Annotated in this window: 52 protein-coding genes and 5 tRNA genes (1 of these 57 running past the window's edge); 13 read left to right on the forward strand and 44 right to left on the reverse strand. The window is 38.8% G+C overall.

Annotated elements, in window-relative coordinates; translation table 11 throughout:
- The 3 genes from ABN080_RS09195 to ABN080_RS09205 form a co-directional block, all read right to left on the reverse strand.
- A tRNA-Val gene (locus ABN080_RS09195) sits at positions 1-76 on the reverse strand.
- Between the two features lie 43 nt (positions 77-119).
- Positions 120-195: transfer RNA gene (locus ABN080_RS09200), tRNA-Val, on the reverse strand.
- 36 nt (positions 196-231) lie between these two features.
- Positions 232-307 (reverse strand) — tRNA-Val (locus ABN080_RS09205).
- Between the two features lie 321 nt (positions 308-628).
- On the opposite strand from ABN080_RS09205, the gene gltX reads away from it, so the two are divergent.
- The 3 genes from gltX to ABN080_RS09220 all read left to right on the forward strand — a co-directional run bounded on the left by gltX (position 629) and on the right by ABN080_RS09220 (position 2,382).
- Entirely contained in the window at positions 629-2,047 is a 1,419-nt protein-coding gene (gltX, locus tag ABN080_RS09210; RefSeq protein ID WP_196553788.1) for a glutamate--tRNA ligase, read from the forward strand.
- Between the two features lie 157 nt (positions 2,048-2,204).
- Positions 2,205-2,280, forward strand: a tRNA-Ala gene (locus ABN080_RS09215).
- Positions 2,281-2,306: 26 nt separating this feature from the next.
- Positions 2,307-2,382 (forward strand) — tRNA-Ala (locus ABN080_RS09220).
- A gap of 64 nt (positions 2,383-2,446) precedes the next feature.
- Here ABN080_RS09220 and ABN080_RS09225 read toward each other — a convergent pair.
- On the reverse strand, positions 2,447-3,202 hold the full coding sequence (locus tag ABN080_RS09225; RefSeq protein ID WP_349440879.1) for an SDR family NAD(P)-dependent oxidoreductase: 756 nt from the start codon (positions 3,200-3,202) through the stop codon (positions 2,447-2,449).
- A 180-nt stretch (positions 3,203-3,382) separates the two neighbouring features.
- Between ABN080_RS09225 and ABN080_RS09230 the strand changes: the two genes are divergently transcribed.
- Positions 3,383-3,823, forward strand: coding sequence for a MarR family winged helix-turn-helix transcriptional regulator (locus ABN080_RS09230; protein WP_349440880.1), 441 nt, complete (start codon positions 3,383-3,385; stop codon positions 3,821-3,823).
- A gap of 2 nt (positions 3,824-3,825) precedes the next feature.
- Here ABN080_RS09230 and ABN080_RS09235 read toward each other — a convergent pair whose 3' ends face one another.
- The 4 genes from ABN080_RS09235 to zipA form a co-directional block, all read right to left on the reverse strand.
- Positions 3,826-4,041: a DUF3820 family protein gene (locus ABN080_RS09235; RefSeq protein WP_023581656.1), complete on the reverse strand. Its 216-nt coding sequence runs from the start codon at positions 4,039-4,041 to the stop codon at positions 3,826-3,828.
- Between the two features lie 165 nt (positions 4,042-4,206).
- Positions 4,207-5,391 carry a NupC/NupG family nucleoside CNT transporter gene (locus tag ABN080_RS09240; RefSeq protein WP_036935465.1) on the reverse strand — a complete coding sequence of 395 codons (1,185 nt, stop codon included), beginning with the start codon at positions 5,389-5,391 and terminating at the stop codon, positions 4,207-4,209.
- A 240-nt stretch (positions 5,392-5,631) separates the two neighbouring features.
- On the reverse strand, positions 5,632-7,659 hold the full coding sequence (ligA, locus tag ABN080_RS09245; protein ID WP_349440881.1) for an NAD-dependent DNA ligase LigA: 2,028 nt from the start codon (positions 7,657-7,659) through the stop codon (positions 5,632-5,634).
- A 57-nt stretch (positions 7,660-7,716) separates the two neighbouring features.
- On the reverse strand, positions 7,717-8,751 hold the full coding sequence (gene zipA, locus ABN080_RS09250; RefSeq protein ID WP_502935112.1) for a cell division protein ZipA: 1,035 nt from the start codon (positions 8,749-8,751) through the stop codon (positions 7,717-7,719).
- Between the two features lie 223 nt (positions 8,752-8,974).
- Here zipA and cysZ point away from each other — a divergent pair, with 223 nt between their 5' ends.
- Positions 8,975-9,745: a sulfate transporter CysZ gene (gene cysZ / locus ABN080_RS09255; RefSeq protein ID WP_196553791.1), complete on the forward strand. Its 771-nt coding sequence runs from the start codon at positions 8,975-8,977 to the stop codon at positions 9,743-9,745.
- A gap of 113 nt (positions 9,746-9,858) precedes the next feature.
- On the opposite strand, the gene ABN080_RS09260 is transcribed toward cysZ, so the two are convergent.
- Entirely contained in the window at positions 9,859-10,389 is a 531-nt protein-coding gene (locus ABN080_RS09260; protein WP_072068676.1) for a hypothetical protein, read from the reverse strand.
- A 237-nt stretch (positions 10,390-10,626) separates the two neighbouring features.
- Between ABN080_RS09260 and cysK the strand changes: the two genes are divergently transcribed.
- From cysK to crr, 4 genes are all read left to right on the forward strand, one after another.
- Entirely contained in the window at positions 10,627-11,580 is a 954-nt protein-coding gene (gene cysK / locus ABN080_RS09265; protein WP_072068677.1) for a cysteine synthase A, read from the forward strand.
- Positions 11,581-11,913: 333 nt separating this feature from the next.
- The gene (gene ptsH, locus ABN080_RS09270; RefSeq protein ID WP_006533407.1) at positions 11,914-12,171 is read left to right on the forward strand and encodes a phosphocarrier protein Hpr; all 258 of its coding nucleotides are present in this window, start codon (positions 11,914-11,916) and stop codon (positions 12,169-12,171) included.
- 138 nt (positions 12,172-12,309) lie between these two features.
- On the forward strand, positions 12,310-14,037 hold the full coding sequence (gene ptsI, locus ABN080_RS09275; protein ID WP_349440882.1) for a phosphoenolpyruvate-protein phosphotransferase PtsI: 1,728 nt from the start codon (positions 12,310-12,312) through the stop codon (positions 14,035-14,037).
- 49 nt (positions 14,038-14,086) lie between these two features.
- Positions 14,087-14,596 carry a PTS glucose transporter subunit IIA gene (crr, locus tag ABN080_RS09280; protein WP_036935451.1) on the forward strand — a complete coding sequence of 170 codons (510 nt, stop codon included), beginning with the start codon at positions 14,087-14,089 and terminating at the stop codon, positions 14,594-14,596.
- A gap of 412 nt (positions 14,597-15,008) precedes the next feature.
- Here crr and cysM read toward each other — a convergent pair whose 3' ends face one another.
- The 8 genes from cysM to ABN080_RS09320 all read right to left on the reverse strand — a co-directional run bounded on the left by cysM (position 15,009) and on the right by ABN080_RS09320 (position 22,520).
- A complete protein-coding gene (gene cysM / locus ABN080_RS09285; protein ID WP_349440883.1) occupies positions 15,009-15,893 on the reverse strand; it encodes a cysteine synthase CysM in 885 nt (294 codons plus the stop codon).
- Between the two features lie 169 nt (positions 15,894-16,062).
- The gene (gene cysA / locus ABN080_RS09290; protein WP_349440884.1) at positions 16,063-17,151 is read right to left on the reverse strand and encodes a sulfate/thiosulfate ABC transporter ATP-binding protein CysA; all 1,089 of its coding nucleotides are present in this window, start codon (positions 17,149-17,151) and stop codon (positions 16,063-16,065) included.
- A gap of 32 nt (positions 17,152-17,183) precedes the next feature.
- On the reverse strand, positions 17,184-18,026 hold the full coding sequence (gene cysW / locus ABN080_RS09295; protein WP_115350055.1) for a sulfate/thiosulfate ABC transporter permease CysW: 843 nt from the start codon (positions 18,024-18,026) through the stop codon (positions 17,184-17,186).
- Positions 18,026-18,859 (reverse strand): sulfate/thiosulfate ABC transporter permease CysT, encoded by an 834-nt coding sequence (gene cysT, locus ABN080_RS09300; protein WP_072068681.1) that lies wholly within the window; start codon positions 18,857-18,859, stop codon positions 18,026-18,028. Before cysT ends, cysW begins: the two co-directional genes overlap by 1 nt.
- Positions 18,859-19,878, reverse strand: coding sequence for a thiosulfate ABC transporter substrate-binding protein CysP (gene cysP / locus ABN080_RS09305; protein WP_349440885.1), 1,020 nt, complete (start codon positions 19,876-19,878; stop codon positions 18,859-18,861). Before cysP ends, cysT begins: the two co-directional genes overlap by 1 nt.
- 235 nt (positions 19,879-20,113) lie before the next feature.
- A complete protein-coding gene (locus ABN080_RS09310; RefSeq protein WP_196553797.1) occupies positions 20,114-21,010 on the reverse strand; it encodes a Dyp-type peroxidase in 897 nt (298 codons plus the stop codon).
- Between the two features lie 120 nt (positions 21,011-21,130).
- On the reverse strand, positions 21,131-21,748 hold the full coding sequence (locus tag ABN080_RS09315) for an RpoE-regulated lipoprotein (RefSeq protein WP_349440886.1): 618 nt from the start codon (positions 21,746-21,748) through the stop codon (positions 21,131-21,133).
- Between the two features lie 334 nt (positions 21,749-22,082).
- Positions 22,083-22,520 carry a GNAT family acetyltransferase gene (locus ABN080_RS09320; protein WP_072068684.1) on the reverse strand — a complete coding sequence of 146 codons (438 nt, stop codon included), beginning with the start codon at positions 22,518-22,520 and terminating at the stop codon, positions 22,083-22,085.
- 133 nt (positions 22,521-22,653) lie between these two features.
- Between ABN080_RS09320 and hemF the strand changes: the two genes are divergently transcribed.
- Positions 22,654-23,562 (forward strand): oxygen-dependent coproporphyrinogen oxidase, encoded by a 909-nt coding sequence (hemF, locus tag ABN080_RS09325; RefSeq protein WP_349440887.1) that lies wholly within the window; start codon positions 22,654-22,656, stop codon positions 23,560-23,562.
- A gap of 87 nt (positions 23,563-23,649) precedes the next feature.
- Here the strand turns inward: hemF and ABN080_RS09330 are convergent, their stop codons facing one another.
- The gene (locus ABN080_RS09330; RefSeq protein ID WP_349440888.1) at positions 23,650-23,997 is read right to left on the reverse strand and encodes a hypothetical protein; all 348 of its coding nucleotides are present in this window, start codon (positions 23,995-23,997) and stop codon (positions 23,650-23,652) included.
- A gap of 168 nt (positions 23,998-24,165) precedes the next feature.
- Positions 24,166-24,735, reverse strand: coding sequence for a hypothetical protein (locus ABN080_RS09335; RefSeq protein WP_349440889.1), 570 nt, complete (start codon positions 24,733-24,735; stop codon positions 24,166-24,168).
- A 270-nt stretch (positions 24,736-25,005) separates the two neighbouring features.
- Between ABN080_RS09335 and ABN080_RS09340 the strand changes: the two genes are divergently transcribed.
- Positions 25,006-25,920, forward strand: a complete 915-nt coding sequence (locus ABN080_RS09340; RefSeq protein ID WP_196553799.1) for a Gfo/Idh/MocA family protein — start codon at positions 25,006-25,008, stop codon at positions 25,918-25,920.
- A gap of 73 nt (positions 25,921-25,993) precedes the next feature.
- Here the strand turns inward: ABN080_RS09340 and der are convergent, their stop codons facing one another.
- The 22 genes from der to trmJ form a co-directional block, all read right to left on the reverse strand.
- Positions 25,994-27,484, reverse strand: a complete 1,491-nt coding sequence (der, locus tag ABN080_RS09345; protein WP_115350059.1) for a ribosome biogenesis GTPase Der — start codon at positions 27,482-27,484, stop codon at positions 25,994-25,996.
- A 119-nt stretch (positions 27,485-27,603) separates the two neighbouring features.
- The gene (gene bamB, locus ABN080_RS09350; protein ID WP_196553800.1) at positions 27,604-28,776 is read right to left on the reverse strand and encodes an outer membrane protein assembly factor BamB; all 1,173 of its coding nucleotides are present in this window, start codon (positions 28,774-28,776) and stop codon (positions 27,604-27,606) included.
- Between the two features lie 14 nt (positions 28,777-28,790).
- Positions 28,791-29,411, reverse strand: coding sequence for a YfgM family protein (locus tag ABN080_RS09355; protein WP_349440891.1), 621 nt, complete (start codon positions 29,409-29,411; stop codon positions 28,791-28,793).
- Positions 29,412-29,421: 10 nt separating this feature from the next.
- Complete coding sequence (hisS, locus tag ABN080_RS09360; protein ID WP_196553801.1) at positions 29,422-30,705, reverse strand: histidine--tRNA ligase; 1,284 nt, start codon at positions 30,703-30,705, stop codon at positions 29,422-29,424.
- A gap of 122 nt (positions 30,706-30,827) precedes the next feature.
- Entirely contained in the window at positions 30,828-31,949 is a 1,122-nt protein-coding gene (gene ispG, locus ABN080_RS09365; protein WP_072068690.1) for a flavodoxin-dependent (E)-4-hydroxy-3-methylbut-2-enyl-diphosphate synthase, read from the reverse strand.
- 47 nt (positions 31,950-31,996) lie between these two features.
- Positions 31,997-32,965, reverse strand: coding sequence for a cytoskeleton protein RodZ (gene rodZ, locus ABN080_RS09370; RefSeq protein ID WP_349440892.1), 969 nt, complete (start codon positions 32,963-32,965; stop codon positions 31,997-31,999).
- 75 nt (positions 32,966-33,040) lie between these two features.
- The gene (locus tag ABN080_RS09375) at positions 33,041-33,475 is read right to left on the reverse strand and encodes a hypothetical protein (RefSeq protein ID WP_072068692.1); all 435 of its coding nucleotides are present in this window, start codon (positions 33,473-33,475) and stop codon (positions 33,041-33,043) included.
- 88 nt (positions 33,476-33,563) lie between these two features.
- Positions 33,564-34,745, reverse strand: a complete 1,182-nt coding sequence (gene rlmN, locus ABN080_RS09380; RefSeq protein ID WP_109407318.1) for a dual-specificity RNA methyltransferase RlmN — start codon at positions 34,743-34,745, stop codon at positions 33,564-33,566.
- Between the two features lie 156 nt (positions 34,746-34,901).
- Positions 34,902-35,327: a nucleoside-diphosphate kinase gene (gene ndk / locus ABN080_RS09385; RefSeq protein ID WP_023581630.1), complete on the reverse strand. Its 426-nt coding sequence runs from the start codon at positions 35,325-35,327 to the stop codon at positions 34,902-34,904.
- A 345-nt stretch (positions 35,328-35,672) separates the two neighbouring features.
- Complete coding sequence (pbpC, locus tag ABN080_RS09390; protein WP_349440893.1) at positions 35,673-37,994, reverse strand: peptidoglycan glycosyltransferase PbpC; 2,322 nt, start codon at positions 37,992-37,994, stop codon at positions 35,673-35,675.
- Between the two features lie 48 nt (positions 37,995-38,042).
- On the reverse strand, positions 38,043-43,130 hold the full coding sequence (locus tag ABN080_RS09395; protein ID WP_502929691.1) for an alpha-2-macroglobulin family protein: 5,088 nt from the start codon (positions 43,128-43,130) through the stop codon (positions 38,043-38,045).
- Positions 43,131-43,430: 300 nt separating this feature from the next.
- Entirely contained in the window at positions 43,431-43,856 is a 426-nt protein-coding gene (locus tag ABN080_RS09400; protein WP_349439283.1) for an enhanced serine sensitivity protein SseB C-terminal domain-containing protein, read from the reverse strand.
- Positions 43,857-43,883: 27 nt separating this feature from the next.
- Positions 43,884-45,179: an aminopeptidase PepB gene (gene pepB, locus ABN080_RS09405; protein WP_072068696.1), complete on the reverse strand. Its 1,296-nt coding sequence runs from the start codon at positions 45,177-45,179 to the stop codon at positions 43,884-43,886.
- Between the two features lie 279 nt (positions 45,180-45,458).
- Positions 45,459-45,653 (reverse strand): Fe-S cluster assembly protein IscX, encoded by a 195-nt coding sequence (gene iscX / locus ABN080_RS09410; protein WP_072068697.1) that lies wholly within the window; start codon positions 45,651-45,653, stop codon positions 45,459-45,461.
- Between the two features lie 15 nt (positions 45,654-45,668).
- Positions 45,669-46,004 carry an ISC system 2Fe-2S type ferredoxin gene (gene fdx / locus ABN080_RS09415; RefSeq protein WP_006533442.1) on the reverse strand — a complete coding sequence of 112 codons (336 nt, stop codon included), beginning with the start codon at positions 46,002-46,004 and terminating at the stop codon, positions 45,669-45,671.
- Positions 46,005-46,006: 2 nt separating this feature from the next.
- Positions 46,007-47,857 (reverse strand): Fe-S protein assembly chaperone HscA, encoded by a 1,851-nt coding sequence (gene hscA, locus ABN080_RS09420; protein WP_349440894.1) that lies wholly within the window; start codon positions 47,855-47,857, stop codon positions 46,007-46,009.
- 11 nt (positions 47,858-47,868) lie between these two features.
- The gene (gene hscB, locus ABN080_RS09425) at positions 47,869-48,390 is read right to left on the reverse strand and encodes a co-chaperone HscB (RefSeq protein WP_196553806.1); all 522 of its coding nucleotides are present in this window, start codon (positions 48,388-48,390) and stop codon (positions 47,869-47,871) included.
- A 48-nt stretch (positions 48,391-48,438) separates the two neighbouring features.
- Positions 48,439-48,762 carry an iron-sulfur cluster assembly protein IscA gene (gene iscA / locus ABN080_RS09430; protein WP_036935396.1) on the reverse strand — a complete coding sequence of 108 codons (324 nt, stop codon included), beginning with the start codon at positions 48,760-48,762 and terminating at the stop codon, positions 48,439-48,441.
- An 89-nt stretch (positions 48,763-48,851) separates the two neighbouring features.
- On the reverse strand, positions 48,852-49,238 hold the full coding sequence (gene iscU, locus ABN080_RS09435; protein ID WP_036935393.1) for a Fe-S cluster assembly scaffold IscU: 387 nt from the start codon (positions 49,236-49,238) through the stop codon (positions 48,852-48,854).
- Between the two features lie 24 nt (positions 49,239-49,262).
- The gene (locus ABN080_RS09440; RefSeq protein ID WP_072068700.1) at positions 49,263-50,477 is read right to left on the reverse strand and encodes an IscS subfamily cysteine desulfurase; all 1,215 of its coding nucleotides are present in this window, start codon (positions 50,475-50,477) and stop codon (positions 49,263-49,265) included.
- 68 nt (positions 50,478-50,545) lie between these two features.
- Positions 50,546-51,040, reverse strand: a complete 495-nt coding sequence (iscR, locus tag ABN080_RS09445; RefSeq protein WP_006533450.1) for a Fe-S cluster assembly transcriptional regulator IscR — start codon at positions 51,038-51,040, stop codon at positions 50,546-50,548.
- 131 nt (positions 51,041-51,171) lie between these two features.
- Entirely contained in the window at positions 51,172-51,900 is a 729-nt protein-coding gene (gene trmJ / locus ABN080_RS09450) for a tRNA (cytosine(32)/uridine(32)-2'-O)-methyltransferase TrmJ (protein ID WP_072068756.1), read from the reverse strand.
- Positions 51,901-52,024: 124 nt separating this feature from the next.
- Between trmJ and suhB the strand changes: the two genes are divergently transcribed.
- On the forward strand, positions 52,025-52,828 hold the full coding sequence (gene suhB, locus ABN080_RS09455) for an inositol-1-monophosphatase (protein ID WP_023581619.1): 804 nt from the start codon (positions 52,025-52,027) through the stop codon (positions 52,826-52,828).
- Between the two features lie 94 nt (positions 52,829-52,922).
- Here suhB and ABN080_RS09460 read toward each other — a convergent pair whose 3' ends face one another.
- Both ABN080_RS09460 and glyA read right to left on the reverse strand, forming a co-directional pair.
- On the reverse strand, positions 52,923-54,077 hold the full coding sequence (locus ABN080_RS09460) for a 3-phenylpropionate MFS transporter (protein WP_072068701.1): 1,155 nt from the start codon (positions 54,075-54,077) through the stop codon (positions 52,923-52,925).
- Between the two features lie 92 nt (positions 54,078-54,169).
- Positions 54,170-55,423, reverse strand: a complete 1,254-nt coding sequence (gene glyA / locus ABN080_RS09465; protein ID WP_072068702.1) for a serine hydroxymethyltransferase — start codon at positions 55,421-55,423, stop codon at positions 54,170-54,172.
- 366 nt (positions 55,424-55,789) lie between these two features.
- On the opposite strand from glyA, the gene hmpA reads away from it, so the two are divergent.
- Positions 55,790-56,986 (forward strand): NO-inducible flavohemoprotein, encoded by a 1,197-nt coding sequence (gene hmpA / locus ABN080_RS09470; RefSeq protein WP_349440895.1) that lies wholly within the window; start codon positions 55,790-55,792, stop codon positions 56,984-56,986.
- A 105-nt stretch (positions 56,987-57,091) separates the two neighbouring features.
- Here the strand turns inward: hmpA and ABN080_RS09475 are convergent, their stop codons facing one another.
- Positions 57,092-57,671, reverse strand: partial view of a hypothetical protein gene (locus ABN080_RS09475; RefSeq protein ID WP_196553809.1) — the 3' portion only. 68 nt of this gene lie beyond the right edge of the window; only the last 580 of its 648 coding nucleotides appear in the window; its start codon lies off the right edge, out of view; its stop codon occupies positions 57,092-57,094.

Genomic DNA, 57,671 nt, shown 5'->3' on the forward strand with positions numbered 1-57,671 from the left:
TGGTGGGCGGTATTGGGCTCGAACCAACGACCTCCTCCTTGTAAGGGAGATGCTCTACCAACTGAGCTAACCGCCCACTTCATAATGACTAAATTCTCACTACCACGCTTTAATGTAATTGGTGGGCGGTATTGGGCTCGAACCAACGACCTCCTCCTTGTAAGGGAGATGCTCTACCAACTGAGCTAACCGCCCAATTACATTAAATCATACAACGTATCACAACAATAATGGTGGGCGGTATTGGGCTCGAACCAACGACCTCCTCCTTGTAAGGGAGATGCTCTACCAACTGAGCTAACCGCCCGTCGTGATGGGGTGCATTATAGGGATACTGCGCTATGAGTCAACGATTTTTATCAGATTTTTATCGTGAAAATGACTGTTCGTTTTATTTTTAGTCAAGATGCTTTTTTTAGCACCATAAGTGACACAGCAATTAACCAAAATAATCTTATGTGTAGCCATCGTCAAACAAAAAGTCATCAATTTGAAATTTTTATCTCTGTTAAAAGCTTAATGCCATTGAGGAATTAGCATCCAGTGATAAAATAAGGCAACCATTTCGTTTTTTTGATAATCACGATTACTTATCTATATATAAGTAAGACGTACTAAGGCAATCCCAATGAGTAAAATAAAAACCCGTTTTGCACCAAGCCCTACTGGCTATCTACATGTTGGTGGTGCGCGTACCGCACTTTATTCCTGGTTATATAGCCGTCACAATAAGGGTGAATTTGTACTGCGTATTGAAGACACCGACTTAGAACGTTCTACTCAGCCAGCTATCGATGCAATCATGGACGGTATGAATTGGTTAAATCTGAATTGGGATGAAGGTCCTTATTATCAGACTAAACGCTTCGATCGCTATAACCAAGTTATCGATCAGATGTTATCTGCTGGCACCGCGTACCGTTGCTACTGCTCTAAAGAACGTTTAGAACAATTACGCGAAGATCAAATGGCGAAAGGCGAAAAACCTCGTTACGACGGTTGTTGCCGCGGTGGTAATCATAATCACAGTGCTGATGAACCTCATGTTGTGCGTTTCTTAAACCCACAAGAAGGCTCTGTCGTTTTTGATGATAAAATTCGTGGCCCGATTGAATTTAGCAACCAAGAATTGGATGACCTCATTATTCGTCGTACTGATGGTTCTCCAACTTATAACTTCTGCGTTGTTATTGATGACTGGGATATGGAGATTACTCACGTTATTCGTGGTGAAGATCATATCAATAACACACCTCGCCAAATCAATATTCTCAAAGCATTGGGTGCTCCTGTGCCTGAATATGCTCACGTATCGATGATCCTAGGTGATGACGGTAAGAAACTGTCTAAGCGTTATAATGCTGTAAGTGTGATGCAATACCGCGATGACGGCTATTTACCAGAAGCATTATTAAACTACTTAGTGCGTTTGGGCTGGTCTCATGGTGACCAAGAGATCTTTACTATTGATGAAATGATCGAGCACTTTACTTTAGAAGCTATCAGCAAATCAGCCAGTGCATTTAACACTGATAAATTACTTTGGTTAAATCATCATTACATCAATACATTACCAGCAGAAAAAGTCGCTGTTCATTTAGATTGGCATATCAAACAACAAAATATTGATACCAGCAATGGCCCATCATTAGTCGAGCTGATCAAATTATTAGGCGAACGCTGTAAAACATTAAAAGAGATGGCTGAAAGTTGCCATTACTTCTATGTTGATTTCGAAACCTTTGAAGAAACAGCAGCAAAAAAACATTTACGCCCAGTCGCTCGCCAGCCATTAGAAGTGGTTCGTGATAAATTATCTGCTATTGCTAATTGGACTGCTGAAAATGTTCACCAAGCTATTCAAGATACCGCTGATGAATTAGAAATTGGTATGGGCAAAGTCGGTATGCCATTACGCGTTGCTGTAACGGGTGCAGGCCAATCTCCTGGTTTAGATGTTACTGTTCATGCTATTGGTAAAACACGTAGTATTGCGCGTATTAATAAAGCATTAGACTTTATTACAGAAAGAGAAAATCAAGCTTAATTTATACATTAAACTTGCTGACCAAGAGAGATACATTCCTAAATTAGGGAATGTATCTTTTTTTTGTATTCTTTTTCAGCAATCAACAAATAATGTGAGATTAACTGATTGACAGTATTGTGCTTGTTGCCTATTATCAAGCCCGTTCCAGTATGTTGGGGCTATAGCTCAGTTGGGAGAGCGCTTGCATGGCATGCAAGAGGTCAGCGGTTCGATCCCGCTTAGCTCCACCAATATACTATCGAACAATCTACATTGTGGGGTTATAGCTCAGTTGGGAGAGCGCTTGCATGGCATGCAAGAGGTCAACGGTTCGATCCCGTTTAGCTCCACCAGAATTTCAAGATCCTGAAGATAAATCTTCGGGATTTTTTGTTTTCTACTCCTTCTTATTTATTTCTATTGTGCAGTGTAACCACCATCAACGGCATAAAATGCCCCTGTTGTGAAACTACTTTCATCTGAAAGTAAAAAAGCAACAGTTTTAGCGACTTCTTCTCTAGTTGCCATACGTTTCATTGGGTGTGTATCTGCCATCCATTCACGTACTTCGTTGGATAGCATTTGTATTCTTGGTGTATCGACATAACCAGGACCTATCGCATTAATCCTTATTCCTTTATCTGCAAATTCAAGAGCAGCTGAACGAGTGATCCCTAATACGGCATGTTTAGCTGCCGTATATGCTGAAATACCCGCAATACCGACAATACCATTAGATGAAGAAAGATTAACAATACTCCCTCCTCCACTTTTTAATATTGCGGGTATACCATATTTCAAGCCATAAAATACGCCATTAATATCGGTATCTATTACTGCTTTCCAATCTTCAATTTCATAATCCACAATTGATATATTATGAGGCCCCGTGAGCCCTGCATTATTAACCAAGCCATGTAATGCTCCAGCCTGCGACATAACAGCCTCAATCATTTTTTCGACTTGAGAAGGTGAGGTCATATCAGCCTGCAAAGCAATGACTTTTTTCCCCGTTGTATCAATAGAATATGCTGCTTTTATTACTTGCTCTAAATGCCTACCTGTAATAAAAACTGTCGCACCACGTCGAAATAGCAATTGTGCAATACCTTCGCCTACACCTGTACTTGCACCAGTGACTAAAATTACCTTATCTTTAAAATAATCTTTCATATCTATTTCACCTATTATCAATAGCACCATGTTTTATCGTGCGAACAAAAAGTAGTTAACTAAAGTTAACTATAAATTATAATATTTGATTAACCTTAGTTAATCAATATAAAGTTTCTTCACACGGAATGACCTGATAATATTAACTTTAGTTAATATTATTCATGAGATGACGTATTTATGGAAAAGTGTGAATTAGAAAATGCATTGTCATTATTACAATGCACATTAGTCGCGCAACGAACTCGCTATACCCCTGAACAAGTCACTTGGGGTCAATATGATATTTTAGAATTATTGCGCTTACGAGGTGATTTAACTCCATCTCAATTAAGTCATTCATTAGCGATTTCAAGACAAAATTTATCGAAGTTTATGAGGGGATTAAAAGCCTTAGGATTTATTGCACAGTATCGTTCAGAAAAAGATAAACGTGAGTTCATTACCCATTTAACTGATAATGGCCACGCTTTTTTAACAAGAGCTGCATTAGGTCGAAAACAAAATGCTGAAAAAATAAGTGAATGTTTGACATTGGGAGAACAAGCATTATTTATTGAATTAAGTCAGAAAATTATTAATGCATTAGCATCTGAAAAATCAGAACTAGATAATAATTAATATCACCGCTTTAAGGGCTTTAATAATCCTTCTAAGCCTTCAATTTTAATTGCAAGGGTCATCTCCATGAGTTGCCCTAGTTTTCCTTCTGGGAACTCTCCTTTCTTAGCAAACCATAATAGATACTCTTCAGGTAAATCAACCAACATTCGCCCTTTGTACTTACCAAATGGCATTTGTGTGTTTGCTATATCAATAAGATGCTGTTTCTCTAGCATGGTTTTTGTCGCTTTATCATCGAAAGGGATGACACGATTATAGGGTAATTTAAAGATAAAAAAAGCAGTACCCGAGGTACTGCTTGATTTTTTATTACCTGATAAACAAGTAATATGGTTTACATTGTTATTTTATTCACATGCTATCTGTTTTATCTTGAGCGATTAAACAAACAAGCCTGCAATAGCCGCTGATAAGAAGCTCACTAATGTAGAACCAAACAGTAATTTCAGACCGAAACGAGAAACAACGTTGCCTTGCATTTCATTTAGACCTTTAATCGCACCTGCTACAATCCCGATTGAAGAGAAGTTAGCAAATGAAACTAAGAATACTGATAAAATACCCACTGAGCGTGGTGAAATATCGGCCGCGATATCTTGTAAACTACCCATTGCAACAAATTCGTTAGACACTAATTTTGTTGCCATTACACTACCAACACGTAATGCATCTTGTTCTGGTACACCAATTACCCATGCTAATGGATAGAAAACGTAACCTAAGCAATCTTGGAAGCTAATACCAAAAATCATGCTGAAAATTGCATTCACTGCAGCAATCAAAGCTATGAAACCAATCAGCATTGCAGCTACGATTAATGCAACTTTGAAACCAGCTAAAATGTATTCACCTAACATTTCAAAGAAGCTTTGACCTTCATGTAGATTACCCATTTGAATATCTTCTTCATTCTCAACAGAATATGGGTTAATCACAGAAAGGACGATAAAGGTACTGAACATATTCAATACTAGAGCAGCAACAACGTATTTTGGATCTAACATTGTCATGTATGCACCAACAATTGACATTGATACTGTCGACATTGCTGTTGCAGCCATGGTGTACATACGACGCTGAGACATTTTGCCTAAAACATCTTTGTAAGCAATAAAGTTCTCTGATTGACCAAGAACTAATGAGCTAACTGCGTTGAATGATTCCAGTTTCCCCATACCATTCACTTTTGAAAGCACTGTACCGATAATGCGGATCACGAAAGGTAATACTTTAATGTGTTGAAGAATACCAATTAATGCAGAAATAAAGATAATTGGACATAATACATTCAGGAAGAAGAATGCCAAACCACCTTTCATCATGCCACCGAATACAAATTCAGTACCTTGGGCAGCGTAACCTAATAAGTGATCAAATAATCCAGCAAAACCTCGAACAAAGCCTTCACCAACATCAGAGTTGAGGAAGAACCATGCTAATGCAATTTCAATAACTAATAACTGCACGATATAACGCAGACGGATCCCTTTGCGATTATTACTCGCAATGAATGCTAATGCGCCAATAACGGCGAGTGCTAAAACGAAGTGAATGATAGAAGACATGCATGCTCCAAAAATAAAAATAAATCTTGAGGAGCATTTTATGTAACGCGTAACATTAGGATGTGACTATTGTCACAATATCATGAAACCGCATACACACTATTTATTAAATAAGATAGGTTGATCACACTTTGGAAGTTACTAAAGAAACATTAAATACAAATTTCACTTAAATTTCACTTAAGTAAAAAAATGCTACTGAGAGCGTTTCTCAGTAGCATTTACTAAATAATAGAGTGATTATTTAGATTGATCAAGTAATCTTATCATTTCATCTTCATCAATAACGTCTATCCCTAACTCGTTAGCTTTCACTAACTTAGAACCTGCAGCTTCACCTGCAATCACCATATCGGTTTTTTTAGAGACACTTCCACTCACTTTTGCCCCTAAAGCTACTAATCTATCTTTTGCTTCATCACGTGTTAATTGTGATAATGAGCCAGTTAACACCACGGTTTTACCTGCAAAAGGATTATCTTCCGCTTCATGAGTGATAATCATGGGTGCTTGCCATGTAATGCCTGCATCATTAATTAGCTGATCAATAACCGTTTTGTTGTGTTCTTCTTGGAAGAAGTTAACAACATGCTTAGCCACAATATCTCCCACATCTGGGACTGATTTTAATGCTTCAACATCTGCATTTCGTAATGCTTCAAGCGTAGAAAAATGGGCAGTTAAACCACTTGCCGTTGCTTCACCAACTTTTCTAATTCCGAGAGCATAAATAAAACGCGCAAATGTTGTTGATTTAGATTTATCTAATGCAGCAATTAATTTTTTTGCTGATTTTTCGCCCATTCGCTCTAAACCAGATAGGATTTTTTCATCTAAACGAAAAAGGTCTGCTGGCGTTTTGACATACTCTTTTTCAACCAGTTGGTCGATAATTTTATCGCCCATACCATCAACATCCATCGCACGACGAGAAACAAAATGCTTAAGCGCTTCTTTACGTTGCGCACCACAAATTAATCCCCCAGTACAACGCGCTACCGCTTCGCCTTCAATACGCTCTATATCAGATTGGCAAATTGGACATTGCGTTGGAAAAACAATCTCTTGTGCATTAGCAGGACGCTTCTCTTCAATCACACTAACAACCTGAGGAATAACATCACCCGCACGACGAATAACCACGGTATCGCCAATACGCAGTCCCAAGCGCTCAATTTCATCAGCATTGTGTAATGTGGCATTACTCACAACAACACCAGCAACCTGCACAGGCTCTAAACGGGCAACAGGGGTAATTGCACCAGTACGCCCTACTTGGAATTCAACATCTTTGATAATCGTTATTTGCTCTTGTGCTTGGAATTTATAAGCAATAGCCCAACGTGGCGCTCTTGAAACAAAACCCAATTCTTCTTGCAGAGTAATATCATCCACCTTAATAACGACACCATCGATATCAAAGCCTAAATTAGGGCGAATTTCTTCTACATGATGATAAAACTCAAGAACAGCATTACTACCAGTACACAATTTTACCGCATCACTGACAGGTAATCCCCATTCTTTAAATAGTTGTAAACGGGCATAGTGGCTTGTAGGTAATTGTCCACCTTCGAGCACACCAACGCCATAACAGAAAAAGGTTAATGGGCGTTTCGCTGTGATACGCGGATCAAGTTGTCGTAAAGATCCCGCAGCTGCGTTACGGGGGTTAGCAAATACTTTTCCCCCTGTACGACGAGCTTCTTCATTTAAATATTCAAAGCCTTTTTCATTCATAAAGACTTCACCACGGATCTCGATACGTGCAGGGATATTTTCACCATATAAACGCAATGGAATCGCTTTAATGGTTCTTACGTTTTCAGTGATGTTCTCTCCTGTTGTACCATCCCCACGTGTTGCAGCTTGTACTAAAACTCCATTTTCATAAAGTAAGCTAACTGCAAGTCCATCAAGTTTTAATTCACAGCAAAAAGTTATTTCTTCACTGTTTTTTAAACGATCTCGCAAACGCTTATCAAATGCCTGATAACTAGTTTCATCAAAAGCATTATCTAAAGACAACATGGGTATTTCATGTCTCACTTGCTCAAATGCAGTGAGTGGTAATGCACCTACACGTTGTGTGGGTGAATCTGAGGTAATTAATTCAGGGTGTTGGGCTTCTAATGCTTTTAGCTCATTCATTAAGCGGTCGTATTCAGCATCAGGTATTTCAGGTGCGTCCATGACATGATAAAGATATTCATGGTGACGTAAGGTAACGCGAAGTTTATCAATTTTTTGTTGAGTATTTTTATTCATGATTTATCACCAAAGAAGAAAAACCCCCGCAAGCGGGGGCTTTTTTACAGATAGAAACTATTGATTTAAATCCAGCGTCCTGCGAATTCTAGATTTATAAAGCTCGATTTTTTGTGGTGTTAAGAGTTTGCGCTCATCATCAAGTACAACCCCTCCCACATCAGATGCAATACGTTGAGCTGCAAGCAACATCAATTTAAAGTTTTGGTTAGCATCACCATAAGACGGCACCATCATAAACATAGAGACACCTGGTGTGGTTAATTCAGCCATAGTATCTATATCAAAGGTGCCTGGCTTCACCATGTTGGCTAAGCTAAATAAAACCGGACCATTAGCCGTTGGATTTAGGTGACGATGGAAAATATTCATTTCTCCAAACTGGAATCCAGTTTGAATAATACTTTGCATCAATATTTCACCATCCAACATTTGGCCATGGTGTGCGCTTACGTTTAACACAATAACCAGCTCTTTCTCCGCTTCTTCTACAGGTTCTACAACTGGCGTAGGTCCCGTTTTGGGCTCTTCAGCCGGAGCATGATGCGAAGCTTCAGTTTCAACAGGAGTCACATGAGCCGTTGTCTCTGAAATCGAAGGCTCTGAACTCACCGACGAGCTTGTATTAACGTGTGATTTTATTTCACCCGCTACATTGGCCACAGGAGCTTGTCTTGGCTCATCCCTGACAACAGGTGCAGATTCTTTTTCAATAACATCAAATACTCCAAGGGTCGGCTCTTGTTGTAGCGATGTTTCGTTAGAATGCCCTTTTGCTTGGTTTTCAGACATTAATGGATCTCTATCTACCACCGAAAACTCAGGTTCATGTAGAGACTCCGATTTTATCGGTGGCTCACTCTCCCGCTTTTCAGTAGAGGATAAAGTTGATGTCTGATGACTAGCCTCAGCATATTGTGGTTCGTCATCGTTCTCATCTGACTGATAATTCTGTTTCTGACGTTTTACTGGGCGATTACGGAAAAGCTTAGAACGCTCTTTTCGACCAATCCATAAGCCGTGTAATAACAAAGCTATGATTAAAATCGCACCAACAACGATTAATATCAGACGCAAATTTTGCTGCATCATTTCTATCTCTGTTGTCTTGAGGTTTAATAGCCACGTTGGCGAATATTACTTTTTACTAAGAGTATTTGCCAATGCTCATAAGTGCAAGCCAATACTTAATTTTCTTGTCACAAAGATACACACTTCAATCTCTTATGCGCATTTTTTAGACAATTCATGACTAGTAAGGCTGATTATCTCCCTATATGATACTAGCTTGCCCTCATTGGAGAGAATAGGAAGTATGACAAATTTGACAGAAACGAATAAAAATTTAAATGGATTTCATTATTTTGCTCTTGGTTGGCGTTTAATTACACGCAAAGGGCTAAAACGTTTTGTTATCTTGCCGTTACTTGCCAATATTATTATTCTCGGAAGCGCCTTTTGGTGGTTATATGGTCAAATTGGCGATATGGTCAATTGGATGATGGAAAAAGTCCCTGATTGGTTACAATGGCTAAGCTATTTAATTTGGCCATTATCCGTTATTTTTATTTTATTGGTGTTCACTTATTTCTTTAGTACCTTAGCTAATATTATTGCCTCTCCTTTTAATGGCCTGTTGGCTGAAAAATTAGAAGGTCAAATAACTGGCATTACCCCACCAGATACGGGAGTTACAGGTATATTAAAAGATGTTCCACGTATTTTAAAACGTGAATTAACCAAAATAGCTTATTATTTACCTCGTGCTATTGTCTTGTTATTACTTTATTTTATCCCTGTTGTCGGACAAACCGTTGCTCCTATTTTATGGTTTGCTTTTGGTGCTTGGATGATGGCAATTCAATATAATGACTTCCCGTTTGATAACCATAAAATTTCATTTGCAACGATGAAATCCTCACTCAAACAAGACAAATGGAATAATCTTCAATTTGGTATGATTATTAATATTTTTACCATGATCCCTATTCTAAATTTAGTCATCATGCCTGTTGCTATTTGTGGTGCAACAGCAATGTGGTGCGATCGTTATCGCAAACAACATACACAAGAAGGACAGTGGTAAGCATTATTTCGCCGCTTATCGATAATGTTGAAAACCCCCGTTTTATCAAAACGGGGGTTTATTTTATAGATTATATTTAAAACACTGATTGATTTATTTAGCTATTGAACATATTACTCAATGAGTGAACGAATATAATCTTTTGTTTCTTCTCTATCCATCGGCTCACGTTCATTGATGCCCATTTCAAAGATATTTAAAGCACCATCTAATTTTTCAATCAGCTCTTCATCATCTCGAATACAGAAAATATACGCATTTTCAAACGGAGTGAGATCCACTAGCCGTAACCCTTTTTCTGCCAAAAAGTGGTTAATATATTCCAGATAAGGTAATTCGTAAGGCAACATATAAGGATCAACACTTACCTCATCCCAATCAATATTCTCTACTTGAGATAAAATCAGTGCGCTAGGTGATTCAGAAAAAGAGATTTGTTCTAACGATTTCAAATCAGGAATATCACCAAAATATTCTGTCCATTCTACATAATCCATTAATCCTTGAGCAGAGAGTGATTCGTATAACCAATTAAGTACATCTTCTTGAGCATCAGATTCAGGTAAGTTCTCACGTAACGCTTGTGCATCTAATTCAGGTACAGCGAGTTCAAGTGCTGTAATCAACTCTTCGATCGTTTCCATTATGACCCCTGCATTTACAATAGATATAGTTAAAAAATAGATTATCAGCCATCAATATACTGCACATCTCTTGATTTATTAATTTGTGAATCTTCTCACTCACTCTTGATTAGAACCTTTTGGAATAAAAAGAAGAAAAAGTTATAAGGTTATTCATAAAGCTTATTTCCATCTTTGTCTTGATGGCGTATGGTAATTTCATCTGACCTTATAAAAAATCATGTACCGAGGATAAAAATGAGCAAGATTTTCGAAGACAACTCGCAAACTATTGGACACACTCCCTTAATTCGCTTAAAGCATTTCGGAAATGGCAACATTCTGGCTAAAGTGGAATCTCGTAATCCAAGCTTTAGTGTGAAATGCCGTATCGGTGCCAACATGATTTGGGATGCTGAAAAGAAAGGTATCCTAAAAGAAGGTGTTGAACTTGTAGAGCCGACAAGTGGTAATACAGGGATTGCACTTGCCTACGTTGCAGCTGCACGCGGGTACAAATTGACGCTAACCATGCCTGACACCATGAGCGTTGAACGCCGAAAACTACTCAAAGCTCTAGGTGCCAACTTAGTGCTAACTGATGGCGCAAAAGGCATGAAAGGGGCTATCGATAAAGCTAATGAAATTCGTGATAGCGATCCTAGCCGCTATCTCTTACTACAGCAATTTAGTAATCCAGCTAACCCTGAAATTCATGAAAAAACCACAGGCCCTGAAATTTGGAATGATACTGATGGTGAAGTCGGTGCTGTAATTGCAGGTGTTGGTACTGGTGGTACTATCACGGGTATTGGCCGTTACTTGAAAAAAACAAAAGGCAAAGCAGTGACAATGGTTGCTGTTGAACCAACAGGTTCTCCTGTTATTACACAAGCCTTAGCTGGTGAAGAAATTAAACCAGGTCCTCATAAAATTCAAGGTATTGGTGCTGGTTTTATTCCTGAAAACCTAGATTTATCGTTGCTGGATCGCGTTATTCAGATAACAAACGAAGAAGCTTTTGATACTGCGCGAGAATTAATGACCAAAGAAGGTATTTTAGCGGGTATTTCTTCTGGAGCAGCGATTGCGGCAGCCGTAAAACTGTCAAAAGAACCTGAATTTGCAAACAAAGAAATTGTAGTAATTTTACCTTCTTCAGGTGAGCGTTATTTAAGCACCCCACTTTTTGCTGACATTTCTGATAGCTAAATCGCATCATCTCAATTGTAAAATATTTATTAAAAAAGCACCTTAAAGGTGCTTTTTTTGTGGTGGAGATCAAACTTTGTCATCCAGACAGGTGATTTATTCCTTCGAGTTTAGTATTTAATCAATTAATTATTTCGAAGGTCGAAATTAATCAGAAAATAACCGAGATGATAAAATCACACTCTTTTATTTTCTTGAACACTATTTTTTATCAGATGACGCTTTACGACTTAATATTATCTGATATTGCTACGCAAAGCAGGACAATTTCATCTACACTTACTAAGTCCTGACTTAATGTGAACAATTGAGTTATAAAAGGAAAAAAATCCTATGTACCAGCAAGAAGTTACTATTACAGCACCAAACGGCTTACATACTCGTCCTGCTGCACAATTTGTAAAAGAAGCCAAAACATTCTCTTCTGATATCACCCTTATCTCTAGTGGTAAATCTGCTAGTGCTAAGAGCCTTTTCAAATTACAAACCTTAGGTTTGACCCAAGGTACTGTAGTAACTATCTCTGCTGAAGGTGAAGACGAAAAGCAAGCCGTTGAAGCATTGGTAAAATTAATGGCGGAATTAGAATAATTCGCGATTAAGCATTAGCACAGTATTTATTCCCCTGAAACCATTCAGGGGAGTTAACCTCTAATGATGATTTTAAAACAACAGTATTTTGCAATCCTATTCTTTTAAGATTATCACCAGCAAGTCGTAGGATAAATTATGATTTCAGGAATTTTAGCATCACCCGGTATCGCATTTGGTCAAACCCTTCTCCTCAAAGAAGAACCCATCATCATTAGCCAACGTAAGATCCAAAGTGATGAAATTGAGAATCAAATCGAGCGCTTTAAAGATGGCCGCAATAAATCTGCACAACAACTAGAAATCATTAAAGAGCGTGCTGAAAAAAATCTCGGTGCAGATAAAGCCGAAATCTTTGAAGGCCATATCATGTTATTAGAAGATGAAGAGTTAGAACAAGAAATTGTTACTCTCATCAAAAGCGACAAAAAGACTGCCGAAGCTGCTGTTCAATCTGTTATTGAAGATCAAGCCACCGCATTAGAAGCATTAGATGACGAATACTTAAAAGAGCGCGCTGCTGACGTTCGTGATATTGGTAAACGCTTGATGCGTAATATTTTAGAAATGCCAATTATCGATTTAAGTGCTATTTCAGAAAAAGTTATTCTAGTAGCAACTGACCTCACCCCTTCCGAAACTGCTCAATTAAGCCTAGATAACGTATTAGGCTTTATCACTGACTTAGGGGGTAGAACGTCTCATACTTCTATCATGGCTCGTTCATTAGAAATCCCAGCTATTGTGGGTACATCTAATGCAACACAAACCATTAAAAAAGACGATTATCTTGTTCTTGATGCGATTAATAACAAAATTATTATTAATCCATCTGACGAAGAACTCGAAGCATTAAAAGTCATCAAAGAAGAGTATCTGCACGAAAAGGAAGAATTAGCCAAGCTCAAAGATTTACCTGCCATTACACTTGATGGGCACCAAGTCGAAGTTTGCGCTAATATTGGTACAGTTCGTGATGTTGCTGGTGCTGAACGTAACGGTGCTGAAGGTGTTGGTCTCTATCGTACTGAGTTTTTATTTATGGATAGAGACTCTTTACCAACAGAAGATGAGCAATTCCAAGCCTATAAAGCGGTAGCAGAAGCAGTTGGAAGTCCTGCGGTCATTATTCGTACTATGGATATTGGTGGTGATAAAGACTTACCTTACATGAATCTACCTAAAGAAGAGAACCCATTTTTAGGCTGGCGTGCAATTCGTATTTGTCTTGACCGTAAAGAGATCCTTCATTCACAATTACGTGCTATCTTAAGAGCATCTGCTTTTGGTAAACTACGCATTATGTTTCCAATGATTATCTCTGTTGAAGAGATCAGAGCATTGAAAGCAGAACTTGAAATATTGAAAAACCAACTTCGTGAAGAAAATAAAGCTTTTGATGAGTCTATTGAAGTCGGTGTAATGGTAGAAACACCAGCTGCCGCTGTGATGGCTCGTCATATGGCAAAAGAAGTTGACTTTTTCAGTATTGGGACTAACGATCTAACACAATATACTCTGGCTGTAGACCGTGGAAATGAGCTGATATCTCATCTATATAATCCAATGTCACCTGCCGTACTCAACCTGATAAAACAGGTGATTGATGCATCACATGCTGAAGGTAAATGGACTGGAATGTGTGGTGAACTTGCTGGAGATGAACGAGCAACATTGCTCCTTCTAGGCATGGGATTAGATGAGTTTAGTATGAGTGCTATTTCAATTCCTCGCATCAAAAAAGTGATCCGCAATGCGAATTACGATGACGCAAGAGCACTAGCAGAGCAAGCACTTGCTCAGCCAACTGCGAAAGAATTGATGGACTTAGTAGAAACTTTTACTAAAGAGAAGACACTGTGCTAATCGCATTAGCCAGAGCCCGGTCCCAACTACAATAATTAGGAGAAGATTCATGGGTCTGTTTGATAAATTAAAATCACTGGTTTCAGAGGAAAAGAAAGGCAGTGGCACGATTGATATTGTTGCACCACTTTCAGGTGAAATCGTCAATATCGAAGATGTTCCTGATGTTGTTTTCGCTGAAAAAATCGTAGGTGACGGTATTGCTATCAAACCTGCTGGTAATAAAATTGTTGCGCCAGTCGATGGTACTATCGGTAAAATTTTCGAGACTAACCATGCTTTCTCTATTGAGTCTGACAACGGTATCGAGTTGTTTGTCCACTTCGGTATCGACACTGTTGAACTGAAAGGTGAAGGGTTTAAACGTATCGCTGAAGAAGGTCAGCAAGTAAAAGTTGGTGATACTATTTTAGAATTTGACTTGGCTGTATTAGAAGAAAAAGCAAAATCAGTTCTGACACCAGTTGTCATTTCTAATATGGATGAAATTCAAGGTTTAACCAAAATGACAGGCCCAGTTACTGTTGGTGAAACCGTTATTATTCAGATTAAAAAATAATTTCTAATTATTTTCTATTTGCACTCTAGATGATTTAAACCGCCACCAGTAATGTGGCGGTTTTTTTATATTACAAAACTAAAAAATAAAAAATAAAAAATACTCTAAATAATTCAAGCTGTAGCTAGGCGACAAGTAAATGAGTCACTAGTCACATACATAAGTATGTGACTAGTGCGAATGAACGCAGTCAACAACGCTACGGCTTGAAGTATAACGAGTAAATACTCTAAATAATTCAAGCTATAGCTAGGCGACAAGTAAATGAGTCACTAGGAACATACATAAGTATGTGACTAGTGCGAATGAACGCAGTCAACAACGCTACGGCTTGAAGTATGACGAGTATTGTGACTAGTGCGAATGAGCACAGTCACAACAACGCTGCAACTTGAAGTATGACTAGTATGAATTATGACGAGTAAACGCCCGTTGACAGATAACGATCCCCCCTATCACAAACAATCGCAACAATCACCGCACCGGGATTTTCTCTTGCAACGCGCAGAGCGCCAGCAACAGCGCCCCCAGAACTCACACCGCAGAAGATACCTTCTTGTCTTGCTAAAAGGCGCATCGTTGATTCTGCTTCGGTTTGAGACATATCAATCACACTATCCACCAGCTCTTTTTTAAAGATCCCTGGTAAGTAAGCGGGCGACCAGCGACGAATGCCTGGAATTTGGCTTTTTTCTTCTGGTTGAAGTCCAATGATTTGCACTTGGTCAGATTGTGTTTTTAAATAACTACCTACACCTGTAATAGTGCCTGTTGTGCCCATACTTGACACAAAATGGGTAATACGACCTTGCGTCTGTTGCCAAATTTCAGGGCCTGTTGACATAAAATGGGCTCTTGGGTTATCTGGGTTATTAAATTGATCTAATACTTTTCCCTCTCCCTGCTGTTCCATTTGTTGTGCGAGATCTCTAGCCCCTTCCATTCCTATTTCTCGACTTACCAAAATAAGCTCTGCACCATAGGCTTGCATAGAAGCTTGACGCTCTTTACTCATATTTTCCGGCATTAATAGTTTTAAGCGATAGCCTTTTACTGCTGCAATCATAGCTAAGGCAATCCCAGTATTACCACTGGTTGCCTCAATAAGCGTATCACCTGGCTTTATTTCACCACGTAATTCTGCTTGTTCAATCATAGATAATGCAGCTCTGTCTTTCACTGAACCTGCGGGGTTATTACCTTCAAGCTTAACCCAGATTTCAGCGTCTACCTCTTGTGTAAGTCGTTGTAGTTTTACTAATGGTGTATTACCAATAAATTGTTCTAACCCTGCCACAATAAGTCCCTGCTCATTTATTTGTCTGTATTAATGAAGAAATCACATTTAACTTATTAACGCAATAGCATTAATGTTTTTAGATAACCTTAGGCTGTTGTCAAAACCAAAACACCCATGCTTAAAAATAGGCATGGGTGAAAATTAGAGAGTACAGTGATAAATATAATTACGCGGTATACGCCAGCGATACAGTTTTTAAGGGAGTATCTCCCGAATATAAACGGGCTTGGGCACCTCCCATATAATAGGTATTTCCTTTTTCTGGTGTTAAAGACATCTCATTCCATACTGCCGTAATTGGTGTTTTACTCCATCCTATGGGTTGTAAAATTAATTGCCAATAATGTCCTTTAGGTGAAACCTCAATAACTTTAACAGGTAATCGACAGACACTATTTTCATATGTACTTAATGCGATTTCCCAAGGGCGTAAAAATACATCTACTTCACCTTGATAAAGCGGTGTCACCGATAATGGTAAGTGATAGCCCCCAATATGTAATTGTGCACCATTAATCTCACCTTGTAGATGATTAACATCACCTAAAAATTCGAGTACAAAGCGGCTTGAAGGCGATTGCCACACTTCTTGTGGTGTACCTACTTGTTCTATTTTTCCATTCCCCATTATCACAATGCGATCGGCCACTTCCATCGCTTCTTGTTGATCATGAGTCACAAAGACGCTAGTAAATTTAAGTTCTTCATGCAATTCACGTAACCAACGGCGTAATTCTGTTCTTACTTTGGCGTCTAAAGCACCAAAAGGCTCATCTAATAATAAAATTTGAGGCTCTACAGCCAAAGCCCTTGCTAAAGCCACCCGCTGTTTTTGCCCACCCGATAATTGTGCCGGATAACGTTGAGCTAAGTGAGGTAATTGGATCATCTCTAACAATTGCTCAACTTTTTTATTAATCTCAGCCTTACTAGGACGTTCACGACGTGGTAATACGGTTAAGCCAAATGCAATGTTCTCAAATACGGTCATATGGCGAAACAGTGCATAATGCTGAAAAACAAAACCGACTTTACGTGAACGAGCATGTAATTGACTAACATCTTGTCCTTCAAAGCAGATGTTTCCTTGGGTTTGATGTTCTAATCCCGCTATAATACGTAAAAGCGTTGTTTTTCCTGATCCTGAAGGTCCTAACAATGCCACCATTTCACCTGAAGCGACATCAAGGCTGACATCATGCAACACTTCGGTGCGATCAAAATATTTTGTGACATTATTAATTTCAATACTCATATTTTGCCTCTACTTTTGTGTCAATAATGATGTCATTGCTGACGTGCTAAATGCCATTGCAATGCACTTTTAAACATTAAGGTGAATATCGCCATCATCGCGAGTAATGCGGCAGCCGTAAAGGCACCAACGGTATTGTAATCTTGATGCAACAATTCAACTTGTAACGGCAATGAATAGGTTTCACCACGAATGGCACCGGATACCACTGAAACCGCGCCAAATTCACCAATAGCTCTGGCATTGGTTAATACCACACCATAGAGTAATGCCCAACGGATATTCGGTAATGTCACACGCCAAAACATTTTCCAACCACTCGCCCCTAATAACACTGCCGCTTCATCTTCTTGACTACCTTGACTCATCATCACTGGCACCAGTTCTCTAACAACAAAAGGACAAGTGACAAATACGGTAACTAAAACCATCCCCGGCCATGAAAACATAAGCTGAATATCAAACTGAGATAACCATTGACCAGCCCAGCCATTACTACCGTAAAAAAGCAAGTAGAGCAGTCCGGCGACAACAGGTGATACCGCAAAAGGGATATCAATGAGTGTCATTAATAATTGGCGTCCCGGAAAACGAAAGCGAGTAACCAGCCATGCCATACTGACACCAAACAACATATTGACAGGTACTGTGATTAACGCGATTAATACTGTTAACCAGACAGCATGTAACATATCGCTGTCTAATAAGTTCTCAGTAAATATTTCAACACCTTTTGAAAACGCGGTCATAAAGATCCACGCAATAGGCACAACTAAAAATAAAATGGATAACGCAACCCCTGTAAGGATCAATCCCCACTTAACCCAATCAATTTGCCGACGATCAATAGAGCCTTGTTGCATAATATCTGACATCAATGCCCCCTCAACCGTTGACCAAATCGGCTTTGTAATCCATTAATTGAAAACAGTAAGACTAAAGAAACAAGTAAAATCACAGAAGCCACAGCACTAGCCGCAGGATAATCAAACTCTTGTAATCGAATAAAAATCATCAAGGAAACCACTTCTGTTTGCCATGCAATATTACCGGCAATAAAAATAACAGCCCCAAACTCCCCCAAACTGCGTGTAAAAGAAAGCGCGGTTCCAGCAATTAATGCAGGTGATAATTCAGGCAATACAACTTTACGAAATGTTTGCCAACGGCTCGCTCCTAGAGTTTCAGCGGCCTCTTCATACTCTGGGCCTAACTCTTCAAGCACTGGCTGAACCGTTCTTACTACAAAAGGCAAACTGGTAAAAGCCATAGCAACAGCAATCCCAATCCATGTATTAATGACTTTGATATCAAATTTATCTAGCACAAAGCCATACCAGCCTTGTGTTGAGAACAGCGTAGCGAGCGTTAATCCAGCAACCGCAGTAGGTAAAGCAAAAGGCAAGTCCATTAAACCATCAAGTAGTTGTCTACCCGGAAAACGATAACGTGTAATGATCCAGGCAAGCAACATGCCAAAAATAGCATTAAAAATACTAGCAACCGCAGCTGCAAGTAGTGTGACTTTATACGCGGCAACAATTTGAGGATGTGTTATGACTGCCCAATATTGCGCCCAGCTCATATCAGAAAGTTGCACAACCAGTGCACTCATTGGTAATAGTAAGATCAAGCAGGTATAAAACAGTGTTCCGCCTAAGCTTAATCCAAATCCCGGTAATACCCGTTTACTGGTTGTGGTAAACATTATTGACGTCCTTGTGCTAATAACTTGTCAAGCATGCCATCTGTTGTGAAATGTGTTTTCATCACGTTATTCCAGTCGCCAAATATCTCTTCAACGGTAAATAGAGACGTTGCTGGAAATTGTGCTGCTTTTTGCGCCATAACAGCTTTATCATTTACGCGATAGTTAAATTGCGTGATGATCTCTTGTGCTTGAGGACTGTATAAGTAATTGAGGTAAGCTTTTGCCAGTGCTTCTGTGTCATTACGTTGCACATTTTTATCAATCCAAGCGACTGGAAACTCAGCTAGAATATCTACGGGTGGCACAATAACTTGATATTCATCTTCACCATATTGCTGACGAATATTATTAACTTCAGATTCAAAACTGATCAGCACATCCCCAAGTCCACGCTCAATAAAAGAGGTTGTCGCACCACGACCTCCGGTATCAAATACTTCAACATTTTTAAGGAACTTTTTCATTGCTTCTTGGGTTTTTGCATCATTACCATAGGCTTTTTCAAAAGCCCCCCAAGCAGCTAAATAGGTATAGCGACCATTACCTGATGTTTTGGGATTCGGGAAAACCACTTTGACATCTTCGCGGGTTAAATCCTCCCATGTCGTAATATTTTTAGGATTACCTTTGCGAACTAAATACGCCATAGTGGAATAATAAGGTGAGCTATTGTTAGGCAAACGTTGTTGCCAATCTGCTGGAACAAGCTTGCCTTTATCATGCAGAATTTGTACATCGGTCACTTGGTTGTATGTCACCACATCCGCAGGTAGCCCTTGCAATATCGCAAGTGCTTGCTTAGAAGAGCCAGCATGAGATTGTTTGATAGTTACTTTGTCATCAGGATGCTGTGCATCCCACTGAGTTTTAAAATCACTATTTAGCTGTGTGAATAACTCTCGCGCAATATCATAAGAGCTATTAAGTAATTGAGCTGCCCCTGCATAACTACTGGCAACCAAAGACAATGCCGTAGTTGTTTGTAATGCAAAGGTTCTGATTATGTTTTTCTTCATCAAAAGTACCCATCATTGTAAGTTTTATTCTAATGGTTACTTTATCGGCTTTATTTATAACAGTGTAGTTAGCTTTTGTTATTTGATATAACTGAAAGCTATTAAAATTGAGTAAAATGCAAGCTAATTAATTAAATTCACATCGATTGATATTAATATGAAAAAAATTCAGACAAAAATGCCTGCGATTAAAGCAGGCATTTCATCAATAAAAACTTATTTAATACTCGGCAATTTACAGTGCTTTTAAGGCTTCATAAGATGGAGCAAAGTAGTAACTTCCTGTAACAGGCTTACTCATACGTAATAAGTCATCGTGTTTGCCATCTAATTCACCAAACATACTTAGTAATTGCTGTTCAATATTATATAAACGACCACAATAAGCTAAGAAATATAAACCATGTTTACCACTTGCAGTACCGTAAGGCAGGCTGTGACGTAAAATAGCCAACTCTTCACCATCTTCTTCAATCACAACACGAGAAACATGAGAAGTGACATTACGTTCTGATTCATCAAGTTCAACACTGTCTTTTTTAGTACGACCGATCATTTTCTCTTGATCTGATTCACTAAAACGAGCCCATTTTTTTAGGTTATGCTCATAACGCTGAACTAAAACATAACTACCACCAGCATCTACACCATCATTAATCAATGCAACACCGTAGCGTTCATCATCTTGTGGGTTTTCAGTACCATCAATAAAACCACTTAAATCACGCTCTTCTATCCAACGGAAACCATGAATTTCTTCTTCAACTTTAATCACATCACCAAAAGCCGCTATTGCTGCTTGAGCCAATGAAAAGTTCACATCATGGCGCATAGATTGAATATGAATAAGTAGGTCACGTTGTGTCGCCGGCGCTAAACCTTTACCTAATGGGCGAAAAGGTTTTAGCTCAGGGGCACTGTTTTCATCTGATAATTTTTTCCAAAGATCGGAGCCAAATGCAACAACTGCGCCTAATGACGCATCAGGAAATTGCTTTTGTAAATCAGATAATGATTGCATAAATTTCTGACATCCTTGACGCAGAAATTCTAATTCACCCACGACCATTGCTTCGATAAAAAGACCAAATTTACTATGTGCGACTAAAATGCCACTTTGTGCATGAGACATATTGCTTCCCTAATCAATAATCAAAACGCTCGGAATAATGTTAATTATATCGAATATTTTTTTCCGAAGATTTGCCTTTTAACAAATATCAGACAGTCTGATTATAAAATCTTCCATATATTATAAGGAATAGCGTGCAGGTGTTTTGTTCTGCCAAATAATTTGCGTTAACGTCCAATTTGATAAAACTTCATCTGGCGGCATTAATCCATCAGGGCCGTCCCATTGTCCACTAAAGACATAGCTCACTGATTTAGCTTGTTCTGATTGGCATAAAATTGTTCTTTGCTTTTCATCTTTAGGGCCTTTACTACATGCACCAAAGGCTTTTTTATAGATATCTTTAAATGGTGTACCAATAGTTGTGCCCCAATCTGTCGTCGCCTTGGCATCAAAGACTTCTATTTTCTCTACTGTGCCTTTTTCTTTGCCGTAGAAAGCCACTTGAGTTTTATTATCATCTAAACCTTGAACAACAACGATAATATCATTGCCTTGCATTTCCATGCCTTCACGATAATGAAAGCGACTTCCTAACTCATTTTTAATATCATTTTCTGTGATTTTTGTTGAATTTGTAATATTACCTAATCCATTAGCAGAAACGGTTAGCGTATCATTTGAGAACCAATTCATCGGATTTAGTGCAGAAAAAGACATTCCTCCCATGGAGGAACAGCCACTTAATAGCAAAACGCTTATGCTTAAACACAAGGGTAACCAAAACTTAGGTATCATTTATTTCTCCGTTAAACTTTTACATCACTCATTAAAATAGATATTGATGTTATTAAGCACACCTTATCTTACTCTTTATCCCACCTCAATCATCAGACTAAAGCACCCACAATAAATTAGCATAAAAAAGTATTGCTTAATTTAACGCTGAATAACCTCATGAAAAAGAAGGCCTAGTTACGACCTTTTACATCACGGTTTGTTCCACAGAAAAAGCAATATCAGATTTTGCGTATAGAATAAGGGAATAAAGTGTAAGGATAAAAATAGAGAAACAGAAAGGACAAACACAGAAGTAAGAATAACCCTCAAAATATTGAGGGCTTATGATATATTAGAGATCAAAATCCTGATCGATAATTAACCGTTTAGTATAAGTTGTACTTTCTTGGTTTTGATCTTCATACAATAGCTTTTCAAACATAAAAATCGTTGCATCATTTTCTTCTGGTATAACTAATGTAATTTGTGGGCATCCTTTTGCGATCAGTTTTTTTTCTAATCGAGAGATCAATGCATTCGCAATGCCTCTGCCACGAAAGTCTGGGTGAACCCCTAAATAGTATAAAGATCCACGATGACCATCGTAGCCTCCCATCACACTCCCTACTAGTTCACCGGCCACTTCTGCAATCAGAAATAAATCAGGTGAATGGTTTATTTTTCTTTCAATATCAATTTCAGGATCGTTTTCTGGCGAGATTAAATCGCAACGTTCCCAAAGTGTAATAATTGCCTCAAAATCATCTTGGCGAAATACACGTATTTCCATGGTTTTGCCTATTATTGTTCATATAAATCTAAATTTATTATCGCTTGTTTGGTTTATGAATCAACTTGAAAATGAGAACATAGACAATATGGAGTTCTATTTTTAATAAATATGATAAAAATTGTAGGTTATTATGAATTTACCTGATATTCATCGTGTTAAAGAATTTTTCTTATCACTACAAGATACGATTTGTCACTCTCTTGAAAACATAGACCAAAAAGCCACTTTTCAGCAAGATAATTGGGAAAGAAAAGAAGGTGGTGGTGGCCGTACTCGTGTATTAACCCATGGCGCGCTTTTCGAACAAGCAGGAGTTAATTTTTCACATGTCTATGGTGAGTCACTCCCTAAATCGGCAACAGCACATCGCCCTGAATTAGCCGGACGTCGTTTTCAAGCAATGGGTGTTTCATTAGTTATTCACCCACTTAATCCTTATATTCCAACCTCTCATGCCAATGTGCGCTTTTTTATTGCGGAAAAAGAAGGTGAAGATCCCATTTGGTGGTTTGGCGGTGGCTTTGATTTAACACCTTACTATGGATTTGAAGAAGACGTTATCCATTGGCATAAGGTTGCCAAATCTGTTTGTATCCCTTTTAGTAAAGATTATTACCCGCGTTATAAAAAATGGTGTGATGATTATTTTTATATTAAACACCGCAACGAACCCCGTGGTGTCGGTGGGCTTTTCTTTGATGATTTAAATACACCAGATTTTGACCATTGTTTCGAGTTTGTTCAATGTGTTGGCCTTGGTTATCTTGATGCTTACTTACCTATAGTTGAAAAACGTAAATCAATGCCTTGGGGAGAGCATGAGCGCCAATTCCAGCTCTATCGCCGTGGTCGCTATGTTGAGTTTAATTTAGTGTGGGATAGAGGAACCTTATTTGGGCTACAAAGCGGAGGAAGAACAGAGTCAATTTTAATGTCTATGCCACCTTTAGTCCGTTTTGAATATGATTATTCACCCGAACCGGATACTCCTGAAGCAAAGCTATACAGTGACTTTTTGATCCAAAAAGAGTGGGTATAACACAAGCTCTATCTCTTAATGATAGCCACTTTTTAAAGTGGCTTTTTTTTAAATCAACGAAAAAGCGAACTTTTCTTTTTGGCAAGATTAATTAAACAAAAAGGACAGTAACCCGGTAACTTTATTTTTATTTTCCCAGCCTTCTCCTCTCATACAGGTATTAAAATAATCTCTACGCTGCCATTCATTCGCATCTGAAGGAAAAGATGTTCCTGCCCCTGAATTTGGAATATCTTTACCATTTATTCTCATTGGAGCAAAAGAAGGTTGACTTGAAGTCACATATCTCGCGGGATATCGCGTATTAGCTTCTTGCATACACATATTTTTAGCGATATCTAAAGGAGATGGTGCTCTGGTGTTTGCTTCCCATTTTTCAGGTGTTGCACAAGCAGAAAGCATAAAAATTGATGTAATGATAATCGTTTTTTTCAAAATAACAGCTCATTAAGACGAATAGGAATCAATTACATTTTAAATTATTATTTGAAAAATTAAATTAAGTTTTTATGAAAACAATATCGTTATATGATAATTAAATAAAAAAAATCAATGAAATCAATATAAAATGAGGAATAACGCTTTGTTTGAATGATGGCGTTTTTATTCTTCGAATAACTTATCAGGACAATCTGAAATAACATCAAACCCTAAATAATAATATAAGTGGTATTTGCTTATATCATCTTTATTAAAGATATGAATTCCTTCAGAACTATAGCAATTTGTTATATTGATTTTTTGATGATCAAAGATAATTTCAGAGTGATTTAATGCTCCTGTTATTTTAATGCTATTTTCCTGATTAGGATTATTAGGATAAATAACAGACATTGATAGCTCATCCATAAAGTCTACGAGTTGAGTTGACTTTTTATTATAAAGGTATGTATAGGTTATTTTGTCATCAATGGAGTCATAAACTACATTATATTTATCAGTAATATTAAAATCTTTCCCCTGAAGTAATAAACATTGATTGTTATTTTTATTGGTAGGGTCATTAAAACAGGTGTAAATCAGTTGCTCTGCTAAAGTGGGTTTATCTGTATATAAAATAAGCCCTTCTTCTTTATTGGAAACTAAACCAAGAGAAAAATTATTCGAGCTATTGCTACCAAGTGCAATGCTTTGATATCCCAAAAATGTGAAGAGAATAAAGGCTCTAAGCATACAAGTTACCTTAAATGTATGAAAAAACAGTTTCGCAATCACCAGAGAATAACGAAAGTAATTAAAAAATTATACAGCTAAAATAGATCAATAAATCGAAATATAAATGACATTAGCAACTCAACTCCGCTTAACCGAATAGCTTTAGAATATCAGGTTATTGATTTTAAAAAGGTAATTATCATTTTTCTTTTTTTATTCTTTAATTAGCAATATATATACTTTTTACTTGTCTTAACTGGATATTACATTGAAAAAAGAAGGCGAATAATGAAAAAATTACGGATAGGTATGGTTGGGTTAGGGGCAATTGCACAGAAAGTTTATCTCCCTATTTTGAGCAAAACCGCTAATTGGGAATTTGTGGGAGCATTTTCACCAAACCAAGAAAAAGGAAATGCAATTTGTGCCGCTTACCGTATTTCCTATTTTAATAACCTTCACTCTCTTGCTAAACAATGTGATGCCATATTTGTACACAGTACCACTTCAAGCCATTTTGAAATCATAAAATATTTATTAAATGAGGGAGTACATGTTTATGTTGATAAACCATTAACAGAACATATCCATCAATCTGAGATACTCATTGAACTCGCAACGCAAAAAAATAAAAAATTAATGGTGGGATTTAACCGTCGCTTTGCACCTTTTTACCAATCATTGAAACAAACGATAACGCATCTCTCTTCACTAAGAATAGAGAAACATCGATGTGATAGCATCGGACCAAAAGATACCCGCTTTACCTTATTCGATGATTATTTACATGTTATCGATACTGCACTTTGGTTTGCTGGTTCTAATGCAAAATTATCAAGTGGCAGTATTATTCAAACAGAAAAGAGTGAGTTATTTTATGCTGAACATCATTTAAAAATAGAAGACTGCTGGATAACAACCTCAATGCATAGAAAAGCGGGTAGTCAGCAAGAACAACTCATTGCTATTGATGAAAATGCGATCCATCAAATTACCAATATGAATATGTGGCGTAGTGAAAATAAACAAATACTCACTGAAAAACATCCCGAAAATTGGGATCCGATTTTATTACAACGTGGGTTTATTGGTGCTGTAGAGCATTTTATTCAATGTGTGATGAACGATACTCATCCGATAACAAGCGGTGAACAAGCGATTGTGGCTCAACAGATGATAGAAAAAATGTTAGCTGAACAATAATAATCATGAGCATAAAAAACGGCGTTCAACATACTGTGAACGCCGTTTTTATTATTTTTAAGCTTGAATAAGCTTATTTAGATTTCTTCAAATGTGACATTAAACGCTTACGTTTACGCATTTGAGATTGTGTTAATTTATTTTTCTTATCCGCATAAGGGTTTTCACCCTCTTTAAATTGAATGCGAATTGGCGTCCCCATAACTTGCAGAGTACGACGGAAATAGTTCATCAAATAACGCTTATAGCTATCTGGTAAATCAGTTACCTGATTACCATGAATAACCACAACAGGTGGATTATAACCACCAGCATGTGCATACTTCATTTTTACACGGCGTCCACGAACAATTGGTGGCTGGTGATCATCTTCTGCCATCTTCATGATACGCGTCAGCATTGATGTGCCAACACGACGCGTTGCACAGACATAAGCTTCTTGAATAGATTCAAAAAGATTACCCACACCACTACCATGTAATGCAGAAATAAAGTGAACTCGTGCAAAGTCAACAAAGCCCAGTTTAAGATCAAGCATGGCTTTTACTTGTTCACGATCGTCTTGTGTCATGCCATCCCATTTATTAACAGCAATCACTAATGAACGACCCGCATTCAAAATATAACCTAGCAATGAAAGATCTTGATCAGAGATGCCTTCACGCGCATCAATAACTAACAATGCAACATTAGAATCTTCAATCGCTTGCAGTGTTTTGATAACAGAGAATTTTTCTACTGTTTCTTTCACTTTACCGCGCTTACGAACTCCGGCTGTATCGATGATGATATATTCTTTATCATCACGCTCCATAGGAATATAGATACTGTCGCGTGTTGTACCGGGCATATCGTAAACAACTACACGATCTTCACCAAGCATACGATTTGTCAGCGTCGATTTACCCACATTAGGACGACCAACGATCGCCAATTTGACAGGTAATGTAGAAGGATCGAAGTCATCTTCTTCCTCTTCTAATGCTTGTGCTTCTTGCTCAGCTTCTAATGCAGCCCAATATGCTGCATTCTCTTCTTCTTCGGTCAGCTCTTTTTCTTCTTCAACCACTTTTCCTGTAATTGGTAATAATGCTTGTTCAATTAATTGAGCCACACCACGACCATGAGAGGCCGCAATTGGGAAAATCTCACCTAAACCTAAAGAATAGAAATCAGCTAACGCAGTATCAGTATCAATACCGTCTGTTTTATTCGCAACTAAATATGTTTTTTTCTCAACACCACGAAGATGTTTGGCAATGCCTTGGTCTGCTGGCATTAAACCGGCACGAGCATCAACTAAAAATAGTACAACGTCGGCTTCTTGAATTGCCTGTAATGATTGTGATGCCATATGGGTTTCAACACCCTCTTCAGCACCATCAATACCACCAGTATCAATAATAATAAACTCTTCGCCCTCTAACTCCGCACGACCGTATTTACGGTCACGAGTGAGGCCTGGAAAATCAGCAACTAATGCGTCTCTTGTGCGTGTTAGTCGATTAAACAACGTGGATTTACCCACGTTAGGGCGCCCTACTAAGGCAATAACGGGTATCATTTTTTGATGCCTCATAAAAATACAATCAAAATTCTGATTGTATTTTACATGTAAATACTAAAAAGACGAAACGGCTCCTTTAAAGGAGCCGTAAAATAAATAGATTTGTCAGCAATAAATTACCGACTATAAAGATAAACTTTACCGTCACGAGCTTGGATCATCAATTTATCTTGTACCGCTTGAGGGCGACTTAATAAACCTGAGCTATTCACTTGGTTTTGTGCAATGAATTTACCATTACTGGTATCAATCCAATGGAGATAACCTTCTGCATCACCAACGACTAAATAACCATCAACAATAGCAGGTGCAGTTAAATTACGATGCAATAAATCTTCTTGTGTCCATAATGTCACACCATCCGATTTACGAACAGATAAAACTCGGTCATTTTGGTCAACAAGGTAAAGATTATCACCTAGCAATACCATATCATTGACTGAGCCTAGGTCGCGTTTCCAAAGAATTTGTCCAGAACGCATATCAAGGCTAACTAAGTTACCGTTATACGCCATTGCATAAACAGTATTTTCATCAATAATTGGGGTAATATCCACATCATTTAATCGGCTAATTTCAGTTGAGCCTTTAATTTGTGAAATATTTTGTTGCCAAATCAACTGTCCTTGAGAAAGGATAACTGCACTGACACGGCCATTATCTGCACCAATAATTGCAGCACCATAAGCAACAGCTGGCGCAGACTCACCACGAAGAGATAATGATGGTGTATCTAAATTAACTGTCCATGATATTTCGCCAGTTAATAAATCCAACCCTTGCAATAAGCCATTACTAGTATGGATAAGCACTAATCCATCACTAACAACAGGTTTTGAAATGGCTTCGCCTGCAACATCGGTTTCCCAATCAATAGAACCATCATCAGTATTCAGCGCATAAACTTTTGCTTTTTCAGTTCCCACAAAAACCCGAGTACCTGAAACAGTCAATCCACCAGAAAGTAATGCGGATTCATTGGATGAAAGAAAACCGGTTTTAATAGAGAGATCTTGTGACCAGAGCTCTTTACCTGTTTCCAAATCTAACGCTTTAACTAAACCATGGCGATCAGCGACATAGACAACTGAGCCATCCCATGTTGGTGACAAGTGAGAATAGTATTTACCAATACCATTTCCAACTGACTTATCCCAAACAGCTCTAGGTGTAAATTGGCTCTGCACCTCAGGTAATGGAGACATTGTCACATTATCCTGTTCACTAGAACAGCCTGCCAATAAAGCAGATGCTAGTAGACCAACCAGGAGAGTTTTACGCAGTTGCATGTCTGAAGATCCCTTTAATTGGATAAATTATTGAGTTTAAGTTCAACCAGTGAGCGAATAGCACCCGCATTTTCATCAGTTAATGCGCTACGATAAGCAGTTGCCGCACCTGTATTATCGCCTTTTTTCGCTAATACATCACCACGGATATAATTTTTCATTCCATTCCATGCTTTGCCTTTCACTTGCTCTAACGAGATCAAAGCAGCATCAGTTTTATCTAATGCTAATTGTACTCGAGCTAAACGAAGATTTAGCATATCTGCAAATGCATCATTTTTTACTTTTGCAATAGCGGTTGTCAGATGACGCTCACCATTAACTAAGTCATTAGCATCAATAGCAATCTGTGCAAGTTCTAATGACGCTAGTGCGCCATAAACATCATTTGTATCTGTAACAAATTTTTCGGCTAACTCAATATTTTCAGGGGTTGGTTTAGCAAGTGCTTCACTCACAGTTGCAAAAGCCTCTGCACTTTCTTGTAAGCGATTTGTTTGATGTGATTGCCAATATTTCCAACCAAACACACCACCAAAACCAATAACAGCAGCTAAAACAATGGTTAAACCGTAATTTTTTATAAACTGTTTAATTGCATCAACTTGTTCGTTTTCGGTGCTATAAACTTCCACAAGTCTCTCCTTAACTTAATAACAGAGTCAATTGCTGAGCTAGCTCATTACGAGCAACGATTGTTTGTTCACCTGAACGCAAATCTTTCACTGCAACAGTGCCAGCATTAATTTCATCTTCACCTAAAATCAATGCAATTTTAGCGCCTTGTTTATCGGCACGTCCTAATTGCTTTTTAAAGTTACCATTACCATGATTCGTCATTAGACGTAATGTTGGTAATTGGTCACGAATTTCTTCAGCAAGCATTAATGCTGCGCTTTGGCTCTTCTCACCAAAAGAAGCAAGGTAAACATCAGCCACATTAGTATCTGCAACAAATTCAGGGTTAACCGCTTGAACTAATAAAATCATGCGCTCCATACCCATTGCAAAACCCACCGCAGGGGTTGGATGTCCGCCAAGTTGCTTCACAAGACCATCGTAACGCCCACCTGCACAAACTGTACCTTGTGATCCTAATGCGCTGGTAACCCACTCAAAAACAGTACGGTTATAATAATCTAAACCTCGCACTAAGCGCTGATTAACACGATAGGTGATACCCACAGCATCTAATAATGCACAGAGACCATCAAAGTGTGCTCTTGATTCGTCATCAAGATAATCGAAAAGTTCAGGCGCATCATTCAATAAAGTCTGAATTTCTGGATTTTTCGAGTCTAAAACACGTAATGGGTTAGAATACATACGACGTTTGCAGTCTTCATCTAGCTTATCTACATGTTGCTCTAAGAAAGCGACTAACGCTTCACGGTATTTAGCTCGTGCTTCTAATGAACCAATAGAGTTAAGTTCTAATGTTACGTGTTCTGCAATACCTAACGCTTTCCACCAGCGCGCAGTTAACATAATTAACTCTGCATCAATATCTGGGCCTTGTAGACCAAAGACTTCTGCACCTAACTGGTGGAATTGACGATAACGACCTTTTTGAGGTCGCTCATAGCGGAACATTGGCCCTAAATACCATAAACGTTGTTCTTGGTTATAAAGCAGACCATGTTCGATACCTGCACGTACACAGCCCGCAGTATTTTCTGGGCGTAACGTCAGGCTTTGCGCATCTTCACCACGGTCGGTAAAAGTATACATTTCTTTTTCAACAACATCAGTGACTTCACCAATTGCTCGCTGAAATAGAGGGGTATGCTCTACGATAGGTGTTCTGATTTCACTAAAACCATAACCCGCTAAAATTTGTTTTAGTGTGTTTTCAATTTTCTGCCATACACGAGTGTCAGCAGGTAGATAGTCGTTCATACCACGAATGGCTTGGATTTTTTGTGCCACTTTTCTTCTCTAATAGTTATTAGTTGATTGTTAGGCTGATTATAGAAGCGAAATCAATCAGTATTCAACGTGAAATCAATAGTAAAACTGGCTCATTGATTAATGAGCCAGTTTTTTGAGTGTTATTTATCCAATTGATTTATGTTTATACGCATGCTGTCATCAAGCATTGACGCTTTAGCGCGGATCTTCGCTTCTAATAAATCAATCATATTGCCATTATCAAGGCGCTCTTTTTGTCTTACGCCATCTTCATAAAAACCACTGCGTGTTTTAGCACCAGTAACGCCTAACGTTGATACTTCTGCTTCACCAGGGCCATTAACAACACAACCGATAATAGAGACATCCATTGGAGTGATAATATCTTCTAATCGTTGTTCTAATTCATTAACTGTTCCAATGACATCAAATTCTTGGCGCGAACACGTTGGACAAGCAATAAAGTTAATACCACGAGAACGAATACGTAATGATTTTAGAATATCAAATCCGACTTTAACCTCTTCAACTGGATCAGCCGCTAATGAGATCCTTAATGTGTCGCCAATACCTTCTGATAATAAGATCCCTAAACCAATAGCTGATTTAACTGACCCAGCTCTTGCTCCACCAGCTTCGGTGATCCCAAGGTGTAAAGGTTGATCAATTTTTTTTGCTAATAAGCGATAAGAATCTACTGCGAGGAAAACATCAGAGGCTTTTACACTAATTTTAAATTGTTCAAAGTTCAGTCGTTCGAGAATATTGACATGGCGCATTGCTGATTCAACTAACGCTTCAGGTGTAGGCTCTCCGTATTTCTCTTGAATGTCTTTTTCAAGTGAGCCACCGTTTACGCCAATACGAATAGGAATATTATAATGACGAGCACAGTCAACAACTTGGCGAATTCGCTCTTCACTTCCGATATTACCTGGGTTAATACGCAGGCAATCAACGCCATATTCAGCGACTTTTAATGCAATACGATAGTCAAAATGAATATCAGCCACTAAAGGCACATTAACCTGTTGCTTAATTAATTTGAATGCTTCGGCAGCATCCATTGTAGGTACAGAAACCCGAACAATATCCACCCCAACACGCTCCAGAGATTTTATCTGGCGAACAGTCGCTTCTACGTCTGTCGTTCGTGTATTCGTCATCGACTGTACAGCGATAGGTGCGCCATCGCCAACAGGAACATTACCTACATTAATTCGAGTCGATTTGCGACGAATAATAGGTGATTCTTTATGCATTGATTAATTCTCCCATGCTTCCATGCTTGCTCAAATGTGTAGTCAGGTTAAGCGCTCGGTACTGTTATTTTTGCTATTTTTCCAGTAAAACGACTTAAATCAATTGATTCACCATTAAACTGTAAGCGAGTAACAGAAGGTGCGCCTATTTTTAGTTTATAAGGTTGCTCACCATCAAATTCCAAACGATCACCCGCTTTCTTAATACCATTAAATAAAATTTTATTTTGAGCATTACGAATTTCTAACCAACATTCACCATCAAACATTAACACTAATTGGTTTGCGACTTCAGGCGCTTGTGATGATGTTGATTCTTGTGTTGAATTTGCACGAGAAGTTGTCGATGTTGTTAACGGTGATACCGGTAATGGAACTGTTCTAACTTCTGTAGGCGCAGGTGTTGTCGTTTCAATTGTTGGTGATGTAGCAACATTACTCCCCTGAGTATCGACTAATGGCGATGCAGGTGCTTGTAAATTATCACCTTCAGATGTTGACGTATTATCTAAGGTTGCTAATGGCGAATCTACCGTATTAGTGTTTTCTTGTGTACTATTTTGCCCTATGTCTTGTGATGCCATAGAGACTAATTCTTGTTGATCCGCCTGATGACCTTGCCACCACCAAACACCAACGAGTGCGACCATTACAATGACAATCACCCATGTGATTTTCATTAGCCAGCCCTCACGTTTTTTGTGACGTTTACCTAATGAGTAATTTTGTGTGGTTGTCATCCTAATTTGTTTAACGGGCGCTTGTTGGTCGATAAAACCAAGGATGTCTTTTTCAGGAACGCCAACTAATTTGGCGTAAGAACGCATATATCCACGTAAGAAGGTTGGTGCAATATCAGAAGAAACAGAATCTGTTTCAATTTCGCGAACTGTCGATAACTTCAAACAAAGTCGATCAGCAACAGTTTGTTGTGTTAGCCCTACTTTTTCTCGTGCCTGACGTAAAAGTTGACCTGCTGTTAATTTCACTTCTTCGGTTTTGTTTTCAGTATTCATTAGCAATCTAGGCACTGTGGCTATTGGATGTTTAACATTGATGAACTCGAAAAAGTACCAAATACCTTAACGTTATCACCGCGAATTTTTTGATATTTCATTATTACTTTGCTGGCAAACCAAATAATCTGGCGGTATATCCTCAATTGACACACTATTATTGTTTAATAGTTTTTGTTCACAAAGGAAATTACCATAAAGCCTTAATACATTAACATTTACTGGCTTCGACTTCATCGCTAATTTGTAATAATCTAACGCTTGAATAGAATTTCCCAATAACTGCGATGTTAATGCCATTCCTAAATTAGCTTCAAGGTGATTTGGCATCACCGATAACACTTTTTGGAAATGATATTGTGCGGCTTGGTATTGCCTTTCAGCTAAATAAGCATCACCTAATTGTAAACGTGTCGATACTGCAACACGTTCTTGATTGGCTGATGATTGACAACCTAATGTCAATAACATCAAGCCAATAGTTATAATTACTGATGATATCCTTATCATCGTTATATTCCTTAAATATATTCATCCTTGTTCTCTCTACTTTGCAATTATGTAAGACACTTCACAAAGAAAGAGATATCCAACTGTATCAGACTGCTTTTACTGAAATTAGTTCACCTTGTTGGCGTTTTTTCAGCGTACGTTTTGTGCGGTCAATAACATCACCCGCTAATTGTCCACACGCCGCATCAATATCATCACCACGCGTTTTGCGTACAATTGTTGTAAAACCATATTCCATTAATACTTTAGAGAAACGGTCAATGCGACTATTAGAACTACGTCCATATGGTGCGCCCGGGAATGGGTTCCATGGAATTAAGTTAATTTTACATGGTGTATCTTTTAAAAGTTCGGCTAATTGGTGAGCTTGTTCTGTGCTGTCATTAATATGATCAAGCATGACATATTCAATAGTAACTCGCCCTTGGTTTGCATTTGATTTAGCAATATAACGGCGAACACCTTCAAGAAACATTTCAATATTATATTTCTTGTTAATTGGTACGATTTCATCACGAATGTCATCAGTTGGCGCATGTAATGAAATAGCTAACGCTACATCAACGGCATCACCTAATTTATCTAATGCAGGTACAACACCTGATGTAGATACAGTGACACGACGTTTAGATAAACCAAAACCAAAATCATCCATCATGATTTCAAGTGCTGGAATAACATTATTTAAATTCAGTAATGGCTCCCCCATTCCCATCATAACTACGTTAGTAATAGGACGACGGCCAGTCTCTTTTAATGAACCAATAATTTTAGCAGCACGCCACACTTGCCCAATGATTTCAGACACTTTTAGGTTACGGTTAAAACCTTGCTGTGCAGTTGAACAGAATTTACACTCTAAAGCGCAACCTACTTGGGAGGAAACACATAACGTTGCACGATCATCTTCTGGGATATACACAGTTTCGACTTGTTGATCGCCAACTTTAATTGCCCATTTAATCGTGCCATCAGTTGAACGTTGTTCTTCAGAAACTTCAGGTGCTTTAATTTCAGCAATTTCTTTTAATTTATTGCGTAACACCTTGTTGATATCTGTCATTTGATCAAAATCGTCATAACAGTAGTGATACATCCACTTCATAATTTGGTCAGCACGAAAAGGTTTTTCGCCCATAGAGACAAAAAGCTCTCGCATCTGTTTACGATTTAAATCCAACAGATTAATTTTAGTTTTTTGATTCACAGTATTTTCTTTAGAAACAGCGACAGAAGCGCTTGGCGCTGGGGTGGTAGATTGGGTCATGACATTGCCTCGTTGTTACACTATGCGGCCTGCATTAGCATTGATGCTAATGGGATACTTATATATTTGTATAATTAAACAATAATAAAAAACGCCCTGTTAATTATCAAACAGGGCGTCGCATTGTACTGTTTTTCGCGTAGAGATGCTAATAAATTAGCGCGCGCAAACTTCGTTTTCAGTAAAGAAGTAGGCGATTTCGCGAGCAGCAGAAGCTTCTGAATCTGAACCGTGTACCGCATTTTCAGTAAAGCTATCGGCGTAATCAGCACGTAATGTACCTGCTAATGCGTTGTCTGGATTAGTTGCACCCATCAGATCACGGTGACGTTGGATCGCATTTTCACCTTCTAACACTTGAACCATAATTGGGCCCGAAGTCATAAATTCAACTAAGCCATCAAAAAATGGACGGCCTTTGTGCTCTTCATAAAAGCCTTCAGCTTGTTCGCGAGTCAAATGCAACATTTTAGCGCCAATGATGCTAAAGCCTGCACTTTCAAAACGGTGGTAGATAGCACCGATAACATTTTTTTTCACTGCGTTTGGTTTGATAATAGAAAATGTGCGCTGAATAGCCATGTCTTACCTCTAAATTATTTTATTAATGATAACTTTTGTTATCTCTTTTATCGCAGATCATGGAAAAACGAATCAAAAACCGCATTCCCTGCAAAAAATAAGGGCTCGATTATAGGAGGATAAAAATGAATTGCACAGATTGAATAGCCTTTTTTTTTAAAAAACTGTGGCAAAAAAGTTATAAATTATCGATCTAATCACATTTTTAACCTTTCCCATACTCAAACTGAAAAATGAGAATAAAAAAGAACCGTAATGAAACGCTATTAATAATTCTTTTATCTTTATTAAAAAGCGTAATTTAGTTAAAAATCTCTCGGTTCTTGTTTATCTCATCGTTTCAGTTTAACGGAATATAAAATTAACCATATCCGTTTGACCACTTAAATCAAGCACCGATAATTGGTATTTACCTCGTTTCTCTAGTAAATAAGAGAACGTTTCACCATTTTCAGTCTTTCCTATTTGTTCGCCATTTAAAAACCACCATTGCATACCACTTCCACCTTGCGTAGAAACGGTTATTTCGAGATTAGTTTCACTGGGTAATGGTCTTAGTAAATCACCCGCACGAATACCTGAAATAAACAAGGGAATAATATCCTCTTTAATTGGTGGACAAGTTTCAGAAATCGGTGGCAGTCGTTTTGCTCTACGCTCTTTTTCAGGCAACCATGCTTCTAATGCTATCGGCCATAAGGCAATATCTTTTAACGTTGCATTAAGGCAATTAGGTCCTGTGCGTTTACCTTCATTATCTAACCAAATTTTTTCGTTGATCCCCAAAATACCTTCTTGGTTATCATTTAATAAAGTTGGTGGAATGGTGTTATCTAAGATCCAGCTTCGACGGCTGACTCTACAATTGCTATCTTCTTTTGGTAATGCCTTACCTGTTGGCCAACAAATGGTTGCAGCGGTTACACTACTAGGGCGTAGATCTGTCGGTGGTCGCTGTTTATTTTGGTAGAAATAGCCTGTTAGTAAGTTATTAACTTGATTCATAATAGGTACAGCTGTTGCAAAACCAAATTGTCCTGCAACCGGAGTACCATCAGGCCTTCCTACCCAAACGCCAATGGTATAACGTGCGTTCACTCCAATAGACCATGCATCTCGATAGCCATAGCTGGTACCTGTTTTCCAAGCCAAAGGAACTACGGGCGAAATTGCACTATCTGGACGAGGCCTAGCTTCTCCTGCCAAAATACGCCTTGTGATCCACGCGGAACCTGGTGACATTAATACCCGATTCTCAATTATCTGTTCTGGTTTAAAACGTAAAGGGGCTGTTTTTCCTTGCCTTGCCAGCGCACTAAAGGCGGAAACAAGTTCATCCATACGTGTTGCTGTTCCCCCTAAAATCAGAGCTAAATTAGGTTCTGAGCCATAAGGAAAGCGCATTTCAAGGTGATTATGTCGCAATTTTGCTGCAAATTTCTTGGCACCATACACTTCAATAAGTTGTACTGCCGGTAGATTTAAAGAACGACTTAAGGCTTCGCTGGCACTGACTGCGCCGTTGAAACCAGAGTCAAAATTGCCGGGGCGATAATTATCAAATCGACGAGGTACATCTTGTAAGAGTGATTCCGCATGAATAAGCCCTTCATCTAATGCAAGTGCATAAATAAAAGGTTTTAATGTTGAACCTGGCGAGCGCCATGCACTAATCATATCGACATGGCCAAAGCGCGAGTTGTCATTAAAATCCGCAGAGCCAACATACCCTTTTACGCTCATATCTGTATGATCAACCACTAAAATGGCTAAGGATGTTTTATCCGCTAGCTGATATTTCCATTGATTGGCAATATCTTCAAGTTGTCGTTGAATATTAATATCAATCGTTGTTGTTATAACAGGCTCTCGCTTTTCGTTATACATACGACGAGCAAGCAATGGCGCCAATTGTGGCGTTTGTCTTGGCGCTAATAAAACCTGTTCTTCTTTTATTTCATCAACTTTTTCTTGTGACCATATCTGATACTCTGCCAGCCTATCAAGCACTTTATCGCGAGCAGCTTGAGCTCGTTCAGGATATCTATCAGGTCGCAAACGACTTGGTGCTTGTGGCAATACCGCCATTAATGTTGCTTCACCAGCAGACAAATCAGCAGGTGATTTGCCTAAATAAGCCCAACTTGCCGCACCAATACCTTCTAAAGTACCGCCAAAAGGTGCTCTATTGAGGTAAATTTCCAAAATTTCGTCTTTTGAGTAATACCATTCTAATTGCAAGGTGCGCCAAAGCTGTTTGATTTTTCCGCTCAAAGTTCGAGAATGTGGATCAATCAATCGAGCCACTTGCATCGATAACGTACTTCCTCCTGAGACAATTCTTCCTGAGCTTAAGTCTTGCCATGCAGCTCGTAATATTGCCATTGGGTTAACACCGGGATGTTGATAAAACCAACGGTCTTCATAGGTGATAAGAGCATCTAAATATTCAGGAGAAACATCTGCAAGTTTGACATGATAACGCCACACCCCCTCTTTATCAGCAAAACGCCAAAGAGGCGTGCCATCTTGCGCCGTGACAATAGTTGCTATTTGGGGTTCAGGATCAGGGAGAGGCCAAATTTTATCTGCGATCCAGACTAAAATGGGGGTTACAAATAGAAAAATAATGATAACAGCAATAAGCCGTTTATATCCTAGTTTCATTCAATCACTCAAAGGAAGAAGCCCTTTCCGAAGAAAGGGCTACAAGATTTAAGGAACAATATCAATCTTGGTTTCTGTTGAACCTATTGCTCTCCAATAAGGCACATACATTGATTCAACTTGTGGAGGTGGTACTTGATAGCTACCCGGTGTAACTGCTCTTGCTAAATAGAGTAATGTTGTCGGACGATATCTGTCTACAGAAACTGCAGCAACAAATCGATCATCACGATATTCAAGGTGTTTAATATTAGCTTGCCCCATATCGTCGATAAACTCCTGTAAGTCAGCCGCACTATCACTCAAGCTTGCACTGCTTGATGCTAAGTTTTGGTTTTCAATTTCAAGACCCGCAGGTAATAAATCAACAACCAAAGCATCAGGAACATCTCTATCTGCTGAAACTTCTAGTTTCACCACCAGCATTTCACCACTTTGTAAACGATTTGGATGAACGCGATTTCCTTTCAAGTCATAGTAACTACGATGAACATTTAACACATTACTATAAGGTGCTGGAGCCACTTTCGGATAGCCTACGATATTCATTCGTGAATAAATCGCAGCACCACCACGGTTGTTTAGTTCCAACCCTTCTTGTAATTGCGTTGATGTTAATGTTTCATTCACCGCGCGATCGCTACTGATTGCAGGGATTTGACGATTTACAGCGACCTCCCAAGGTTGCTCAGACATATTAATAAAGAAGCGCCCTGCAAGATATAAAGAGTTGCTTTCTTGTGTTGAGAACCACTCACGACTCGTTAAGTTATCTGATAACGTAATCACACTTGCATCACGAGATTGTGTTTCAAGATTATTTTCACTTAATAAAGCAATAATTAACGCTTGGTCACGAATAACGCTACCGTAATCACCTAACCCATAATTATATTTACGAGTTGTTGTCACGCCTTCTGCAATTAAACCTTCTGCACGACTGTTATCACCCATCAATTTTAACGCAATGCCTAATTGAACTAACGCCAAACCACTACCAGCATCATTTCGCTCAAGATAAAGGCGACGTAATTCACCCAAAGGTGCTTTTTGTTGATTCGCTAATACAAGTGCTGCATATGCTCTGGCAGAGAAACGGGCAGCATCTTGGTTAACCGCATATTCATAGTTAACCAAGCTTTTATCTTGTAAATAACGTAATAAACGATCATTGGCACGTTTTAATGGTTCCGCTGGAACAGCATAACCTTGTTGTGAAGCACGGAATAAAAAGTCAGTGGCATAGGCTGTTAGCCAATACTCTTCACGTCCATCTTGGTTCCATAAAGAGAATCCTCCCTCTGCTTTTTGCATTGTCAGCAGGTGGGCGATACCTTTTTCAATTGCCACTTTTCTATCAGCATCAGTTTGCGTTTTGATCCCTAATTGCTTCAACTCTTTTTCTGTTGAATATAAAGAAGGATAAAGCCCGCTGACAGTTTGCTCTAAGCAACCATAAGGGTAAGCAAACAACTCTCTGACATAACGTGCAATCTGTAATGGAGGACGGCTTGTCAGTAATAATTCACCTTCAAGCGTTGAGTTATTAAAACGATTTAAAACGTCTGTTGGCAAACTCCACGTCTCACCATCTTGTAACGTGCTTGCATAATGAAGTGTTTCTGCCGGATAAGCAGGACGAACACCTATATTCCATGTGTTGTGGTAAGGTTTAATTTCTTCACCAGGTACTTTAATACCATAAATAGACAGTGAGAATTCGCCTTGACCAAAGCCATGTTTCGCTTTTACTGGGATCTGAACTTGGGTACGTTCACCTTTTGTCAGCGATACTGTTTTACTTTCTGCACCACCTAATCCTACCAGACCAGAAGCAGTGTAATTTAACGTGATAGATTGTGCGTCATCCGTTAGATTGGTTAAATCTAAAGACAACAGTGCATTATCACCACCCGCCATAAATCGAGGCAATGAAAGTTGAGTCACTAAAGGTGCCGCAATAACCACTTTACCTTCTTGACTACCGAATTTATCAGCAGTCCAAGCTTGCGCCATTAAACGAACTTCGCCATTAAATTCAGGAATAGGTAAAGAAACTTCCCCCTCACCTTGGGCATTTAATTTTACAGGTGCTGTTTGTTGAGCAATGATTTGCACATCGGTTAATGGTTTTTTACCACCACGAGATAGCGCCGCGGCTTCACCGCCATCACCACCAAAGCGCAGATTCGCTAAACGACCTTGCCCTTCAATTAATTGCCCATAAACATCATATTGATCGATACTGTAACGTTTACGACCAAAGAAGGCATCGTAAGGATCGGGCGTTTTATACTCTGTAATATTTAATACACCCGTGTCTACCGCAGAAACTAAAACATTAATGTTTTCAGGTAATGGCTGGCCTGCAACTGGATTCGCTTTAATGCGGATTTTTAAATCTTGATTTGGTCGAATTTTTTCAGGGGCATCAAGTGAAATATCAATCCGACGGTTTTTATCCTGTAATGGTAAATGTAAAATACCAACAGCACGTTTTACAGTCGCTTGTTTTGATGTATCACCAGGCCTTACAACAACAGATGTCAGATAGAGATCGTGCCTTGCCCATTCTTTATTAATAGGCACTTCAACATCGAGTCCTTTTTCTGGTACATCAATTTCTTGCCACCATAAAGGCCCATTACTTGATTCTAATAAGACATAACCTTTACCCGGATGAGGTGCGACAATGTTTAACTTCACTTTCTCGCCTGGTAAATAACCTTCTTTATCCAGTTTAAGTTTAACTTGATCTGGTCTTACCGCACCTGTTCCACCAGTGTTATCCATCCAAGAATACCCCGCCCAGAATCGTAAGCTACTGACTAATTCTGTTTTAGGATCGACCACTTCAATACGGTAAGAACCCCACTCAACAGGGAAGGCCACTTTTGCTGTGCCATCTTTCGCTATTTTGATGGTTTGTTCATCCATTTGCAGATCTTTTTCGTTATAGCCCGATTCCCAGCCATTCGAACTAGACCAACGCCAATAATAATCATGGCGCTCATAAATAAACTTCACTTTAAGATCGTTTGCAGGAAGTTTTTTACCGTCTTGATCTGTATAGACAATTTCAAATTCAGCCATTGAGTTTTCATCAACGCTGTAACCTGATTTATATTTATCTGTACGGTAGTCATAAACTTCTTTTTTAGGGAAGACTGGACGAATGCCAGCAAGATGAGTGGCAGGCCAAACAGCTTGCTGATAACGGCGAGTAACCGGACGTCCACCAGCTTCAAGCAAGCTTGCTTGTAAAATAATATTAATTGGTGATTTCAGTTCTGCATAGCGATCACTATCAACACTTAATTCACCTTGTCCGTCAGAGTCTAAATTAAGTTCAAACTCATCCAATAAACGGCTGAAATTTTCATCTTTTACGGCACCAAATTCATAGCCAGGTAATTTACTGACCGCTTCACGAGAGGCTTTTAAGAAGACTTGTCCTTGTAAGCGATTATCGGCCGCTGGTGCACCATAAAGGTAACGCCCTTCAAGATCAAAATAAGCATCATTACCACTAAGTAGAATGCCTTTTTTACCCGTGATGACTAATGCCATTCGCTCTGGCATAAAGTCTTCAACCTGAAATTCATAGAACCGAGGCGTTCCATCACCGATATCAAAACGCAAAGTACGTGTACCGGTATTTTCATCGGCAGGAATAGCTAATTTTAACTGATAGAGTCCATTTTCAGGCTGCCATACAAAACTACGTGACACTTGGCCATCTGTTTTGAGTAAATCCACTTTAACGGGTTGCTCTTTAATTGGATTACCGTCGCCATCGCGCAGTAACGCATTAACAATTAAAGTTTCACCTGGACGATAAAGATCACGAGGGCCAAAAGCAAAAAACTGTTTGCTATAACCTTGAGGGCCTCCGATATCAAACTCAGAAAGATCAAGCGCAGGTTTACGCAAATCAATCATACTAGTTTGACCATCACGAATAGCCATTAATAAACGCGCTTTATCACTTTTCTCAAGTGTGGCATGTCCTTGGCTATCTGTTTGCGCTTTGGAGATTAAACCACCTTTTTCATCTAATAAACGAATTTCTACTTTATTTAACGCAGAACCATTTTTAAGTGATTGGGTGAAAACATCTAACGAATCAAGGTAACTATGCATCGACAATCCGATATCACTAAAAGTGAATACCGTAGCTGGCACCGTATAAGAATATTTACCAGCTTGTTGCATTACAGCAATATAGGCACCTTCTTTTTTCAGAGCATCTATTGATTTTAATGGTAACAATACGTTTTCACGGGTATTTTTTTCTGTATTTAACTCAAAACGACCGGTATAAACCAAATCAGCTTGAGATAAAAATTCATCAGATTCCCAATAGTTAATGTTAGAACGACTTTCCCATTGCGTTAAAAATTGAGCCAATTGCTCATCTTTTACACGGAAAAAGTTAACATCTACTTGATCCACATTTAAGGCAATAATAGGTAAGCCTTCGGCAGCATCAAATGGTAATAACGACCCTTTACTGGTAAATCCAACTGAAGGGAAAATTTCTTCTGTGGTTAATTTCTGGCTAAAAGGCGTTGTTAATGTACGTTCATTAATACCTTTGATTTTATCATCAATGGTTAAATTCAATTCTGTTGATGGTGGCAAATGACGAAAACGCAACTCCATCAAGTTGTCTGATAACTCCCACGCACCTTCTAGTTTTCCTTTTTTGGTATCAACAAGATGAATAACGTTATCAAACTTTTGGTCTGGATCAAGTGGTACAGAGAAAGTCACCACCATAGTACTTGCACCATCACGTTGCAGTTCTGATGCATCTAATACAGTGACATCTTTTCCTGCAAAACGCATAGCCAATTCATCACGAACTTCTTTGCTTTTTAATGCAGTTTCATTATTCGTTTTTGTTGTAACTGCTGATCTTTCGCTATTTTGAGTGGCAGTATCTGGTGTATTTTGAGCTGTGTTTTTTTGCTCAGTTGTTTGTACGTTTTGCGCTTTGTCTGTTGATGACAAGCTTTCATCAGCTTTGTCATCACACCCACTCAGTGCCAACGCAGACGCCAATACAACAGCAAGTGAGCACCAACGATAGCCTCTCTTTTCTGTATATTGTCTAAATTGGTTTTGATTCATATCCATTTCCTTTAAATTCAACCCCTGAATAATGCGATGTTTTATGCAGGCCGGGCAGAGATAATATAGATTTTTCTTTGTTCTAATAAGATAAAAAATAACAATATTGACTATATTTTATCGAATATAATGAAGTTCTTTACAGGGAAAAGTCGCTCTATTTTTACACCAAAAATAAAAATCTGACAAAACAATGCATTATATAAAAATGCAAACAATTTGCTAAATTAGTCAATATTCTATTATAGGATAAAAAAAAGCGATATCTGATGAGATATCGCCTAAATTTAGAGGGCGAAATTAACTATCCAAATTTACTATCGGGATACCTTTTCTTAAGAATCCCCCAAGTTTGCGTTGATAAAAAGGTGATACGTGGTGGATCATAAAATGGCTCACCCCTTTTTCTTTTTTATTCACAAAACAAAAATCTAAGGATTGCCCTTCTTCTAAATATTCAAAAGCCGATTCAGCTGCTTGTGGGAGTATCTGCGCAATCACATCTTCTTCGCCAGTTATTTCTAAACCAATAAGATAAAATTCCTCTTCATTATCTTGCTCCTGAGCATTAACAATAAAGGCACGGCGAATTGGTTTATGTTCACCAAAAAACTCGCTAAGTGCAGTTGTTAATTTTTCAGGCTGTGGTTCTAAAACACTTAATTTCAAAGAAGAACCTTCAACAGAAACAATTTCTTGTGTCTCAAATTGTTCAGATACACCCATTACAAACTCCAAATCCAATAATGTTTATTATTTTGCTTTTGCTAATAACAGATTTGCGATAGAACGCACGCCATAACCTGTCGCACCGGCAGCCCATTGTTCTACAGACGATTTTCTGTAAGTTGCTGAACAGTCGATATGTACCCAACCTTTTTTATAGTTAGTGACAAAATGCGATAAAAAAGCGGCTGCTGTGCTTGCTCCCGCAGTATGCGAAGGTGCTGCAATATTATTCAGATCAGCAAAGCTTGAAGGCAATTGGCTACGGTGGAAATCAGCTAATGGTAAACGCCAGAACAGCTCATTTTCTTGTTCAGCACTTGCTAATAATTCAGCCGCTAATTTATCATCAAAACTTAGTACTGAATGATAGTCATTACCCACAGCAACTTTAGCTGCACCGGTTAATGTTGCTGCATCAATGATAAGTTCTGGCGCAATATTACTTGCATCAATTAAGCCATCAGCTAGCACTAAACGGCCTTCCGCATCTGTATTCATGATTTCGACTGATTTGCCATTACGGTAACGAATGATATCACCCAGCTTAAAGGCATTACCGCTAACCATGTTATCTGCGATACACAGCAGTAGTTTCACTCGTTTATTTAAACCACGAGTAATAGCTAATGCTAAAGCACCCGCTAATGTTGCTGCACCACCCATGTCTGCTTTCATTGAATTCATAGATGATGAAGGTTTGATACTATAACCACCTGAATCAAAGGTGATACCTTTACCTACTAGACATGCAAATACAGGGGCATTGCTATCTTGAGTCGGATTAAAATCTAATGCTAAATAGACAGGATCACGAGAAGAACCGCGACCTACTGTATAAATGCCGGCATAGTTTTGATCGCGTAGATCAGCGCCTTTAGTGATCTTATAACTGATATCTTCTTTATCAAGACCACAGAAAAGATCAACAGTACGCTGTGCCAGTTGCTCTGGGCCTAATTCTTCAGCTGGCGTATTAATTGTGTCTCTAACCCAATCAACGATACGAATACGTGATTCTAATTCGTGTTTATCCGCTTCGCTTAATTGTGGCCATTCGATAGAACGAGCGCCTTTAGGTGCTCTAAAACCTAACCAAAAAGCCCAGCTACGCTCTATATCCCAGCCTTCACCCACAAGAGCAACATTACGAATGCCTTGGCTATCAACTTTACGTCCACCACGTTGAATAGCACCTAAACGGTTTTCTTCCGTTAAGTGGATTGTCATGCCTGTTTCGCAAGTGCTAATTAGTGCTTTATCACCCCAACATGCTGCTGCAGGTTCATTAGACAGCATGATAGGCATAATTTGTTTATTCATTTATTATCTCACTTATTATTACTGGTGACAGTTAACCTATTCAGACTACCAGATATTTACCTTTTAGCGTGATCAATTTACTGCAAAAATCCAGAGACCACGATCACCATCAATTGATATTAAGCTCTTGCATTGTATTCTTCGGAATATCTCTCATAACAAAAACTCAAGGCATCCCTCTTTAGAGTTATTGATAACGCGCTCAGTCTATTCAACTCAGACGCCATAATGCAAAAAGACCAGCAGTTAGCCAGTCTTTTCAATTTATAGTGCAATCAATTATTCAAATTCATCAAGCCAAACAAGCAAAATAGCTTCAAGAATTTTTTCATTAGATTTTTGTGGATCGTCATCAAAACCGTCTAAATTACAGATCCACTGATGCATATCTGTAAAGCGCACAGTTTTAGGATCAGTGTCAGGGTAAAGATCAAATAATGCTTCCCCTATTTCACGAGTATCACTCCATTTCATACTTGGCTCCTAAAATTAGTGCTCTCTTGCATGGTTAATCGAATATTTAGGGATCTCAACGACTAAATCTTCGTCAGTCACTTTAGCTTGGCAACTTAAGCGACTTTCAGGCTCTAAGCCCCATGCTTTATCTAACATGTCGTCTTCAAGCTCAGAGCTCTCTTCCAGTGAATCAAAACCTTCACGCACTACACAGTGACAAGTTGTACATGCACAAGACATTTCACAAGCATGTTCAATCTCAATACCGTTGCGTAATGCAACATCTAGAATAGATTCACCTTCTGTTGCGTCAACAACAGCACCTTCAGGGCACAGTGTGCTATGGGGTAAAAATACAATTTTAGGCATAGTTATATCTCATCCACAGAATGACCTGCCAACGCTTGGCGAATAGATGAATCCATTCGACGCGCTGCAAAATCCTGAGTTTGCTTATCCAGTAGTTTAATCGCGTTTTCAATGGCAACAGGATCTGTTCCTTCAACGCTCTCTATTAAGGTATCTACAACTTTGTCGATAGCGGTTTTCTCATCTTCATTTAGCAGATGAGCATCTTCTTCTAATGCCGCTGTTAAACTTTCTAACACGCGTGCTGCTTCGACTTTTTGCTCGGCTAGGCGACGAGCTTGTAAATCTTCTTGGGCATTTTCCATCGAAGATTGGATCATCTTAGCGATTTCAGTATCACTAAGACCATAAGAGGGTTTAACTTGTACTGAGGCTTCAACACCCGTTGATTTTTCCATAGCACTGACACTAAGTAAGCCATCAGCATCAACTTGGAATGTCACACGAATATGAGCACCACCCGCGGCCATCGGCGGAATACCACGTAATGTAAAACGTGCAAGAGAACGACAATCACTAACTAATTCACGCTCACCTTGAACAACATGAACGCTCATTGCTGTTTGACCATCTTTGAATGTCGTAAATTCTTGCGCTCTGGCAACAGGGATCGTGGTATTGCGAGGGATTACTTTCTCAACTAATCCGCCCATTGTTTCAAGACCAAGAGAAAGTGGAATAACATCTAGCAATAGCATTTCACTATCAGGTTTATTACCCACTAAAATATCAGCCTGAATTGAAGCGCCAATAGCTACGACTTTGTCAGGATCGATAGATGTTAGTGGTTCACGTTTAAAATAGTCGCCAACCATTTGACGAACTAATGGAACTCGTGTCGATCCCCCAACCATAACCACTTCTAGAACTTCATCAATGTCAACATCTGCATCTTTTAAAGCACGGCGAACAGACAACAATGTACGCTTCACCAATGATTGAATTAATGATTCAAACTCAGCACGAGTAATTTCACCTTTCCAACCATTAATACTGATATCAGCAACATCATTATCACTTAATGCAATTTTAGTTTCTGATGCTACATCCAGCAGTTGGCGTTGTAATATCGCATCTTTTTGATAGCCAAAACCTGCGCGCTCTCTTATCCAATCCGCCAACATCATATCAAAATCGTCGCCACCTAAAGCGGTATCACCACCGGTTGCCAAGACTTCAAAAACACCTTTGGTTAAACGTAAAACGGAAATATCAAAAGTACCACCGCCTAAATCATAAACAACAATGGTACCCTCTTTTCCTGAATCTAAACCATAAGCAATAGCGGCTGCTGTTGGTTCATTTAATAAACGTAAAACATGTAATCCTGCACGGCGAGCTGCTTCTTTTGTACCTTGGCGTTGAGCATCGTCAAAATAGGCTGGTACAGTGACCACTACACCATCAAGTTCACCACCTAATGATTGCGTTGCACGTTCTGCCAATGTTTTTAATATGTCAGAAGAAACTTGAATAGGATCGACAATACCTGCCGCTGTTTTAATTAACGGTAAACCATTGTCATTTTCATGAAAATGATAAGGAAGATTAGGATAACGGCTTGTCACATCACTTAGTGAGCGACCCAACATTCTTTTAATTGAGCTTATCGTGTTAGCAGGATCTTTTTCTGCTTCTTTTTTAGCATTCCAACCAACGTTGATATGATCAACTTGATACTGCACAACAGATGGCAATAAATAGCGACCTTCGCTGTCTGAAAGCGCTTCGGCTTGCCCACTACGTACAGTGGCAACTAATGAGTGTGTCGTTCCTAAATCAATACCCGCAGCAAGTCTGCGCTGGTGTGGCGCAGGTGTTTGACCTGGTTCACTAATTTGTAATAATGACATAACAGTTTCCCTTAAGACTCGTCAAACAGGCGTTCTTCTAACTGCTCTACTTGTTCTTTAAGTTTAGTTAAAAAACGTATTTTTCTGACACAATCAGCAGCAACACTCCAATTATGGCTATTTATCGTTGTTACCATTTCATCAAAACGAACTATATAGTTTTTATCTAAACGTGAAGAGAAATCGGATAATAAAACAGCAACATTAGCACTATACTCAATGTTATCGAGCTCTTCTCTTAATGCTAATTGTTCCATTAGAAACACAGTATCTTGCATCGTTTGTTGTTCATTAGCGATATCTATACCATGCAAAGAGAGCATATATTCAGCTCTAGAGATTGGATTTTTTAAGGTCTGATAAGCCTGATTAATAGTGGAGGCAAACGAAACAGCTTGAGCCTGTTCTTTATCAGATTTACCAGCAAAACGATCTGGGTGATACTGACGTTGCATTTCTTGATAACGTGTAGCAAGTTGCTGTTTATCAATATCAAAGCGATTAGGCATGCCTAATAGTGTGAAATAGTCCATACATCTACTCTTGGATTAATTAACGTTAATACCGTGTTTTAACACAAATTACACTGTAAAGCTTTCACCACAACCACACTCATTGGATACATTGGGGTTGTTAAACTTAAAGCCTTCGTTTAATCCTTCTTTGACGAAATCAAGCTCAGTTCCATCTAAATAGACCATGCTTTTACCATCAATGATAACTTTCACACCTTTGTCTTCAAAAACAGTATCTTCGTCATTGATGACATCAGCAAATTCAAGAACATAAGCCATTCCAGAACAACCGGATGTTCTTACGCCTAAACGTAAACCTTCACCTTTACCTCGATTAGACAGGAAAGAGCGAACACGATTAGCGGCGGATTCTGTAAGGGAAATTGACATGGCACACCTCACTCATAAAGAACGAAAGCGGATACTGAAAAAAAGTTTCAGCATCCGCCAATATTTTATTTTTTTATTATAAAAGACAATTACTTGCCTTGGCGTTTGCTTTTATAGTCTGCAATCGCTGCTTTTATTGCATCTTCTGCAAGAATTGAACAGTGAATTTTCACTGGTGGTAATTCTAATTCTTCTGCAATTGCGGTGTTCTTGATGGATTCGGCTTCATCTAATGTTTTGCCTTTCATCCATTCTGTAACCAGTGAACTTGATGCAATCGCTGAACCACAACCATAAGTTTTAAAACGCGCATCTTCAATTACGCCGTTATCATCAACTTTGATTTGCAGTTTCATGACATCACCACAAGCAGGTGCGCCTACCATACCACTTCCTACAGAAGGGTCGTTGTTATCAAATGAGCCCACATTACGAGGGTTTTCATAATGATCAATTACTTTATCGCTATAAGCCATGATTTAACTCCTGAAAACGTCTGATTAATGGTGAGACCATTCGATACTGTTGATATCAACACCTTGTTTATGCATATCCCAAAGTGGCGAAAGATCACGTAGGCGACCAATAGCACTGTGGATTTGTTTAATTGCATAATCTATTTCTTCTTCTGTTGTGAAACGGCCCAGGGAGAAGCGAATAGAACTGTGTGCAAGTTCATCTGTTAATCCTAAAGCACGCAGTACATAAGAAGGTTCTAAACTTGCTGAAGTACAGGCTGAACCTGAAGAAACAGCAAGATCTTTCAGTGCCATCATTAATGATTCGCCTTCAACATAGTTGAAACTTACATTAAGAATATTTGGCGCAGTGTGTTCTAAAGAACCGTTGATATAAACTTCTTCAATATCTTTAATGCCATTCCATAAACGTAAACGTAATTCGTTTAAGCGTTTAGTTTCATCAGCCATTTCTTCTTTCAAAATACGGTAAGCTTCGCCCATACCTACAATTTGGTGAACGGCTAATGTACCTGAACGCATACCACGCTCATGTCCACCACCGTGCATTTGTGCTTCTAAACGAATGCGTGGTTTACGGCGAACATAAAGCGCACCGATACCCATAGGGCCGTATACTTTATGCGCAGAAAGAGAAAGTAAATCAACTTTTAACTTAGAGAGATCAATAGGTAACTTACCAACGCTTTGTGTTGCATCTACGTGGTAAATAATCCCTTTGCTACGGCATAATTCACCGATAGCCGCAATATCTTGAACAACACCAATTTCGTTATTTACATGCATGATAGAAACTAAAATAGTATCTTCACGCATTGCTTCTTCAAGTTCTTTCAGGTCAATCAGACCATCACTTTTTGGTGCTAAATAAGTGACTTCAAAACCTTCACGCTCAAGTTGACGACAAGTGTCTAAAATGGCTTTATGTTCGGTTTTTGAAGTGATGATGTGCTTACCTTTTTTCTGGTAAAAGTTAGCAACACCTTTTAGTGCGAGGTTATCAGCTTCAGTTGCACCTGATGTGAATACAATTTCACGAGGATCAGCACCGATTAAATCAGCAATCTGATTACGTGCAATATCAATAGCTTCTTCTGCTTGCCAACCAAAACGGTGTGAACGAGAGGCTGGGTTACCAAAAATGCCATCAATAGTTAGGCATTGCATCATTTTTTCAGCAACTCGCGGATCAACAGGAGTGGTTGCTGAATAATCTAGATAAATGGGTAATTTCATTGCTCACTAACTCCAAAGACGACGGATCTTCTTTAATAATTTTGTTTTTGCCTACCTAGGGATCGCCGTTAAACTCGCATATTAACAATGGTTTCTTGTAAACGACCATTAATAGCATGGCGTTTTTCATTGTCTTGACGATCGGCGACATCCATAACCTCTTCGTTATTCACTAACTCTTCAAGGCTGATACTGCTTAGGAAACTGGTTATACGATCACTTAAATCACGCCACAAAGTATGAGTCAGGCAACGATCGCCACCTTGACAACCTTCTTTGTTACCCTGACAACGGGTAGCATCGACAGATTCATCAACCGCAGAAATAACTTGAGCAACAAAAATTTGCCCAGCATCACGGCCTAATAAATAGCCGCCACCAGGGCCTCGAACACTTGCAACTAGTTCATTTTTGCGCAAACGCGAGAAAAGCTGCTCAAGATAAGAAAGGGAAATCCCTTGACGCTCTGAAATATCGGCGAGGGGAACAGGGCCTTGCTGTGAATGCAATGCAACATCAAGCATTGCAGTAACTGCGTAACGCCCTTTTGATGTCAGTCTCATAACAAATACTCCGTGGTGAACAATAATCAAATTGTGTCATTCCCGAGTAATTTAGTCAACTATTTATCCGAGTGTTTTAGTCAAGTATTATACTCAGCCTAAAGTTGACTTAAGTTAATCAACTTTACCCTCTATTTCTTAGCCCATTTCTCAACTGACGTTAGAATACCACGTAAGATATGAAGCTCTTGTGTTTCTGGGCGTGCACGCGTAAATAGACGGCGTAAACGGCTCATCACTTGCCCTGGATGTTTAGGACGAATAAAGCCTGATTCATTCAGCACCTGTTCTAAATGAACATAAAAACGTTCAATATCATCAGCAGGTGGATAATCAATCTCTGATGGGGTATTTTCCTCTTGTTTTTCTTCTTGGGCAAGTGCTGCCATACGAATTTCATAACAAACAAGTTGAACTGCCATCGCTAAATTTAAAGAACCATATTCTGGATTAGTCGGAACATATAGATGAAAGTCACATTTTTGTAATTCTTCATTGGTTAAACCTGTGCGTTCACGACCAAAAATTACTGCAACTGGCTTATTTTTAGCTTCCATAACACAACGCTCACCACATTCACGGGGGGCAAGCATGGGCCAAGAAAGTGTGCGACTGCGAGCGCTTGTTCCAATCACTAAACCACAACCTTCAATCGCTTCATCGATACTATTAACAATGTGTGCATTGCCAATAACATCACTTGCACCTGCTGATAGGGCAATAGAATGTGAATCTGGTTTTTCTTTCGGATTAACAAAATAAAGGTTGGTCAATCCCATGGTTTTCATAGCTCGAGCTGTAGAGCCCATATTGCCTGTATGTGAGGTCTCTACAAGGATGATGCGAATATTTTCTAACATTGATTTCTTGTTAATTGCTTTGTGATCCATCTATTTTATCACAAATGTAGCCAGAAACACGAATGCCTGTTATACTCTCGCACGTTTTTTATCCCCGTTCTTTAACATCTTGTGGAAGATAACCATGCATCCGATGCTGAATATTGCCATACGTGCCGCACGTAAGGCTGGTAATTTAATCGCCAAAAATTACGAAAATCCTGAATCTGTAGAAACTAATCAGAAAGGTACCAATGATTTTGTCACTAATGTTGACCGTGACGCAGAACAAGCAATCATTGAAATCATCCGTAAGTCTTATCCAAAACACACCATTATTACGGAAGAAAGTGGCGAGTTACTCGGTGAAGATCACGACATACAATGGGTTATTGATCCACTTGATGGCACGACTAACTTCATTAAACGTCTTCCACACTTCTCTGTTTCTATCGCTGTACGCATTAAAGGCCGTACTGAAGTGGCAGTTGTTTATGATCCTATGCGTAACGAGTTATTTTCAGCTGTTCGCGGTCAAGGCGCTCAATTAAATGGTTATCGTCTGCGTGGCTCTAATGCCCGTGATTTAGATGGTGCTGTTCTTGCTACTGGTTTTCCATTCAAAAGCAAACAACATTCAGCCGCTTATATGAACATGTTAGGTAAACTGTTTGTTCCTTGTGCTGATTTCCGTCGTACAGGCTCAGCTGCATTAGATTTAGCTTATGTTGCCGCTGGCCGTGTTGATGGTTTCTTTGAAATTGGCTTAAAACCTTGGGATTTCTTAGGTGGTGAGTTAATTGCTCGTGAAGCAGGTGCTATCGTTTCTGACTTTACTGGTAACCACGGCTATCTCCAAACAGGTAATATTGTTGCTGGTAACCCACGTGTCGTTAGAGCATTATTAGCTGAAATTCGTAGCGAATTAACGGATGCATTAAAACGTTAATTGTGTCGATACCTATAATGGCGGCTGTATAACTGTATAAAAGAAAAAGACCATCAAGTTATGGTCTTTTTTATTGTCTATATATTTTTAGTTGTTAACTATTTTGAGGTTTGACTTTAGGTCTGATAAACATCGCTGGGATCGTTAACGCAGCCATTAACCAGAAGATCAATGATTCTTGATTTGGGAGTTTTTCATATAGCCAGCCCGATATAATCGTCATAATGGCTATGCTTCCTCCCATTGCTAAAGCAGAATACACAGCTTGCAAACGAATAATTTCGTGTTCTTGACGGGCGCTAATAAAACGCATTGCAGCCAAATGACATACTGTAAACGTACCACTATGTAAGATTTGAACGACAATAAGTGCAGGTAATGCGGTAAAACTCCCCATTAATCCCCAACGTAAAAGCCCAGCAAAAGCAGAAAGTAACAGCAGATCCCTTGCACTCCACCGGCGGAATAAACGGTGACTAAGCATAAAAACGATGACTTCAGATACCACACCTAATGACCAAAGATAGCCAATTGTTGCAGTGTCATATCCTGCTTTTTCCCAATAAAGCGCGCTAAAACCATAATAGGCCGCATGCGCGCCTTGCAATAGAGAAACACATAACAAAAAGCGCCAAACAGGCCCATCAGAAATGAGTTTCATAAAAGACACATTACTGTGTTTTGCTTTTTTCACCTTACCTTGAGGCATGACTTTAGGACGAAGCATCGATGTAAGGAATAATGCAAGGGTACTGGCAATCAACCCATAAAGAATGATGGGATGCCCAAAAGCATCAATTAAAATCCCTAACAATGATGAACTAATAATAAAAGCAATAGAGCCCCAAACACGGATTTTTCCATAATCAAAGGGGAACTGTTTTTGCCAAGTTCCAGCCAAGGAATCCCCTAAAGGCACCATAGGTGAAAAGAATACGTTAAATCCAGTCATCACAAAGAATAACCATGCCCAATGGCTGCCCATCATAAATGCAACAGTAAAGAGTAATGAGAGAAAGGCGAATAGTCGTAATGCAGTGATAAGTTTTGATGGATCTTTTACTGCAGGCGTTAAGATGAGGCTACCGACAAAACGTGCAGTTAAACCTACACCTAATAACAGACCTATCATTGCAGGATCGACACCCTCTCCTTTTAGCCATATTGACCAAAAAGGTAAAAAGATACCGTACGAGAAGAAATACGTAAAATAATCTAAGGCAAGCCACAGTGTTGATGGAATAACCATCCAATCCCCCATTTTTAAGATGCAAAAAAACCCGCCAAGAACAAGTTCTCGAAGCGGGCTTGTACAACGGGTTTTATTATATCGTTACAAACTTATGCGTAAACTGGAAATTTAGCGCAGATATCCAAGACTTTTTGTTTCACTTTCTCAATGTTCGCTTCATCATTGATATTATCAAGGACATCACACATCCAACCGGCTAAATCACGAGCTTCTGCTTCTTTAAAACCACGACGTGTAATTGCTGGAGAACCGATACGAACACCAGAAGTAACAAATGGGCTACGTGGATCATTTGGCACACTGTTTTTGTTAACAGTGATATTTGCACGACCGAGCGCTGCATCCGCATCTTTACCTGTAATGTCTTTATCAACTAAGTCTAATAAAAACAGGTGGTTTTCAGTTCCGCCAGACACTACTTTATAACCGCGTTCTAAGAAAACGTCTACCATTGCTTTCGCGTTTTTAGCAACTTGTTGCTGATAAACTTTAAACTCTGGTTCCATTGCTTCTTTTAATGCAACCGCTTTGCCCGCGATAACGTGCATTAAAGGGCCACCTTGAGAGCCAGGGAACACTGCTGAGTTCAGTTTTTTGTAGAACTCTTCATCTCCACCTTTAGCTAGGATAAGACCACCACGTGGGCCAGCTAATGTTTTATGCGTTGTTGTCGTAACAACGTGAGCATGAGGAACAGGGTTAGGATAAACACCCGCAGCAATCATACCCGCAACGTGCGCCATATCAACAAACAGGTAAGCACCAATGCTATCAGCGATTTCACGCATTTTTGCCCAATCAACCAAACCAGAATAGGCAGAGAAGCCACCAATAATCATTTTTGGTTGATGTTTTTTAGCTTGAATAGCGATATCTTCGTAATCAATTTTACCTGATTCATCAATACCATAAGGTACGATATTATATAGTTTACCAGAGAAGTTAACTGGTGAACCATGAGTCAAGTGGCCGCCTTGTGCTAAGTTCATACCTAAAACAGTATCACCCGGTTTTAGTAATGCCATATAAACAGCGGCATTCGCTTGTGAACCTGAGTGAGGTTGTACGTTAGCATAGTCAGCACCAAATAATGCTTTTGCACGATCGATTGCCAGTTGCTCTACAACATCCACATACTCACAACCACCGTAGTAACGTTTACCCGGATAGCCTTCAGCATATTTGTTTGTCAGCTGAGATCCCTGCGCCTGCATAACACGAGGACTGGTATAGTTTTCAGAAGCAATAAGTTCGATGTGCTCTTCTTGACGAGTCACTTCACCTTCCATTGCATTCCATAACTCTGGATCGTAATCAGCAATATTCATTTCACGTTTTAACATTCAGATCTCCTGACTCAGCTAACTTCACTAAAGACAAACTCCCATACGGGAGAAAGAATGGCATACAGTGTAAACTCTTTTTCTTCATTGAGATAGCCCCTAATGAAAAAATACGCAATCGTTTGCCACCCAATTATAACAGCACCTTATTACTTTTTAACAACCTCATTTTATCCTGTGCTTATTCCTCTTTTTGAGGTACATCACGCCTTATTATGCAAACACCCCGCATCATTCTCTAAGATTTGAGATTTTTTGTTAAAAAATAAAAACAGTTATTTACAAAATAATCAAAAAGAGATAAGTTGCATATAAAATGCAATTTATAAAAATTCACAATAAACTGAAAATTTTTCAGGAGCAATTATGTTAGATGCACAAACTATCGCGACAATTAAATCAACAATTCCTCTTATTGCTAAAACAGGCCCTGCATTAACCGCACATTTTTATGATCGAATGTTCTCTCGTCATCCTGAGCTAAAAGATATCTTTACCATGAGCCACCAAAGTAGTGGTGCCCAACGTGAAGCCTTATTTAATGCGATATGCGCTTATGCAATCAATATTGAAAATTTACCTACAATTTTACCTGCAGTTGAAAAAATCGCACAAAAACACGTCAGTTTAAATATTCTTCCTGAGCATTACCCCATCGTAGGTGAAAATTTATTGGCCACAATTGATGAAATGTTTAACCCAGGGCAAGAAGTGTTAGACGCTTGGGGCGCCGCTTACCAAGTGTTAGCGGATGTCTTTATTAATCGTGAAGAACAAATTTATCAACAAAAAGAACAAACAAGCGGTGGTTGGAGAGGGCTACGAGCTTTTAAAGTCACACATAAAGTAAAACAAAGTGATGTTATTACCAGCTTTGAATTAGCTCCTGAAGACGGCCTTGATGTTACACCTTATCAAGCTGGACAATATTTAAGCCTTTATATCCGCGATGAACGTCTTGAAAACCAAGAAATACGTCAATATTCATTAACTCAATCTTCAAATAATAAAACATACCGCATCGCAGTCAAACGCGAAGAGAAAGGTATTTTATCGAATTTTCTTCATGACCATATTCAAGAAGGGGATACTTTACAAGTCGCCGCACCAGGGGGAGATTTCTATTTAGAGGTATCACCAACAACACCTGTTACATTAATTTCAGCGGGTGTAGGTTTAACACCCATGTTATCAATGTTACACACCCTTTCTGCTCATCAAGCCAATGTTAATTGGTTACATGCTGCTGAACATGGTGGTGTTCATGCCTTTAAAGGTGAGGTTCATCAAGTCAGTAGTAAACTTCCACATTATCAACAAGCGGTTTGGTATCGCACACCACGGCCTGAAGATGTACAAAATAAAGATTATCAATTTGAAGGTTTAATGACATTAAAACAAGTTGAAAATTGGATAAATATTCCTGATATGCATTTCTATTTTTGCGGGCCATTACCTTTTATGCAATCTATTGCCAAACAGCTTATTGAATTAGGCGTTAATAGTGAAAAACTTCATTATGAATGTTTTGGCCCTCATGCTGTTATTCTGCAAGATTTATAATCAATAAATAATCAAACCATTAAAACTAAGCTTTAAAATAAATTAAATAAAAAGCGCTGATAGAATTACATTTATCAGTGCTTTTGTTATTTATATCATGTTGTTTTATGGTTGATATTTATTTTCAATTGCAGTGGGAATAACATGATCTTTAGCAGAAAAGCCGTACCAAATAACACTAATTAGACAGAGTGTATAACCAAATAATTCGCTGCCCTCTTCTACCATATTTTTAACCGCACGATTATAATCTTCACCTAATAATTTATGCCACAATATCCCCATCCCAAATAGGCGAGAAAACAACAAAATACATAATAGACCTGCAACTAACATTCCGTGACTTGGATGGGTAATAAAATGCATTAATCCTTTTAATGTCTTTTTACCTTCTCTAATCGCGATAGCAATACTAATAAATGCCACTGTTAGGGCAAACCAAACCCAAGAGCCGTGTGCAATCTGATCAAATACACCATCTAACTCACGAATTAGAATACACAGAAAAAAACCCATAATTAGAGTAAACGCTCCCCGCTGTTCACTGTCTTGGCACGCTTTAACAAAAAAGAATAAGCTAATAATCGCAACGATAATTTCTTGCCCTAATTCCGTCACTGATGTCTCTGAAATACCATTATCAAGCACCAAAATATCAAGAAAAATAAATCCCGTCGTGATGGCG

The organism is Proteus sp. fly-1089 (genome assembly GCF_040138965.1).
GTDB lineage: Bacteria > Pseudomonadota > Gammaproteobacteria > Enterobacterales > Enterobacteriaceae > Proteus > Proteus vulgaris_B.

What these genes read in the sequence shown, in the direction of transcription:
- cysA (WP_349440884.1), bottom strand. Translation starts at nt 17,151, where the DNA reads ATGAGTATTGAAATTAATAATGTCACAAAATATTTTGATCGCACCGAA.
- ABN080_RS09240 (WP_036935465.1), bottom strand. Translation starts at nt 5,391, where the DNA reads ATGTCTTCTATCATTCACTTCGTTTTAGCACTCGCCGTTATTGGCGCA.
- hscA (WP_349440894.1), bottom strand. Translation starts at nt 47,857, where the DNA reads ATGTCATTATTACAAATTAGTGAACCAGGTCAAACACCTGCGCCACAC.
- hmpA (WP_349440895.1), top strand. Translation starts at nt 55,790, where the DNA reads ATGTTAGATGCACAAACTATCGCGACAATTAAATCAACAATTCCTCTT.
- ptsH (WP_006533407.1), top strand. Translation starts at nt 11,914, where the DNA reads ATGTACCAGCAAGAAGTTACTATTACAGCACCAAACGGCTTACATACT.
- ABN080_RS09225 (WP_349440879.1), bottom strand. Translation starts at nt 3,202, where the DNA reads ATGAAAGATTATTTTAAAGATAAGGTAATTTTAGTCACTGGTGCAAGT.
- ABN080_RS09395 (WP_502929691.1), bottom strand. Translation starts at nt 43,130, where the DNA reads ATGAATCAAAACCAATTTAGACAATATACAGAAAAGAGAGGCTATCGT.
- hscB (WP_196553806.1), bottom strand. Translation starts at nt 48,390, where the DNA reads ATGGACTATTTCACACTATTAGGCATGCCTAATCGCTTTGATATTGAT.
- hemF (WP_349440887.1), top strand. Translation starts at nt 22,654, where the DNA reads ATGAATTTACCTGATATTCATCGTGTTAAAGAATTTTTCTTATCACTA.
- ABN080_RS09315 (WP_349440886.1), bottom strand. Translation starts at nt 21,748, where the DNA reads ATGATACCTAAGTTTTGGTTACCCTTGTGTTTAAGCATAAGCGTTTTG.
- gltX (WP_196553788.1), top strand. Translation starts at nt 629, where the DNA reads ATGAGTAAAATAAAAACCCGTTTTGCACCAAGCCCTACTGGCTATCTA.
- ligA (WP_349440881.1), bottom strand. Translation starts at nt 7,659, where the DNA reads ATGAATAAAAATACTCAACAAAAAATTGATAAACTTCGCGTTACCTTA.
- ABN080_RS09460 (WP_072068701.1), bottom strand. Translation starts at nt 54,077, where the DNA reads ATGGTTATTCCATCAACACTGTGGCTTGCCTTAGATTATTTTACGTAT.
- cysW (WP_115350055.1), bottom strand. Translation starts at nt 18,026, where the DNA reads ATGTCAGATATTATGCAACAAGGCTCTATTGATCGTCGGCAAATTGAT.
- ABN080_RS09320 (WP_072068684.1), bottom strand. Translation starts at nt 22,520, where the DNA reads ATGGAAATACGTGTATTTCGCCAAGATGATTTTGAGGCAATTATTACA.
- der (WP_115350059.1), bottom strand. Translation starts at nt 27,484, where the DNA reads ATGATACCCGTTATTGCCTTAGTAGGGCGCCCTAACGTGGGTAAATCC.
- rlmN (WP_109407318.1), bottom strand. Translation starts at nt 34,745, where the DNA reads ATGACCCAATCTACCACCCCAGCGCCAAGCGCTTCTGTCGCTGTTTCT.
- suhB (WP_023581619.1), top strand. Translation starts at nt 52,025, where the DNA reads ATGCATCCGATGCTGAATATTGCCATACGTGCCGCACGTAAGGCTGGT.
- rodZ (WP_349440892.1), bottom strand. Translation starts at nt 32,965, where the DNA reads ATGAATACTGAAAACAAAACCGAAGAAGTGAAATTAACAGCAGGTCAA.
- cysK (WP_072068677.1), top strand. Translation starts at nt 10,627, where the DNA reads ATGAGCAAGATTTTCGAAGACAACTCGCAAACTATTGGACACACTCCC.
- ABN080_RS09335 (WP_349440889.1), bottom strand. Translation starts at nt 24,735, where the DNA reads ATGCTTAGAGCCTTTATTCTCTTCACATTTTTGGGATATCAAAGCATT.
- ABN080_RS09440 (WP_072068700.1), bottom strand. Translation starts at nt 50,477, where the DNA reads ATGAAATTACCCATTTATCTAGATTATTCAGCAACCACTCCTGTTGAT.
- iscU (WP_036935393.1), bottom strand. Translation starts at nt 49,238, where the DNA reads ATGGCTTATAGCGATAAAGTAATTGATCATTATGAAAACCCTCGTAAT.
- ABN080_RS09375 (WP_072068692.1), bottom strand. Translation starts at nt 33,475, where the DNA reads ATGATAAGGATATCATCAGTAATTATAACTATTGGCTTGATGTTATTG.
- pepB (WP_072068696.1), bottom strand. Translation starts at nt 45,179, where the DNA reads ATGAATAAACAAATTATGCCTATCATGCTGTCTAATGAACCTGCAGCA.
- crr (WP_036935451.1), top strand. Translation starts at nt 14,087, where the DNA reads ATGGGTCTGTTTGATAAATTAAAATCACTGGTTTCAGAGGAAAAGAAA.
- ABN080_RS09260 (WP_072068676.1), bottom strand. Translation starts at nt 10,389, where the DNA reads ATGGAAACGATCGAAGAGTTGATTACAGCACTTGAACTCGCTGTACCT.
- glyA (WP_072068702.1), bottom strand. Translation starts at nt 55,423, where the DNA reads ATGTTAAAACGTGAAATGAATATTGCTGATTACGATCCAGAGTTATGG.
- ABN080_RS09230 (WP_349440880.1), top strand. Translation starts at nt 3,383, where the DNA reads ATGGAAAAGTGTGAATTAGAAAATGCATTGTCATTATTACAATGCACA.
- pbpC (WP_349440893.1), bottom strand. Translation starts at nt 37,994, where the DNA reads ATGAAACTAGGATATAAACGGCTTATTGCTGTTATCATTATTTTTCTA.
- fdx (WP_006533442.1), bottom strand. Translation starts at nt 46,004, where the DNA reads ATGCCTAAAATTGTATTTTTACCCCATAGCACACTGTGCCCTGAAGGT.
- ispG (WP_072068690.1), bottom strand. Translation starts at nt 31,949, where the DNA reads ATGCATAAAGAATCACCTATTATTCGTCGCAAATCGACTCGAATTAAT.
- cysZ (WP_196553791.1), top strand. Translation starts at nt 8,975, where the DNA reads ATGACAAATTTGACAGAAACGAATAAAAATTTAAATGGATTTCATTAT.
- ptsI (WP_349440882.1), top strand. Translation starts at nt 12,310, where the DNA reads ATGATTTCAGGAATTTTAGCATCACCCGGTATCGCATTTGGTCAAACC.
- ABN080_RS09400 (WP_349439283.1), bottom strand. Translation starts at nt 43,856, where the DNA reads ATGGGTGTATCTGAACAATTTGAGACACAAGAAATTGTTTCTGTTGAA.
- bamB (WP_196553800.1), bottom strand. Translation starts at nt 28,776, where the DNA reads ATGCAACTGCGTAAAACTCTCCTGGTTGGTCTACTAGCATCTGCTTTA.
- ABN080_RS09340 (WP_196553799.1), top strand. Translation starts at nt 25,006, where the DNA reads ATGAAAAAATTACGGATAGGTATGGTTGGGTTAGGGGCAATTGCACAG.
- cysP (WP_349440885.1), bottom strand. Translation starts at nt 19,878, where the DNA reads ATGAAGAAAAACATAATCAGAACCTTTGCATTACAAACAACTACGGCA.
- ABN080_RS09235 (WP_023581656.1), bottom strand. Translation starts at nt 4,041, where the DNA reads ATGCTAGAGAAACAGCATCTTATTGATATAGCAAACACACAAATGCCA.
- zipA (WP_502935112.1), bottom strand. Translation starts at nt 8,751, where the DNA reads ATGATGCAGCAAAATTTGCGTCTGATATTAATCGTTGTTGGTGCGATT.
- iscR (WP_006533450.1), bottom strand. Translation starts at nt 51,040, where the DNA reads ATGAGACTGACATCAAAAGGGCGTTACGCAGTTACTGCAATGCTTGAT.
- ABN080_RS09310 (WP_196553797.1), bottom strand. Translation starts at nt 21,010, where the DNA reads ATGTCTCATGCACAAAGTGGCATTTTAGTCGCACATAGTAAATTTGGT.
- ndk (WP_023581630.1), bottom strand. Translation starts at nt 35,327, where the DNA reads ATGGCTATTCAGCGCACATTTTCTATTATCAAACCAAACGCAGTGAAA.
- cysT (WP_072068681.1), bottom strand. Translation starts at nt 18,859, where the DNA reads ATGTTTACCACAACCAGTAAACGGGTATTACCGGGATTTGGATTAAGC.
- trmJ (WP_072068756.1), bottom strand. Translation starts at nt 51,900, where the DNA reads ATGTTAGAAAATATTCGCATCATCCTTGTAGAGACCTCACATACAGGC.
- iscX (WP_072068697.1), bottom strand. Translation starts at nt 45,653, where the DNA reads ATGAAATGGAGTGATACTCGTGAAATAGGGGAAGCATTATTTGATCTT.
- iscA (WP_036935396.1), bottom strand. Translation starts at nt 48,762, where the DNA reads ATGTCAATTTCCCTTACAGAATCCGCCGCTAATCGTGTTCGCTCTTTC.